This is a genomic window from Dietzia timorensis (assembly GCF_020742175.1).
Classification (GTDB): domain Bacteria; phylum Actinomycetota; class Actinomycetes; order Mycobacteriales; family Mycobacteriaceae; genus Dietzia; species Dietzia timorensis_A.
Genome location: NZ_DYXM01000106.1, coordinates 1 through 46,912 on the forward strand (window position 1 = coordinate 1; position 46,912 = coordinate 46,912).

The following is a 46,912-nucleotide window of genomic DNA, read 5'->3' on the forward strand; positions in this document are numbered from 1 at the left end:
CAGGAAGCGGCGCAGGAGCGAGCCCAGCGGGGGGACGAGAGTGAGGAGCTTGAGGGCACCGAACGTCACATGGTGGATGCGTTCCGGCGGGAAACGGAACAGCACGAACAAAAGAACCTTGTACATTGACCAATCCTCGGGTGGGCTCGAAAGACCTGCGCCGCTGACGCAGGGCACCACATGACTCTAGGGCAGCTTCTGCTCTTCCGGCGAGATGATTTGCGCTCCCGAACCGTCCGCGGACCCAACGACGAGGGAGCCGTCCTCCGCGACGCTCATCGAGTGCGGGGCGGACACGGTGTCGAGAGAGGCGACCTCGCGGCCCTGTCCGGACGAGATATCGATGGCGACTACACGGTTCTCTCCGCTGAGTGCCACCCACACGATCGACGTGCCCGGCGCAGTCGCCACCGCCCAGGGCGCCTTGCCGACGGGGAACATCTGGTGAAGACGCAGGGGATCGGCATCGAAGATCATCAGCGCGTTGCCGGTTGTATCGCTTACCGCGGCCCAGCCGTCATCTGTCGTGGCGGCGACACCTGCGGCTTTACCCGGCCGTAGGACGGGACCGATCTCGTTCGAATCGGGATAAACGCTGGCCACAGTGGTGTCCGCGCGTGAAACGGCGAAGCCGACGTTTCCGGAGGCGGCGAGCTGATCGATCCCCTCGAGCGATTCGAGTCGGGCGTTCTCCCCGCCGTCGGAGGTGCGCACGGCGACGGTGCCGTCGGCGTGCCCCGTGAGGATGCGGCCGTCCTCCAGCTCCGCGACTGCCGTGACCGGACCGGTATCTCCGATCGGCTCGTATCCTCCGTCTGCGGTGGCCCGGCCGATGCCCTCGGCACTGCCCACGAGGACGCCGTCGGAGGAAGCGACGATGGGGAGCGCGTCGTCGGGGAGTTCCACCTGCTCGTCGGAGACGAACTTGCCGCCTGAGATGTGCCCGAATTCGACGCGATCCGGATCGTCGAGCTGAAGAGCGACTCCGCCGTCATCCAGTGACACCGCGCCGGCCACCGGGGAATCCAGGTCGGTGACCTGCCCCGCAGGATCGGTTTCGGTCGGGAGGATTTCCGGCGTGGCGTCACCCATCTCTACCGAGTTGAACTCTTCGAGATGCGAGGTTGCACACCCGGAGACTCCGAGCACAACGGCTCCTGCAAGGGCGGCGAGGCCCGACGCCCTGTGGCGTCCACGTACAGCTCGATTGATCCGCATGATTGCTTCTCGATGTCCTTTCTTCGCCCGTGAAGGGCGGTGCGGAAGAGGCACGGGGCCTGCCCTTTGCACGTGCGTCGACCCGGTCGCCACATTCCATTGTGGGTTCCATTGTGTCGAAAGGGCCAGATCGCCTTGCGCGGGGCTACCCTGGTGCGGGTTCGACGCGTCAAATCTTCTCTCCGATCCGCGCGTCGCATGATCGTTATCCGCGCCGGGCGTGGAGGAAGGACCGAAAGTCGCATGGTCGTTGAAGAATCGATGTCGTGGCTGCAGGTAGTGGTGCTGTCACTACTCCAGGGGCTCACCGAGTTCCTCCCCGTCTCCTCGTCGGGGCACCTATCCATTTTCTCGAAGATCTTCTTCGGATACGACGCCGGCGCGTCCTTTACCGCCGTCGTGCAGCTCGGCACCGAGGCAGCGGTGGTCGTGTTCTTCGCAAAAGACATCTACCGGATCGCCGTGGCCTGGTTCCGCGGCCTCGCCAACGCGAACGCGCGTGGGGACGAATATCGGCTCGGCTGGATGGTGATCATCGGCACCATCCCGATCGGCATCATCGGATTCGTGTTCAAGGACCTGATCCGCGACAACGCCCGCAACCTCTGGATTACGGCGATCGTGCTGATCTTGTTCTCCTTCGTCTTCCTCGCCGCCGAGCGCTGGGGCAAGCAGAACCGTGAGGTCGACCCGAAGACGCTCAAGGGGATGGATATGAAAACCACCCTCGCGATGGCGTTCGCACAGTGCCTGGCGTTGATTCCCGGAGTGAGCCGTTCGGGCGCGACGATGTCCGCCGGTATGTTCATGAATCTCTCCCGTGAAGCGGCAGCGCGGTACTCGTTCCTCTTGGCGATCCCCGCCGTACTCGCCTCGGGCATCTTCAGCCTGCCGGATGCCTTCAACCCGGAGGCCGGACAGTCCGCCTCCGGCATCCAGATCGTCATCGGCGTGGCCATCGCCTTCGCCGTCGGTTACGCCTCGATCGCCTGGTTGCTCCGATTCGTGCAGAACCACTCGCTCGCGTGGTTCGCCGGCTATCGAATCATCCTCGGTCTAGTCGTCATCGGACTTCTCAGCGCCGGAGTCATCACACCTACGCTGACCTCGGCTTAAGCGCGGGGCCGGTGGTGGGGCGGGCCTGCGACCGAGACGCGCAGCGTATGCTGGGCGTATGACGGTCCTGTTGATTCGGCACGGTGTATCCACCGCAAACCAGGCGCGTATCTTGGGCGGTAGGCAGCCGGGCGTGTCCCTTAACGAGGCGGGGGAGAAGCAGGCCAGGGCGCTGGCAGATCGGCTCGAGGGGCTCGAAATCGCGAAGATCGTCCATTCTCCCCTTGAGCGATGCGGGCAGACGGTCGGCCCGCTCGCCGAGGCGCTCGGGGTGACCACCGTCGAGGACGAGCGTCTCGCAGAGGTCGACTACGGCACGTGGACCGGGAGCAAGCTCGGGGACCTCACCGACGAACCTTTGTGGCAGACCGTGCAGAACCACCCGTCGGCGGCCGTGTTTCCCGACGGGGAATCACTGGTCCACATGGCTTTACGCGTGGTCTCTGCGCTTCGCGAATGGGATGCCAAGCTCGCCGAGGAACACGGCAAGGACGTGTTGTGGATCGCGTGCTCGCACGGGGATCCGATCAAGGCGGCGATCGCCGATGCCTGCGGCATGCATTTGGATGCGTTCCAGCGCATCGTCGTCGAGCCGGCGTCCGTGTCGGCGCTCAGGTACACCGCACATCGGCCGTTCGTGATGCGCCTCAACGACACCGGTTCGGATTTCGCGCTATTGTCGGCGTCCCTGGCCGCGCCGATGGCGAAGGGAACAGAATCGTCCGACGAGTCGAACGTTCCCCCCGGCGGCTCCGTCCGCTGACGATTCGTTCTTCAGCACCGATATCGTCGGGGGATACATGGTGGACGAGAAGAGCCTGGCAGTTGCCGGACGAGAGGATGAGCACATATGAGCAGGATTGTGCATGACTTTGTGGATCCGGACCGTTTTGTCCTGGGCACCGTCGGTCAACCGGGCGAACGCGCGTTCTTCGTGCAGGCCAGCGACGGACAACGGACGGTGTCGCTCTCGCTGGAGAAACAGCATGCCAAGGTGCTCGGCGAGTCCATCGACAAAATGCTCAACGAGCTGGCCCAGAACAACCCCCAGCTCGAACTTCCGCCTTCGGCGGAACAGCTTGAGGATGCCGAGCCGCTGACGATGCCGGTTGATCCCGAGTTTCCGCTCGGGGCGATCGCGCTGAACTGGTCTCAGGAGGCCTCGTTCGTGGTAATCGATCTGGTGTCTGCGGAAAACGGGATGATCGCGGACGAGGAAATCCTCGACGACGAGAACCACGAACACGACGTGGTGCGCATTCAGCTCACCCCATACTCGGCACGCCAGTTCTCGCTGCGTTGCCAGAAAGTCGTCGACGCCGGGCGCGCCGAGTGCCCTCTGTGCGGCGAGCTGATGAGCGCACAGGCACACCTGTGTGTCCGGCTGAATGGCTACCACAAGCGCAGCCCCGCAGAGCTCGCGGCGCTTCTCGAGAACTAGGCCGGGCGTGGAAGTCCGGATCATCGGTCGTATCCGTTCGGGTAGCAACGCCGTCTTTCTCACCGAGGAGGTCCCGCCTCCGGGCGCAACGGATACCGACGGCGAAAGCGCGCCATTGTGGGTGCACAAACCTGTGCGCGGAGAAACACCTCTGCACGATTTTCCCGCCGGAATCCTCCCACCGGCGGCGGCCGTACCCGGCGCAAGCGTCGCATCGAAGCTCGCCGGCACACTCGCAGCGCGCGAAATCGCGGCCTACCGCGTCTCCCACGCCGCGGGGTGGGATGTGGTCCCGGAGACACTGCCGATCATCTCGGCCGCCGGCCCTGGGATGATCCAGCGGTTCCTCGACATCCCCACCGACGCGGACCCCGAGCACGCACCGGTGGACCTCTACACCCCGGAATCGATGCCCTCCGACGTCACTGGTGTGATCGCACTGGACACCGAGGACGGCGACACGATGGTGCTCGGGCACCGCACTACTGCGCGCATCCGCACGATCGCTCTACTGGACGCAGTAATCAACAACTCCGATCGCAAGGGCGGACACGTCCTACGAAGCTCGGACGGGACGATCTGGGCGATCGACCACGGCCTCGCATTCCACACCGACCCCAAGATTCGCAGCGTGCTGTGGGGCTTCGCCGAAGAACCGCTGGATGACGTCGAACGTTCCTCATTGCGTGCGCTCCGCGCGACCTGCGCCACCGGCTCCCTTCGCGACGAACTTGCCGAGCTCCTCGCCCCCGAGGAAGTCGACGCACTCCTCGAGCGCATCGACTCCCTGCTGGACGCGGGCACGTTCCCGCCTCCGAACGGCGGCTTCCCGCTGCCGTGGCCACTCTTTTGATCCACGGCCGGGACGGCCGGCTCCTGCACCGCGCGACCCCCTCGAAGTCGGAGGGTTTGCCGGGTGCGCGCGCGGGCGCTCTACACTGGCTCCTATGCGTTCATGGACCGGTCCTGCCCTTGACCCCGTCGCCGGATCCGCCCAGTCTCTGCGGCTGTATGACACTTCGACGCAAGTGTTGCGTCAGGTCCCCACAGGCGGCACGGTCGGCATCTACGTATGCGGCATCACCCCGTACGACACCACCCACCTCGGTCATGCGGCAACGTATGTCACGTTCGATCTGATCATCCGCCTACTCCACGATGCGGGTCAGCGCGTGCATTACGTGCAGAACATCACCGATGTCGACGATCCGCTGTTCGAGCGCGCCGAGCGTGACGGCGTGGATTGGCGCGAACTCGGGACCAGCGAGGTCGAGGCGTTCCGACGCGACATGGAGGCACTATCCGTCCTCCCGCCGCAGGACTATATCGGCGCCATCGAGTCGGTGGACGAGGTGATCGAGATGGTAGGCGAGCTTCTCGACAACGGTAGTGCCTACCAGCTCGGCGAGGAGGACAGCGGCGACGGCTACCGCGACGTGTATTTCTCCTTCAACGCCTCGGGCCATTTCGGGTACGAATCGAACTACTCACGTCCGGTGATGGACGACTTCTTCGCAGAGCGGGGCGGAGACCCGCATCGGCAGGGCAAACACAGCCCCCTCGACGCCTTGCTGTGGCGCGCCGCCCGCCCGGGCGAGCCGAGCTGGCACGCCCCCTGGGGGGACGGGAGGCCCGGCTGGCACATCGAATGCTCGGCCATCGCCCGCAATCGCCTCGGCATGGGCTTCGCCATCCAGGGCGGCGGCGACGACCTCATCTTCCCGCACCACGAGTTCTCCGCGGCTCACGCCGAGGCCGCCTCCGGGGGAGGTCGATTCGCTCAGCTGTACGTGCACGCGGGAATGATCGGACTCGACGGCGTCAAGATGAGCAAATCGCTCGGCAACCTCGTGCGTGTCAGGGAACTGGTTCGCGAGGGCGTGGATCCCGCCGCTATCAGGCTCGGACTGTTTGCCGGGCACTACCGGGAGGCGCGCTCCTGGTCGGCGACCGTGCTCAACGACGCCGAGGACCGTCTCCGTCTCTGGCGAGCGGCGATGTCGGCAGACGAACCGGCGCCAGCAGCCCCGGCGATCGCCAAGGTCCGCGAAGCTCTCTCCTTCGACCTCGATACCCCGGAAGTTCTGCGAATCATTGACGCCTGGGCCACGAGCTGCCGCGGGCCGAAGACCGGCGAACTGCGTGCGGAGACACAAACCGCCGACGGCGCCGAGATGGCCGGCGCCGTCCGCAATCTACTCGGCGTCGACGTTTAGCGGTCTTCGGGTCGGCCCGGCGTGCCTCCATCGGAGTCCGGGCCGAGCTCGGTGGGCGGGCCACCTCCGCGGCGTCCTTCGTCCTTCCCACCCGATTGAAGGTAGTGCTCGAATTCGGCCGCCAACTGGTCGCCGTCGACGAGCCTGATTCGTTCCTGCGGGGTCCGTCGTACCTCAATGCTCACCGAGGTGTCCTCGACGGAGTCGAACTGCTCTTCAAGCTCGTGGACGTATCCCTGGAGATCGTCGTCGGCTTCGGTCGCGCTGTCGACCTGTTGGCGCCATTCCTCGACCCGTCCCTCGAGCGCGAGAGTCGGCATGTCGAGCTCGGTTACCGACGACAACCATGTCAGCAACCGGAGCGTCGCCGCCGGCGCGGAGTTTCCGGCGACGTAGTGGGGCACGGCGGCGAAGGCTGTCGTCGCCGGCACACCCTCTCGGGTAAACGCCTCCTGGAGCACCAGCGGCAGCCCGGCCGGCCCATGAAAGTTGCCCGGTTCGAGCCCGACTTCTTGGAGCCGACGCTTCGAATACGAGGCGCCGCTGAGCGGGGTCTGCCGGGTGTGAGGAACGTCGGCGCTGATCGAGCCGAGAATATAGACCTCACGAACGCCGAATGTGTCCGCGAGCGTGAGCAGATCCATTGTGAACGCCTGCCAATGCGAGGCAGGCTCGGGGCCGAGAACGAGGAGCACCTCGTTCTCCGAATCCGGGGGAGACGCCGCGAAAATGTCGATGCTCGGAACCGAGAGCGAACGAACGACCCCATCGACGAGTTCGACCGTCGGGCGGACCTGGCCGTAGGGGAAATAGACCTCGTCGGCGATCTTCGCGATCTCCGTGGTGTCCCATTCCAGCGCCAACTGCTCAAGACCTTGCGTCGCCGCGTCGCCGGCGTCGCTCCAACCCTCGAGCGCGATCACCATGATGGGAGCCGTGATCGACGGGGTTTCCTCGTCATTCCATGCCAAGCTCATTGTCCCAGGGTAAGTCCAAACGCAAGAAAGCACGAAGTGCAGACGCAAACGCCCCGGTTTCACACCTCCCCGCTACCGCGCGCGGCCCGCGTAGTTGTTCCGGGTGCCCGGATATCGAGGGAGGCCGGTTCCATTTACAACACCAACACGCGGTAAATGTGGGCCGGGACGGACCTGTTGATGCACGATTTGCCATCGTCTCTAAACTGGGCTTATGTCTAACTCTCGTGCCGCATCGGGTACCCCCTTCGATTCCCCACTTTTCGACGCAATGTCGTCGCGAGTACTCATCGGAGACGGTGCGATGGGCACGATGTTGCAGAACGTCGATCTCAGCGTCGAGGACGACTTTCAGGGCCTTGAGGGATGCAACGAGATCCTTAATGTGACCCGGCCCGATGTCGTGGAGAACATTCACCGCGCGTTCTTCTCCGCCGGCGCGGACATGGTCGAAACCAATACGTTCGGCTGCAACTTGTCGAACCTCGGCGACTACGACATCGCCGACCGTATCGCCGAGCTCGCCGAGGCCGGTGCGTCGATCGCCCGAAGGGTCGCCGATGAGATGGGGCCGAGCGAAGACGGAGTGCCGCGCATGGTGCTCGGTTCGCTTGGGCCGGGCACGAAGCTGCCCTCCCTGGGACAGTCGACATACGAGGAGATGCGAGATGCGTACGCCGAGGCCGGACGCGGCTTAGCTCTCGGCGGGATCGACGCGTTCCTGGTCGAGACGTCGCAGGATCTCCTGCAGGTCAAGGCTGCGGTCGTGGGCATCCAGCAGGGCATGGAACAGGCCGGTCGCCGCATCCCGATCATCTCGCACGTGACCATCGAGACCACGGGCACCATGCTGCTCGGCTCCGAGATCGGCGCAGCGCTCAACGCGCTCGAGCCCCTCGGTATCGACATGATCGGCCTCAACTGCGCCACGGGCCCGGCCGAAATGGTCGAGCACCTGCGCTACCTCTCCCAGCACGCCCGAATCCCCGTGTCGGTCATGCCGAATGCCGGGCTTCCCGAGCTGGGCAAGAACGGCGCCGTCTACCCCCTCGGGCCCGAGAAGTTCGCCCCGGCGGTGGCCGATTTCGTCTCCGACTTCGGCCTGTCCATGGTCGGTGGCTGCTGCGGCACCACCCCTGAGCACATCACCCAGCTGCGCGACGAGGTGTCGAAGCGGGAACAGGCAACACGCGAACCGGTCCTGGTCAACGGACTGTCGTCGCTGTATTCGGTCGAACCATTCCGACAGGATGCCGGGATCCTGATGATCGGCGAGCGGACCAACGCGAACGGTTCGAAGCGCTTCCGCAATGCGATGCTCGATGTCGACTGGGGCACCTGCATGGAGATCGCCAAGGAGCAGATGCGCGATGGCGCGCAGATGGTCGATCTCTGCGTCGACTACGTCGGCCGCGACGGCGCACAGGACATGGCCGAGCTCGCGGGCCGGCTGGCTACCGCATCGACGTTGCCGATCATGATCGACTCCACCGAGCCGGCGGTCATCGAGGCGGGCCTCGAACGTCTGGGCGGACGCTGCGCGGTCAACTCGGTCAACTACGAAGACGGCGATGGCCCCGATTCTCGCTTCGTCAAGATCATGCAGCTGGTGCGGAAGCACGGCGCCGCCGTCGTCGGTCTCACGATCGACGAGGAGGGCCAGGCGCGCACCGCGGAGCACAAGGTCCACATCGCCGAGCGGATCATCACCGACCTCACCGAGAACTGGGGGATGGCCGAAGAAGACATCATCATCGACTGCCTCACGTTCCCAATCTCCACCGGCCAGGAGGAAACGCGTCGCGATGGCATCGAGACGATCGAGGCGATCCGTCAGCTCACCGAGGCGCACCCGAAGGTGCACACCACTCTGGGCCTGTCGAATATCTCCTTCGGTCTCAACCCTGCCGCACGGCAGGTGCTCAACTCGGTGTTCCTCGCCGAGTGCGTGAAGGCGGGCCTCGACTCGGCGATCGCCCACTCGTCGAAGATCCTGCCGATGAGCAAGATCGACGAGCGCCCCCGCGAGGTCGCCCTCGACATGGTCTACAACCGCCGCTCGGAGGACTACGATCCGCTCTCGACGTTCATGGAGCTGTTCGAGGGCGTGTCCGCCGCCGGCGCAAAAGATGCGCGTGCCGCCGAGCTTGCCGCGATGCCGCTGTTCGAACGCCTTTCCGCGCGCATCGTCGATGGTGAGCGCAAGGGGCTGGAAGAAGACCTCGACGAGGCGATGAAGGAAATCCCGCCGCTGGAGATCATCAACACGCACCTGCTCGGCGGGATGAAGACGGTCGGCGAGCTCTTCGGCTCGGGCCAGATGCAGTTGCCGTTCGTCCTGCAGTCCGCGGAGACCATGAAGGCCGCCGTCGCCCATCTGGAGCCGCACATGGAAGCCTCCGACGATGACGGCAAGGGCAAGATCGTTCTCGCGACCGTCAAGGGCGATGTGCACGATATCGGCAAGAACCTCGTGGACATCATCTTGTCGAACAACGGCTACGACGTAGTCAACATCGGCATCAAGAAGCCGATCGCCGAGATCCTCACCGCCGCGGAGGACAATCGCGCCGACGTCATCGGAATGTCGGGGCTTCTCGTGAAGTCGACCGTGGTGATGAAGGACAACCTTTCGGAGATGAACTCGAAGGGTGTGGCAGGTCAGTTCCCCGTGCTCCTCGGTGGTGCTGCCCTCACGCGAACCTACGTCGAGGGCGACCTCCAGGAGCTGTATGACGGCGAGGTGTTCTACGCCCGCGACGCGTTCGAAGGCCTCCGGCTCATGGACGACGTGATGCAGGCCAAGAGGTCGGGTAACCCCGTCGCCCAATCGGCGGAGGCCGCAGCCAAGGCGGCCGAGCGAAAGGCACGCCGCGAACGAAGCGAGCGCATCGCCGCAAAGCGCAAGGCCAACGAGACTCCCGTGGAGGTTCCCGAACGCTCGGACGTGGCCGTCGACGTTCCGCTGGCGACCCCGCCGTTCTGGGGCACGCGAATCGCCAAGGGGATCAGCGTCAACGACTACCTCGACCACCTCGACCAGCGCGCGCTGTTCATGGGCCAATGGGGCCTGCGCGGTGTGCGCGGTGGGGAAGGGCCGTCGTACGACGATCTCGTGGCTTCCGAGGGGCGTCCGCGTCTGCGCGAGTGGATCGACCGCTTGACCACCGAGGGCATTCTCGCGCATGCCGCGGTCGTCTACGGCTACTTCCCGGCGGTCTCCGAGGGCGACGATGTTCTGATCCTCAGCGATCCCCACCCTGACGCCGAGGTGTTGCGCCGGATGAGCTTCCCGCGACAGCAGCGGTCACGGTTCCTGTGCGTCTCGGACTTCATCTGTTCCCGCGAACGGGCCAAGGAGCTCGGCCAGGTGGACGTTTTGCCGCTGCAGCTGGTCACGATGGGACGGCCGATCGCCGATTTCGCAAACCAGCTGTTCGCCGCGAACGAGTACCGCGACTACCTGGAGGTTCACGGCATCGGCGTGCAGCTGACCGAGGCGCTCGCCGAATACTGGCACCATCGCGTTCGCGACGAACTCCGTCTACCGGACGGTGCCGTGTCGGACGAGGACTCCGAGGACATCAACGAGTTCTTCAACCTCAAGTACCGCGGAGCCCGCTACTCCTTCGGCTACGGCGCTTGCCCGGATCTCGAGTACCGCAACGACATGGTCGAGCTGCTCGACGCAGGGCGAATCGGTGTCGAGATCTCCGAGGAACTCCAGCTCCACCCAGAGCAGTCGACCGACGCTTTCGTGCTGTACCACCCTGAGGCGAAGTACTTCAATGTGTAGCTCGAATACGTCCATTGACTGATAAACCCACCACCGCACACTAAAATCGACACCATGCCAGAACGTTCCCGTGTGACACGGCAGAAACTGCTCGTTTCGGGCCGCCGCCATTTCGCCGAAGAAGGCTGGATGACGGCGCGCATTCGCGACATCGTCGCGGACGCGAAGCAGTCCAACGATTCCGCGATCAATTACCACTTCGGTTCGCGGGCCGGGCTGCTTCGCGCGATCCTGCGCATCGGCATCGAAGCGATGGAGGAACAGCGTCAAAACGAGATCGACGCGCTCGCGGAAAAGGGCATCAAGGTCGACAAGACCCTTGATGTGTCAACCTTGTCCACGCTGGTCATCAGGCCGGTCGCGGACGTCCTGCGTTATCACGAGGGCGTGGAGTTCATTCGCATCGTCGGGCAGATAGGCCCGTACACGCGGGTGCAGAGTGCCCTACAAAATGAGGTCATGCAGGACACCCTGCTGCTCATGGAGGTCGAGCTCCTCGTGGACTCGATCGCTCAGTCGATCGGCGAAACTCCCGGGCGCTACCGGATTCACAACTTCCTAATCGCGCTCATCGCGATTCTCTCCGCGCGGGCCCTGGCTATTGCGGCGATTCGGCGCAAGAACACCTCGGACGAGGATTATTCGGCCGAGGAAATCGATGACTTGCTCGAGGAGTCGGGCCAGCTCCGCCACGATCAATTCGTCGAGGAAGTCGTGTCCACGCTGTCGGCCGGGCTGGCCTCGGGAATCCCGAGCAATAGTTAGCGCCCGAGCCCCAGAGCATAAAGGTACTTCGACAACGCCGCGCGGGAATCGTCCTCGGCCGCGGAGATCCCGACGAATTGCAACTGCTGCATTCGTCCGAAAACGTCCTTGGCTGCGGCATCGATTTCGGCCGGATCCGCGTCCGCAGGCAATCCCACGGCCTCGGCCGGGTTCGAGGCGGACAGGGCACGTCTCGCCATGGCCGTCAGCGGGGACTGCGGTGAGGAGGCCACGAGACCGCGATACGAACGGAAAAGGGCGACCTTCACCATCGCCGGCCGAGAGAAAAGCACGCCGAGGATATGGCGCACACGATCGCGGGCGGGATGGTGGATGGCCAGCTGCTCAAGCTCCCCGGTGATGCGGAGCGCGCGCTGCATGGCGGCGAAGGGGAGGAGCTCGCCGCGCAGGTAAGCGTCCAGCTCGCTCACGCCGGAAGACGCATCGAGCCACCCGGACAGTTCGGAGGCACCCCGCGCGGCGCGTTCGATACCGTGGATCGTGCCGTACTCGCCGATAAGGTCGAGAATCATCTTGCGGTCCAGCGCGCTGAACACACCGTCATCGGTGCGTTCTAGCTCCTCGAGCACGTCCTCGTGCTCGAGTGCGCTGAGCTTGCCGAGTTGCCGCGAAATGTGTTCGGTGACCTGTCCCGTACGCGAGGCCTCAGCGAGGAGACCCGCAATGGGGATGACCGTGGAGACCAGCTCCTCCATGCGCCCCGACAACACACTCGAGTATTCGCGGGCGTGGGCCATCGGGTCTTTCGCACCCATCGCGCCCTCGCCGAAAGAATCGGCGCGGGCGAGCACACCGACCACGTTGAGCGGCGTAAAGCCTAGGCGGGAGACGAAGTCTCGCTCGTGCGCCCGCGGCAGGCTCTCGAACACGAACACGGCGGCGTCAGCCTCGGTCGACGCCTGGCGCGTCTGGTCGTAGCCGGGCAGAAGTGCGCGCTTGGCGACCTCTTCATTTTCGGCGGTGAGCGTGGCAAGCCCCGGGGTGTCGATGAGAGTCACGTCGGCGATGGCCCGGGAAGGCAGAAAACGATCCACGTAGGAGATGTCCTCCACCGGCACCGGTAGCTGGGTGACGACGCCGGAGGCGTTCTGCGCGAGCAGCCGTTCCCCGCCGCGGGTGACAACCTCGGCGCGCGACGGCGCGCCGTTGTGGAACACGGTGACCGCGTTGGTGACCTCGAGCGCGCCTGTCGCGGCGATACGTTCACCGACAAGAGCGTTGACCAGGGTCGACTTACCGGCCTTGAGCCGCCCCACGATCACCACACGCGGCGGGGAGAACAGGATCTGACCCAGACGGTTGGCATGGTCGATGAGGTCGCCGCCGTAACCGGCGAGCGCGCGGAGCGCCTGATCCAGTTCGGCGGTGACGGGGTCCATGTTGGGCGCGGTCACAGTGCGTTCCTCTGTTCTTCGGGCAGCCCGGCGATCACGGCCTCCAGATAGTCGATGTGCGAGGAAATGATCTTCGCGTTCTTGCGGAGCCGCTCGGACTGTCCTTTCCGGGAGCTTTCATCGGCGCGGACGGCGGACTGCGCAGCTTGCAGCCGGCTCTGGATATTGTCCTGTTCCCAACGCAGGTGGGCGCGGTAGCGAACGACCATCTCCGTGCGCGAGAGATTGATGAGTGTGTCGATTTCGCGGCCTGCGGCGATGCGCGCGCTGTTGCAGGACTCTCGCACCCATGTGTGCAGGTGTTGCTTGCCGTTGCGCATCGCTCGGTAGGCGAGGTTGATGGCGATCCAGCCGCCGCCGACGGCCACGGCCGGAAACGCCACCATGCTCAGGCCCACCGTGGCCAGTGCCGAGGAGCCGAGCGTGGCGAGGCCGGTGCCGCCGAGTATGCCGACGCTGATGACACTGGGGTCGATGAGGTTGTCGGTCTTCTTCCCGACCTCGCGGGAGGAATACTGCTGGGGGCCTGCGAGCCCGCGGATCGCGGCGTCAGCAATCGCGAGCCACACATTCTGGTCCTCGAAGAGGCTGTCGCATTCGGACTTCAATGCAGCAGACATCGAATTGATTGCCTGCTCGATGGCCTTGTTGACGTCGGCCTCGATCTGCGCGGTGAACACCTGTGGCTTGCTGCGAAGAACGACGAGACCCGAGCGGTTGATCTCCTGCGTCCACTTTTCCTTGATCGATTCGAGTGCCAAGTCGAACTCACCGAGAACGCGCTGGCGCGCCACCGAGATGTTGCGGGAGAGGAACTGTTCCCATTCCTGCCCGTGATCGCGCAGCCCCTTGAGCTCTTCCTTACGGGTCTCCAATTCCTCGACGACCTGGGACGGTTGTTCCGTGGCACGGATCTGCTCGTCGACGGTCTCGGAAACCTTCTTGAGCGCGGCGACGCCGACGTTGAGCGCGACCGCCCGCGACAGGGCGTCCGCGCTGCGTGCACGCTTGGCGATGAGTGTCCGCAGGGCCGCGATGCCGGAGGTCGACTCGATCTTCTCGCGACGTGCGACGTCATCCAGCAGGAGCGCGGACTGTGCGCGGAGGCTGGAGACCCCGAGAACGGGAACGTCCATTCCGGCGTATTCGCGGATGAGTCGACGGTTCTCCTCGACGATGGAATGCCAGCGGGTCAGGGCCTTGTCGATTTTCGACACGACGACGATGACCGAACCGACCGTTTGCGCGGCGCGCGTGAGGATGTCGATTTCCGGGGCGGTGATGGGCGTGGTCGCGTCGCACACCATGACCAGAATCCCGGCGCCTCGGGCCGAGGACAGGGCAAGGTCCACCGCGGCGTCGTCGAGGCCGCCGGCTCCGGGGGTGTCGACGAGGACGGCTCGCAGCTCCACCCCGCGGCCGATGTGGACGGTGGCGTGGGACGGCAGCTCGACGATGTCGGCGGCATTGACGCGCGCGCCGGCAGTGGTCGACCAGTGACCGAGCTCGGCGAGGGCGTGAGACTCGGAATGATCGCCGAAGTGCAGGTCGATGCGCTCGGGCGACTCGGCGTCGACGGGAAGGACCTGGATCGGCATCGACGTGGACTCGTCGACGTCGGAGGGGAGGAGACCGGGACGGCCGACCAGCGCGTTGACCAGCGAGCTCTTGCCGCGCTTGACCTCGCCGACCACGACGACGCTCGCTGTGGATTCGGTGGCGAAGAACTTGGATTCGATGAGGGAGGCCGCGTCGGTTTCCCCGTACTTGCGCAGAATGCCCGCACTGTTGCGCACATAATCGGTGAGCGATTTCCTCGCCGCTGCCGGTGCCGCCACGAAAGGCACTCCCTTCCGCTCCCGCGGGAGCGATTTACTCGTCCTGCGGCGAGAGTCGACCACGCCGAGACGCTGTATGTACGCACGTTCCACCAAGCACCTTAATTGGCACCGACAATCGAGTATCGCGCAGAGGTGCCCCAAGATCTAGTGCCGACAGGCCCTCGAACGCGTAGCGTGGGCGATTGTGACGACGCCGCACGCAGTATTTCTCGACATGGATGGCACGCTCATCGACTCCGAAAAACTCTGGGATATCGCCGTCGGTGAGCTCAGCGAGGAGATGGGCCGCCGGGTGGACGACGAGACTCGTCGCCGGACGCTCGGCGCCTCGACGGAGACGTTCTTCGCCGTGCTGTCCGAATACACCGGTCACGCAGTCGATACCCCGGAGGAATTCGCGCGGCTCAAGGCCATCTTGCACACACGGGTCGCCGAGCTGTTCGCCACCGATCTCGAGTGGCGCCCGGGCGCGCAGGATCTTCTCGACGGGCTCGCGATACGGGGCGTGCCGCTGGCCCTCGTGACGAACACCGAGTCCGCGCTGATGGCCGCGCCCCTGGACGTCATCGGGAGATCCCGCTTCTCCGCCGTCATAACCGGGGACGCGGTGGCCAATGCCAAACCGGCGCCGGATCCATATCTCGCCGCCGCGGAGGCGCTGTCGGTCGCGCCGGGGGATGCCGTCGCCATCGAGGATTCGGTGACCGGGGCGAGCGCCGCGGTATCCGCGGGGTGTCGCGTGCTCTACGTGCCGACCGAGCCGGAACAGCCGGACGTCGACGGCACGACTCGCAGGGACAGCCTCGTCGGTGTCGACCTCGACGTGCTACTTGATTTCTCCCGTGTGGGAGAATTAAAGGCGTGAAATCCTTCGATTCTCTTTTCGCCGAACTCGCACAGCGCATCGCCGACCGCCCCGAGGATTCGGGCACCGTCGCCGCCTTCGACAAGGGCATTCATCACCTGGGCAAGAAGATCAACGAAGAGGCCGGGGAAGTGTGGATCGCCGCCGAGTATCAGAGCGACGACGAACTATCCGAAGAGATTTCCCAGCTGCTTTATTGGACTCAGGTGATGATGCACAAGCGCGGCCTGAGCCTCGACGACGTCTACCGCTACCTGTAAGGAGAACGCATGCTGCGCGTGGCCATGCCGAATAAGGGCTCACTTTCCGAGTCCGCCGCCCACATGCTCGCCGAGGCCGGGTACAAGCGTCGAGGGGAGGGCAAGGACCTCACCGTTCTCGACCAGCACAACGGTGTCGAGTTCTTTTTTCTACGCCCCAAGGACATCGCGATCTATGTCGGTAACGGGCAACTCGATCTGGGCCTCACAGGAAGGGATCTCGCCGCCGACTCGAAGGGCGACGTCTCCGAGCTTCTCGCTCTCGGATTCGGGCACTCCACGTTCCGCTATGCCGGCCCGTCCGGAGAGGGCTGGGATGTCGACAAGCTCGCCGGGGCGCGCATAGCGACCTCGTACCCGAACATCGTGCGCGACGACCTCGCCGAGCGGGGCGTGGAGGCGACGGTCATCCGACTCGACGGTGCGGTGGAGATCTCGATCCAGCTCGGCGTCGCCGACTGCATCGCGGACGTCGTCGGTTCGGGGCGCACCCTCCGCGCGCATGGGCTCGAGGCTTTCGGCCCGGTGCTGTGCGACTCGGAAGGCGTGCTCATCGGTCGGCGGGGCGCGGAGACGACGACCCAGATGCGTCAGCTCATCGCACGACTCCAGGGTGTGGTCTTCGCCCAGCAGTTCATGATGCTCGATCTCGACTGCCCTAAGGAGCTGCTCGATACCGTCACCGAGATCGTGCCGGGCATCGAGTCGCCGACCGTCTCTCCGATGGCGGATCCGAACTGGGTCGCCGTCCGCTCGATGGTTCCGCGCGCCGATATGAACACGATCATGGACCAGCTCTCGGCCGCGGGCGCGAAGGCGATCCTGGCTTCCGATATCAGGTCCTGCCGGATGTAATGACGTCGGAGGCCACAAATATCGGCGCCTCCGACGTCATCGACGTGCCTTGAGCTGCGGCAGCTGGGGGACTCAGCCCACCCGGCGCGTGCCCGGCCAGCCCGGATACTCCGGCGGCGTCCCACCGAACGCCGGGCAGTGGGCCTTGTGGTTGCACCAACCGCACAGCTTCGATGTCTTCGGCTCGAAGGTTCCTTCCTTGCCGTCGCGCTCGATATCGGCCCACAGCGAGTCGAGCTCGCGTGCAGTCTCGGTGAGCATGTGGTCGGTGGGCGACAGCGTGAGGAACGACCCGTTCTTCAGGTAGATGAGCTTGAGCTGCGTGGGAATGTCGCCGCGGATGAGGAAGTACATCAGCGCGTAGAACCGCATCTGCGCGAGCGCGGTGCGCTCGTACCCAGGCCGCGGCGGCTTACCGGTCTTGTAGTCGACGACGCGCACCTCGCCCGTGGGCGCGACGTCGATGCGATCGACGAAGCCGTGCAACGGGGTGCCGTGCTCGGTGGAGGTGACGAGATAGTCCTCACAGGAGGTCGGGTCGAACCGGGTCGGGTCCTCGACGACGTAGAGGCCCCGGACGAGCTGCGCCGCCTCGCCCGTGAATGCCGCATGCTTATCCGGCTCGATGACGTCGGCGGCGATACCGCCCTCGGCGAGCGATTTCTCGGCCTCTGCCTCGGCAAGAGCCGTCGCCTTCGCGGTCGTGCGCTCGGACTGGGGCAGCGCGTAGAGGTTCTCGAGCGCCGAGTGCACGGTGGTGCCGAGCACCTGTGCCTTCGTCTTCGGCTCCGGCAATTTGTCGATCGTGCGGAGCCGGTAGAGCAGGGGACACTGACGGTAATCCGAGGCGCGGGAAGCCGACAGCGCGAGCGGGCGCGGGCGCTTGACCTTCTTGGGTTCGGGCATACCCGGGAGCTGTGCCGTTTCGGGCGTGGTTTCGGATTCGGAAGTACTGCTCATACCTGGCAGGGTAATGGTCACGATTCGAAAGAACCCCCATCCGGCGCGGGATGCCGTCGCATTGCCGCACAGACAGAAAGGTCCAACCACGGTGCAACGCTCAGGCCCCTTCGTTCAGGGAGACCGCGTTCAGCTCACAGACGCGAAAGGGCGAAAGTACACGGTTGTGTTGCAGCCTGGTTCGGAGTTCTTCACCCACGCCGGCGCCGTCCGGCATGACGACCTGATCGGTACCGCCGAGGGCAGCATCGTCACCTCGACCGGCGACGCCTCGTACCTGGCGTTACGCCCCCTGCTCACGGACTACGTGCTCTCGATGCCACGCGGCGCCCAAGTGATCTACCCGAAGGACGCGGCACAGATCGTCCACGAGGGAGACATTTTTCCCGGTGCCCGCGTACTTGAAGCCGGCGCCGGGTCCGGGGCGCTCACGTGTTCGCTCCTGCGCGCCGTGGGCCCGGAAGGTGAGGTGATCTCCTACGAGATCCGCGAGGACCACGCGGTGCACGCCGAGCGCAATGTGAAGACGTTCTATGGCGAGCATCCCGAGAACTGGCAGTTGCGCATCGCCGATCTCGCGGACACGTCGGTCGAGGAGCTCGGGGGGCCCGTCGACCGCATAATCCTCGATATGCTCGCGCCCTGGGACACGCTTCCCGCGGTGCACAAGGTGCTTCGGCCCGGCGGCGTGCTCATCTGTTACGTCGCGACGACGACCCAGATGTCCCAGGTCGTCGAGGCACTGCGCGATCAGCAGAACTGGACCGAGCCGCGGGCGTGGGAGTCGATCAACCGGGATTGGCACGTCGTCGGCCTCGCCGTCCGCCCGGAGCACAGAATCCAAGGTCACACCGCTTTCCTTATTACCGCGAGGCGGCTGGCGGACGGTGTGACGACCATCAAACGGCAGCGTCGAAGCGGTAAGCATTAGAATAGGAAGGTACGCCTTACAACTGATAGGGCCCAACATCCCAGTCGTCGATGAAAGAAGGTGAGTTGCGTGACGGACCGCACTCAGAGCGGCGATTCCTCCTCGGTGGCCCAGATCTCGCGGGAAGAGCTCAGCGGTCTTCGCAGCAAGCTGCAGCATTCCGAGCGGAGCGCTCGCGAGAAGACCATCAAGGTGGACGCGCTGTCGTCTCGCAACGCCAGGCTCGCCGATCTTCTCAAGGATGCGCGCGACCAGCTTGAGGCGCTCAAGGGTGAGGTCGAGCGTCTCGGAACCCCTCCCTCGACCTACGGGGTCGTGGTGGCTCTCGGCGAACCGGTCCCCGGCGACGACGACACCGTGTCCACGTCGAGCACCGCACGGAGCCGGATGGCACAAGCCGACCAGCTCTCCGGAGCCGGCGGAACGCTGCCGGGGTCGTCAAGCTCGGACATCGAGACCGCCGAGGTCATGACTTCCGGCCGGCGCATGCTGCTCACGATCTCGCCGAAGGTCAAGCCCGAAGCGCTACGCCCCGGGACCGTCGTTCGCCTCAACGAGGCGCTCACCATCGTCGAGGCGCTTCCCGAACAAACTGGGTTCGGTGTGACCGCGACGCTCCGCGATGTGTTGTCCGACGGAGAGCGCGCCCGCGTCGTCATGGGTAACGACGAAGAGCACATCGTCTACCTGTCGGACGAACTGCGCGGACAGCGGCTGCGCGGCGGGGTCTCGCTGCTCGTGGACACCAAGTCTTCGTTCGCGTTCGAGGTCGTTCCGAAGGCCGAGGTCGACGAGCTGCTGCTCGAAGAGGTGCCGGATGTGTCCTACACCGAGATCGGCGGGCTCGGACGCCAGATCGAGGAGATCAGGGACGCCATCGAGTTGCCGTTCCTCCACCAGGACCTCTATCACGAATTCCAACTGTCCCCGCCGAAGGGTTTGTTGCTCTACGGCCCGCCCGGCTGCGGTAAGACGCTTATCGCGAAGGCCGTGGCCCGCTCGCTTGCCGAGGCCTCGGCGCGTCACGATGCAGGCACAACGGAAGCCGCGAGCGAGAAGCCGGTCGCGGACTCCGACGTCATTCCCGAGTCGAGCTTTCTGTCGATCAAGGGTCCGGAGCTGCTCAACAAGTACGTGGGTGAGACCGAGCGGCACATCCGGAACGTCTTCGAGCGCGCCCGGGACAAGGCCACCGACGGCCATCCCGTGATCGTGTTCTTCGATGAGATGGACTCGATTTTCCGCACGCGCGGCGCCGGCGTGTCCTCGGACATGGAGACGACTGTCGTGCCGCAGCTGCTCGCCGAGATCGACGGCGTCGAGGACCTGCGCAACGTCATCATCATCGGCGCCTCGAACCGCGAGGACATGATCGACCCGGCGATCCTGCGGCCCGGCCGCCTGGATCTCAAAATCCGTATCGACCGTCCCGGGCGCGGCGAATCCCGCGACATCCTCTCGAAGTACGTGGTCGGGGATTTGCGGTTCGAGCCGGCCGAGGTGGGCGATTCCGATCCTTCCGTCCACGCGGCGATGATCACCGACAAGATCGTCGAGCACATGTTCCGCAGGGAGCCCTCAACGCACTACGCGACGCTGCGATTCGCCTCGGGCAAGTCCCAGGACCTCTACCTCGCGGACCTGGTGTCGGGTGCGATGCTGCGCAACGTCGTCGACCGTGCGAAGAAGCTCGCGATCAAGGATATTGTCGCGGGCGACGGGCAGGGCCTCACGCTTGAGCACTTCCTCGACTCCGTGGACGCGGAGTTCGGGGAGAGCACCGACCTGCCCAACACCTCGAACCCGCAGGAATGGGCTCGGCTCACCGGCGTGCGCGGCGAGCGGGTCGTCGAGGTTCGCGCCGTTGCCGCCAAGGATCTCGCGGCCGACGCCAGTGCCGGCGCTGCTGGAAGGGATGCGTAGATGACGTCGGAGGCAGAGACCACCGGGCGGATCCTCGGCACTGAGATCGAGTTTGGAATATCGGTACCGGGATCGCCCCTGATTTCGTCCATCGTCACATCGACTCAGGTGATCCGCGCATATAACGAGCCGGAGGTCTCGCGGGTCGCGAGCGCGCGCTGGGACTACGAATCCGAGTCGCCGATGCGCGACGCGCGTGGCTTTGACCTTTCCGATTCGCGTCCGACGTCCTTGATGGATCCGAGCGAATTCGGGATTACCAATCGTGTTCTCCGCAACGGTGCACGCTTCTACGTCGATCACGCGCACCCCGAGTACTCCTCGCCCGAGGTGACCTCCCCGAGGGACGCGGTCCTGTGGGACAAGGCGGGGGAGCGGATCATGCACCAGGCCGGGGTCGACTCCGCAGCGGTCGAGGGCAACGAAACCGTCCGCCTCTACAAAAATAATGTCGACGGCAAGGGTGCCTCATATGGCACGCACGAGAATTATCTCGTCCGGCGGGATGTCGACTTCGACGTCATCGCGGAAAATGTCGCTCCGCACTTCGTCACCCGCCAGGTGTTCACAGGCTCCGGACGCGTCGGGATCGGTCAGTTCGGCGAGCGTGCGGGATTCCAGCTTTCGCAGCGCGCCGACTACATCGAGGTCTTCTCCGGGTTGGAGACGACGCTTCGCCGCGGCATCATCAACACCCGCGACGAGCCTCACGCCGACGACGATAAATGGCGCAGGCTCCACGTCATCATCGGCGATGCGAACCTCGCCGAACTTGCCACGTATCTCAAGCTCGGCACCACCTCGCTCGTGCTCAACGCCATCGAGGGCGGGGTGCGTTTCGACGATCTGCAGGCACTCGACCCGCCGCAGGCCGTGCAGACCATCAGCCACGACATCTCGCTCAGCCGGGAGATTCACCTCGCCGACGGGCGCTCCATGACTGCCCTGGAGCAGCAGCGCGAGATCCTTCGACGGGTTTCCGAGTTCTGCCGGGACAATCCTGTGCCCGAGTGGTCGGGCGATGTGCTCGCGGAATGGACAGAGATCCTCGAGCGTTTGGCCGAGGACCCGATGGGGTGCGCGGATTGCCTCGACTGGCCGGCCAAGCTCGCGCTGCTCGACGGCCTGCGCACTCGCGACGGACTCGAATGGGATTCCCCGAAGCTCGCCGCACTCGATATCCAGTACAGCGACATCGACCCCGACCGTGGACTCTACAATCGTCTAGCCGCACGCGGCCGGATCCGTAGGCTGCTCTCCGACAAAGAGGTCGAGGCTGCGGCGCTGACACCTCCGACCAACACACGCGCGTGGCTGCGTGGGCAGGCGATCTCCACTCTGGGTGAGCACGTTTTTGCCGCCGGATGGGATCAGCTCACCATTGTCGACTCCGACGGAGAGCCCCGGTACGTGGAGATGCCCGATCCGTACGCCGGGAATAAGGCTGAGGTCGAAGGCCGCGAGCAGCTGCTCTCCATTGACGGGCCCTCGCGCCTTGTCGCGGGCATATCCTAGATTCAACACGCCAAGCCAGCACGAAGGGAGCGTCCACATGGCTCAGATCAACACCACTCGTTCGTCCGGGGGAGAAGGCGACGATGAGGCCGGCCAGGTAGCGAAGGCGGCCAACACGTCCGAGGCGGACTCGTTGCTCGACGAGATCGACGACATCCTCGAGACCAACGCGGAGGAGTTCGTCAAGTCGTACGTGCAAAAGGGCGGACAGTGATCCGTCGAATCGTCGGAATCGAGACCGAGTTCGGGATCACCTCCGTCTCCGCTCGCGGGTCGAGGGCACTCGGTGCTGACGAGGTCGCCCGATTCCTCTTCCGTCCGATCGTCGAGAGGTCGCGTTCATCCAACGTGTTTCTCGCAAACGGTTCGCGGCTGTATCTCGACGTCGGCTCGCATCCCGAGTACGCGACTGCGGAATGCGACGGTCTGCGCCAGCTCATCGCCTACGACAAAGCAGGAGAGCGGATCGTCGATGACCTCGCGCTCGAGGCTGAGCGAATGCTCGCCGAACAAAGCATTCTCGCCAAGGTGTTCATCTTCAAAAACAACACCGACTCGTCCGGGCACTCCTACGGCTGCCACGAAAACTACCTAGTCGACCGCACGACAACGCTTCGCGATATCGCTGTCGAGTTGTTGCCCTTCCTCGTCTCCCGCCAACTCATCTGTGGCGCGGGCAAGATCCTCACCGAGCCGAACGGGGACGTGCGCTACTGCTTCTCGCAGCGTGCAGAGCACATGTGGGACGGGGTGTCCTCGGCGACGACACGCTCGCGTCCGATGATCAACACGCGCGACGAGCCTCACGCGGACTCGAAGAAGTTCCGGCGCATGCATGTCATCGTCGGCGATTCAAACATGATCGAGGCCTCGACGATGCTCAAGGTCGCCTCGACACGCCTCGTTCTCGAGCTGCTCGAGTCCGGGGTGTCGATGAGTCATCTCGCCATTGCGAACCCGGTGCGCGCCATTCGAGAAATCTCCCGTGACCTCAACGGGACTGCGGAGATCGCGCTTGCCGACGGCACCACCACGAATGCGCTCGCACTCCAGCGAGAGTTCCTCTCCGCCGTCAAAACATATTTCGACGGCGGAGGCTGTGAGCGCCCCGACCGCGAGGATTATGCAGAGATGATCGAGCTGTGGGAACGCGCGCTCGATGCTGTCGAAAGCGGCGACTATTCGTCCATTGCCACCGAGATCGACTGGGCTGCCAAGCTGCAGCTGATCAAGGCCTACCAAGCCAAGGGCGGGCTGGAACTCGGCGACCCCAAGCTCGCACAGGTCGACCTGACCTACCACGATGTGAGACCGGGGCGCGGCATCGTATCGCTGCTGGAAGCTCGAGGAAAGGCCGCAAAGATCGTCACGGACGAGGAGGTCGAGGCTGCTCGCATCGAGGCTCCCGCCACGACTCGTGCGAAGCTGCGCGGCAAGTTCATTGCCGCGGCCGAAGCGGCCGGCGCGGAATTCACCGTTGACTGGGTACATCTCAAGGCAGGCGCGGGGACATCGACCGCGAGTAATACGGTCGCGCTGCTCGACCCATTCGTCCAATCCGATGAGCGTGTCGACAACCTCATAGCAACTTTTTCTTCCGTACCCTAGATTTCGTGTCCACCTCGAAGTCTCAGCGCCTGGTCAACTTGGTGATTTGTCTACTCTCCAGAGAGCAGTTCATCTCTGCCGAGCAGATCCGCTATACCGTGCAAGGCTACGAGGATTCCTCAACGCAAAGCTCTTTCGAGCGCACCTTCGAACGAGATAAGGCCGAACTCGAAGCTGCCGGTGTCCACCTCGAAACCGGCCCGACCATGGACAACGAGGCCACTCCGGGGTATCGAATCCGGCGCGCCGATGTCGAACTCCCGCCGTTGGAACTCACCCCGCGGGCGGCCGGTGTTCTCGCCATCGTCAGCGAGGTATGGAGCGGCGCCGCACGCAATGCCGAGTTGACCGGAGCGCTCACCAAGCTGCGCGCGGGTGGAATTCGGCCACAACTTGCCGCTCCCGTCGCCGCCGAGCCCGGCGATTCCCGAGAACTTGAGCTTGCCGCGGATCTCGCGGAATACAGCACGAAAAATTTGGTCGTTACTTTCTGCCATACAGGGGCGGGCGAGCACGATCCGCTGCCGCGGAGGCTCGAGCCTTGGCTTGTCGGCACCCACGATGCGCACTGGTACGTCGTGGGATACGACCTCGATAGAGACGACGTGCGCTGCTTCCGGCTGTCGAGGATCGCCGAGCTCAAACCGGTGAAGAATCAGACCGCCACGCATTCCAGGCCGCCCGTAGAGGAAATCCAACGCATTCTCGAAGAGTCTGTCCGCACTTTCGACCCGAGTATCGACGCTCGCGTGTGGGTGGCGGAGGGTTCGGGTGCGGAGCTTCGCGCTCATTCCCATCGATCGACAGAGTCCGTGCTTGATGGCATCGAGGGAGATGAGCTCGAACTCACCTCGGTATCGCTGGTGACGATCGCCGAGCTCGTCGCCGGTGCAGGTGTCAACGCCCGCGCGATCGAACCGCCAGTACTCGTCGATGCCGTAATAGGAACGCTACGAGCAGCGTTGGAGGCGGTTCGATGACCCCACGTTCGCCAGTTTCCGCAGACAAGATGCTCACAGTCCTCGCGTATTTCCGCGAGCAGGGTGGACCGGTCGCCGTGGCCGACGCGGCGCGTGAGCTCTCGCTCACCGAAAAGCAGCTCCGCGATACGCTGAGCCAGTTGTGGTGCTGTGGTCTTCCCGGCCATGGGCCCGGCCAACTCGTCGACCTCGCGTTCTGGAGCGAGGTCGGTGATAGCGACCGCGGTGGATGGGTCGACGGCACGTCCGATCCCGCACGCGAGGTCGATGCATTCGATGACTACACCGACCTCGCCGAGGCAGACTTTGTCGAGGTCACCTTTTTCGCCGGAATCGATAGGCCGCTACGGCTCACCTTCGAAGAGGCGATCACGCTCAAAACGGCGCTCGCCACACTCGTGGGCCGGCCGGAAGTCGTGGACCAGGAAGGACTCGACGAGGCGCTGCGAATGTTGGGCGCTATTTCGCCGACCAATGCCCGCCTGGACGCTGCCTCGACCACGGCTCCGGCGCCGTCAACAAGTGAAAAGACGGCAGAACACCTGCGCTCTGCCCTCGAGTCCGGCTTGGCAGTCCGTTTCGTCTATCACTCGGCCGGTTCGGATTCGACGAGGATTCGCATCGTCGACGGCGGTCGTCTACATGTGCACGCCGAACATGCGTACCTGCGCGGTGTCGACCGGGAGATCGGGGAGTGGCGCACCTTCCGCACAGATCGGATCGCGCACGTCGAGCCACTTGGTCCCTCCCACCCGGTGGGCCCCGAGCCGGAACAGGCGTCGACCACACCGACACAGTCCATTCGTGCTGTCGTTCCCGCAGGTGCGGCCTGGTTTGTCGAGCAATACCCGTTCCGCGATATCCACTGGCGCGAGGACGGTTCCGCAGAGGTTACGGTCGACTATTACAACCCGGACTGGCTCCGACGCTTCCTGCTCGGCAATGCGACGACGCTGCAACCTCTGGATGAGGGACTGCGCGCGGACATCGCCGAGCAGGCGAGCAGCGCACTTTCCGCGTACGGAATATAAAGCCTCCAACCGGCGCGTTAACCAAGCGTTAGCCGGGAAGTTGCTGTGAGGTCACTGTCTCCAATTGACCTGCGTGACACCGTCTCCATACTCTTGAATCATCTTGAGCGGCACCCACTCCAGCAGGGGTGGAGTCCACCGCACGGCGGTCCGGCGATAGGGCGGCGGCGGGGTACGATTGTGCTGCGAGAAGCAAAAGAAACGGAAGGTACCTCCAATGGGCGGATTGAGCCCCTGGCATTTGCTTATTTTCTTGGCGGTAGTCGTGCTGCTCTTCGGCGCGAAGAAGCTCCCGGACGCCGCGCGCGGGCTCGGACGCTCGATGCGTATTTTCAAGTCCGAGGTCAAGGAAATGCAGCACGAGGGCAAGGACGGCGAGCAGCCTCAGCAGGCTCTTCCGTCGAACGCCCAGTACCCGCAGGGCGACCAGCAATACCAGCAGTACGCACAGCCGCAGCAGAATTTCCAGCAGCCGCAGCAGGCATATCAGCAGCCGCAGCAGGGTGGCGTTCAGCAGGGCTTCCAGCAGCAGCCGCCGCAGCAAGGCGGGGTTCAGCAGGACTACCAGCATCCGCAGCAAGGCGGGGTTCAGCAGGGCTACCAGCATCCGCAGCAGGGTGGGGTCCAGCAGGGCTACCAGCAGCCGAATGTAAATCCGGGTCAGCCCTACAACCCGGGCGGCAACGCCCCGTACAACCCGGGTACGCAGAACCAATAGGCACAATTATGTCGCCCGGCCCTCGAACGAGAGGACCGGGCGCGGTGGGGAAGGACGAACACGGCCATAATGAGCGACAGCGGAGTCTCCGCGCCACAGGCGCAGCACCCGGCTCCCGGCAACGGTCCGGCCCCCACGTCCACGAAGACTCGCCGCCGCAAGCGCACCAAGAGAGCTCCGGACGGCTCGATGCCGATCATGGAGCACATCTATGAGCTCCGAAAGCGAGTGCTGATCTCGGCGGCCGCGGTTCTAGTCATGACCATCTTCGGTTTCATGTGGTACCAGTACTCGCTCGGACCGATCCGCTCACTCGGCAGTATCTTGACGGGGCCGTACTGTTCGCTCCCCGAATCTGCGCGAGCCAGTTTCAACGCCACCGACGAGTGTCGTCTTCTCGCCACCGGCCCATTTGAGCAGTTCATGCTGCGCCTCAAGGTCGCGCTCACCGCCGGCGCGGTGCTGTCGTGCCCGGTGTGGCTGTATCAGCTTTGGGCGTTCATCGTTCCTGGGCTGCACCAGAAGGAACGCCGCTTCGGGCGGATCTTCACCACCCTTGCCGCGTTGCTCTTCGTAGCCGGCGCCGTCATCGCCTACATCGTCGTTTCTCAGGCCCTCGACTTCCTGCTCACCGTCGGCGACGACGTCCAGGTCACCGCACTTTCGGGTAGCGAATACTTCAACTTCGTCATCTACCTGATCCTCATTTTCGGCGTGAGCTTCGAGATTCCGCTGCTCGTGGCCATGCTCAACGTCGTCGGCGTGCTGTCGTACGAGCAGCTTTCGAAGGCCCGCCGCGGGATCATCGTCGCGGTTTTCGGTTTCGCCGCCGTCATGTCGCCCGGTTCGGATCCGTTTTCGATGCTGGCGCTTGCCGTTGCGGTGTGCGTGCTGGTCGAGGTGGCCACCCAGTTCGCGCGCATTAATGACAAACGGCGGGGCAAGCGCCGGCGGGATTGGGACGATCTCGACGACGACCAGGCCTCGCCGATCTCAGCCGAGGAGGCCGACACGTCCGGCGGCGACTACCAATCGACGTCCGTCGCCCGGCCCGCACCGATCGGCACGGGCGCGGACCATTACGGCACCGCTTCTCTTGGTGTCGGAGGCAGCGCTCCTTTGCCGCCGCCCAGTACCACGCCCGGACCGTATTCGACCCCGGGGCAGTCCGGTCCCGTGGACCCGGGCGACTACGACGACGTGCTCTAAGCTCGTCGGTGTACCTGCCCCCGACGCACAAGTGATTTCTTGACTAACTCCTCTTCAGCCGACCGCACCTCCGAGGGCTCGGACTCGCTCGAGTCGCGCCCTCTGTTGGCCTCGTTCCTCACCGCCTCGAACGTCCGGCCTGACGCGTTCCAACAGCAGGCGTTCGACGCGCTCGACGACGAGCGGGACGTGCTCGTGTCCGCTCCGACGGGGTCGGGAAAAACCCTCATCGGCGAGTACGCCGCGCACCGTGCGCTCGCCCGCGGAGGCACGTGCGTCTACACAACGCCGATCAAAGCGTTGAGCAACCAGAAGTTCCGGCAATTTCGCTCTCGATTCGGCGCGGATGCCGTCGGTCTCCTCACCGGGGACCATTCGATCAATCCCGACGCCGACGTCGTTGTCATGACGACCGAGGTGCTCCGCAACATGATCTACGCGGAGTCGAAGCTTCTCGATTCCCTCTCGTGTGTCGTGATGGACGAGATCCATTATCTGGGCGATCGGTCTCGTGGTGTCGTGTGGGAGGAGATCATCCTCACCCTCGGCACCCACGTTCAGCTCGTCGGCCTGTCGGCGACGGTCTCCAATGCGGACGAACTCGGAGACTGGCTTTCCAGCGTGCGCGGCGACACCGCCGTGATCAGCAGCACCCACCGCCCCGTTCCGCTGCGGCATCTCCTTCTTCGGGAAGGTGAAATGGTCCCGATCACCGACGGACTTCTCCGTGAAAGCCGCGGCCGCAGAGAGGGCTACCACGATCGACGCATGTCGACGAAGGGTCGTCCACTGTGGGCCAAGCGCCTCGACGCCATCGAGGCGCTGGACGACGAGGAACTCCTCCCCGCCATCTACTTTATTTTCTCCCGCGCGGGTTGCGATGGTGCCGTCGAGCAGATGCGCCGTAGCCGGCTCCGTCTCACGACAAAAGTAGAAGCGCGCGATATCGCCGCTTTCGCCGACGAAGCGGTTCGCGAGGTTCCCGCAGCCGACCTGGATGCGTTGGACTACGGCGCCTTCCGATCAGGGCTTACCTCGGGGATCGCGGCCCATCACGCGGGAATGCTTCCGCTTTTCCGCACCATCGTCGAAGAGTTGTTCTCCGACGGGCTGATCAAGGTCGTTTTCGCCACAGAGACCCTCGCCCTCGGTATCCACATGCCCGCCCGCGCCGTTGTCTTGGAAAAACTCACCAAGTTTGACGGCGAAGGGCACGTGCCACTCACGGCTGCTCAGTATTCGCAGATCACCGGACGCGCGGGCCGCCGTGGAATCGATGTCCTGGGCACCGCCGTCACACTCGACGATCCCGAGCTCGATCTCCACGTCCTGATCAATCTCGCCAATTCGCCAAAGTTCCCTCTACGCAGCGCGTTCGCACCCGATTACTCGATGGCCGTGAACCTCGTGTCGACCATCGGAGACAAAGAGGCCGAAGCCCTCGTCGGTCGAAGCTTTGCCCAGTTCCAGATCGACAAGGACGTCGTGCGCGAAGCCTCCGCGTTGGAGCACACTCGCCGCCAGGCCGCCGAACGCCGCGACGCCTTGGACCGACTTGACCCGCCGGCCGAGCTCGACGAGTACATGGCGATCAGAGCGAAGCTCACTGCACTCGAACGCGAGCACAAGCAGAAGCAACGCGAGCATGCCGATGCCGAGATCGCGAAGGCGCTCACCCGCGCCGACGAAGGCGATGTGCTTCTCATCGATCGGAAACGCCTCGCGTTTCTCGGAACGGTGCTCACGGTGAAGAGCGATTCGCCTACCGCCGCGCGAGCGCTCTGCCTCCTCGACAACGGGCACACCAAGTGGCTCGATGTGCGCGATTTCCACCGCCCGCCGGTGACCGTCGGACGCCTCGTGCTGCCTTCGGGTCGTCGCGCTACGACGGGCGGGAACCGTAAGCGGCTGGTAGGGCAGATGGACCGGCTCGCGCCCAAAGCTCGGGCGCGTGCAAAGAAGCTCCGCAAGAAGGAGAGCCGGCCCTCGGACCCGCGGATCGGCGCGGCGCGGCGCGAGCTTTCCTCCCATCCTCTGCACGGTAACGAGAAGCTCGAACTGTGGGCGAAGGCGTGGCATGCGTGGAATGAGGTGGCCGCGCGGGAGCAAACGCTGACCAAGCGCATAGAGGACGACCAGGCTTCACTTGCCCGGCGCTTCAGACGGATTGTCAATCTCCTTCGTGAATTCGGATACCTGGAGCAGGGCCCCGGCGGGCACATCGTCGCGACCGAAGAAGGCGCACTACTCTCACGCGTGCATTCGGAACAGGAGCTGCTCATCACAGAAGCGGTTCGAGGCGGTGCGTGGTCGGCTCTCGATTCGGCGGAGCTGTCTGCCTGCGTGGCAGCCGTGGTAGCGCATGGCCGACGTCAACAGACGGTCCGGCCACCCAACTCGCAGAAGCTGCAGGCAGCCCTGGCCGCGACCGAGGCATCCGCGAACAAGATTTCCGCTGCTGAGCGCAAGCGCCAGCTGCCGCAGACGAGCGACATCGATCTTGCCTTGGCACCCGTGATCCACCATTGGGTATCGGGCGGTTCGCTCTCGGAGGTTCTCGCAGCTAGCTGGCAGGAAGGTGTGGACCTGACGGCGGGCGACTTCGTCCGCTCGGCACGGCTCGTACTCGACGGTCTGATCCAGGTCGCCAAGATCGCCGACGACCAGACCGCAAAGAGGGCCCGCCACGCCGCAGACATGATCCGCCGCGGTGTCGTCGACGAAAAGGTCACCTAAGCACCTGAAAACCCGCCTTGCGCAGGAGCGGCTGCACGAGGCCGGTGGCCGTGGCACAGTGGGGCCATGACGCAAAACAGCGAAAGCATCACCGTATCGCGCACGATCGACGCCCCGGCGGACAAGATCTTCGACGTATTGTCGCTGCCGGCACGTCACAACGAGATCGACGCATCGGGGACCGTGCGGTCCGCGGAAGACACCGAACGAATTTCTGCGGTCGGCGACGTCTTCGTGATGAACATGTACGCCGAGAAGATGGGCGGCGAGTACAAGATGTTCAACCACGTCACGGGCGTCATCGAGAATAAGCTCGTCAGCTGGCAGCCCGCCCAGGAAAAGAACAAGGATGAGCCCGCCGGCTGGGAATGGGTCTGGGAGATCGAGTCCGAGGGATCGGCCGAGTCCAAGGTGTCTTTGACCTACGACTGGCGCAAGGTCACCGACGAGAAGCTCAAGCAGATCTTCCCCGCATTCTCGGAGGAAGAGCTCGAAGAGTCACTCAACGCACTCGCGAAGGCAGTGGCCTAACGACTTGGCGCGTGCAAGGCCCGTACCGATTGGGACAGGATCCCCGACGGTACGGGCTTTTTGTGCGCGCTAGGGGCGCACCACCTGATATTCCAAGCGGGCGAACTGCCCCTCCGGGCGCGCACCAACCAGCCGTAGACGATCGGATTCGATCGTCCTGGGGAGTAGCGGTGCGCCTCTGTCGAGCACGACCGGTGCCACCGAAAGACGGATCGAATCGAGGGCACCGGCATCAAGGAACTGGCCGACGAGGTCGCCGCCGCCTACGAGCCAGATATCTCCGCCGCCTGCCGCGGCGCGAATCTCTGTGAGCGCATCCGACACTTTTCCCGAGACGACGTGCACCGGCGCTTCCGGGGGCACCCAGAGTTCCCTCGTGGAGAACACAAACACCGGCTTTTTGCCGAATAGCTCCGTCCAGCGTGCCGGATTGTCTCGGATGTTCTCGTTTTCGAGGACCCATTCGTAGGTGGTGGATCCCTTCACGATGACGGCAGCTTCGCCAATGGGGCTGTCGGCCCAGTCATCTTCCGCAGACGACCCCGAAGACTCCTGCGGGACGTCGAACAACCACTGGAGCGAATGGTCGGCGTCGGCGATGAAGCCATTCATCGTAGTGGCAGTGTCGAAAAATATTGTGCCCATGCCGGTCACGCTACAGACGGGCTCTGACATACCATCGCGGTCATGAAGCTGCTACTGACTTCTCTCGGCGTCGGCGCCATACCGAGCTTCGTCGAAGGCGCCACGGGCCGGGCACCGGAGGGCCTACGGCTCGGTTTCGTCTGGGATGCCGCAGCCGCCGAAGCACAGGATCCGGAAGGGCAGTGGCAGCTCGATCGCCTGGAGGCGCTCGGGTTTACGGTAACTCGAATTCTGGCCTCCGATGCCACATCGGCAGAGAGCTTCTCCCAGACGCTGTCCCGGATAGACGTCGTCTACCTCGCTGGCGGCAACTCGTTCGCCCTTCTCGCCGCGCTTCGCGGAAACGGGTCGGGGCAGGCACTTGTCGCGGCCGTCCGTGCAGGCCTCCCATATATCGGAATGAGTGCCGGCTCTGTCGTCGCGGGAACGGATCTAGACCCCATTACGCTTCTCGACGATACGAGGGCGGCGCCCGGGCTGGACGGGTACGCGGGACTCGGTCTCGTGCCGCACGTCGTTGTTCCGCACGCCGACGGCAAGTTACCCGACTACCCGCCGGCGATTTTCGAACGCATCGACCGCGAATACGAGTCCAGGTTCCCTCTGCTTTTTCTGGATGACGACGAGGCGCTGATGGTGTCCGGTGGCAGCGCTCGCATCGTCGAATCACCGTAGCTCGGCGAGCCTGTTCTCGAGGTTTCTGATCGCGCGTTCCTGTCCGGTGCGCGCGATGAGTTCCTCGAGCGCCGCAGAGTCGGCCGCTCCGAGCGCGCCGCTTCGTGCGCCGTCACACTCGGGTGTTTGTGGCGGTTCGTCGAGTGCGACGATCCGCTTGGCGGCACGCACATAGTCTGCGGATCCGAGCAGGTTCTCGCGCTGGCGTGGGGGCATCTTTATCGAGTCGTCTCCGGCTGCGGCGATGATGTCTTCGACGTCGCCGTATGTCGCCACGAGTGTCGCTGCGGATTTGGCACCGATCCCGGAGATCCCGGGGAGGCCGTCGGAGGGATCGCCGACAAGCACGGCGTAGTCGGCGTATCGGCGAGGGTCGGTGCCTTCGGGGAAGCCAACGCGCTCGGCCACTTCGGCCGGACCGTAGAGGACGCGCTTGCGCATTCCCGCACCGATGTAGAGAACTTTTCGGTCTTCTCGGGCGATCTGCAGCAGGTCCCTGTCGCCGGTGACGACGACCGTGTCTCCAGTGGACGCGCCCGGGAAGGGGAGCGCGGCGAGAACGTCGTCCGCCTCGCCGTCGGGAATGTGCGCGGTGCACACGCCAAGCGCTTTGAGTAGCTCCCAGATGATGGGCACCTGGTGGTGAAGCGCCTCGGGCGCGTCCTCGCCTCCGCCTTCTGCGACGCGTGCGGCCTTGTATTCGGGGACGAGTGACACCCGCCAGTTCGGGCGCCAGTTCTCGTCTCGGGCCGCGATGAGCCCCTCGGGCGAATATTCGCGGAGAAACTCCGCGGCCATGTCGCAGAAGCCTCGCACGGCGTTCATGGGTCGGCCGTCGGAATCGGTGATCTTGTCCGGAATGGCGTGGAAGGCGCGGAAATAGATCCCTGCGGTGTCGAGTGCCAGGAGCGAGGTGCGGTTCGGGGTGCTCATCTGAAAAGGCCTTTCGCCGTCAGGGTTAGTCTTGGGATATGACTTCTTCAGTTTCGCACGGTAACCAGCGCCCCAGTTCCGAAAGGACGGCGCGCCTCGCCTCCGAGCTCGCCGATTCCGGCGTGGATGTGGCCTTTGCGTTCCCGGGGTCGGACCTGAAGTATCTTCTCGGCGAAGAACTCCATAGTCACGAACGGCTGACGACATTGGTGGTGCCGGCACGGGGCACACCCACGCTGGTTCTCCCGGACCTCGAGGCCACGGCCACAGTCCGTGAGCTTGCCGGAGCGGCCGGCGCCGCGGTACGCACGTGGCAGGACGGCGAAGACGCCATCTGGTTGGCCCTCGGCGCCGGCGGCGCCCTCGACGGAGGTGCGTCGGTTGTTGCGGTGAGTGACGATGCGCCGGCACGCCACGTGGTTCCGCTGCAGGACGCGTTGGGTGCGCGTGTCCGTCTGCTCACGCCGGTGCTCGATATGCTTCGAGCAATCAAATCCGACGGTGAGATCGCCGAGCTTGCCGCCGCAGGTGAGGCCATCGATCGGGTGCATCGCCGAATGTCAGAGTTCCTGCAGGTGGGCCGCACCGAGCGGGAGGTTGCCGAGCTCATCGACGCTGCCATCGCCGAGGAAGGGCACACGCACGCCGAATTCATCATCGTCGGGTCGGGGCCCAACGGTGCCGATCCGCATCACGACGTATCCGATCGCCGAATCGAGTCCGGGGACATTGTCGTTGTCGATATCGGAGGCCCACTTCCCAGCGGATATAACTCGGATTCGACGCGCACGTACTCGATGGGCGAGCCCTCGGAGCAGGTCGCCCGTGAATACGCCGCGCTCGAAGAGGCGCAGGCGCGGTCGAGGGCCGCCGTCCGCCCCGGCGTGAGCGCCAACGAGATCGATGCCGCGGGTCGTCGCCATCTCGAAGCCGCAGGCCTGGGTGAGCGCTTCATCCACCGGACCGGGCACGGTATCGGGCTCTCCGTCCACGAGAGCCCTTACATTTCCTCGGACTCGGAGACGGTACTCGCCGAGGGCATGGCGTTCTCCATCGAACCGGGCATCTATTTGCGAGGCTCCTGGGGTGCGCGGCTCGAGGACATCGTTGTCGTGACGGCGGACGGAGTCCGCGAACTCAATAACGCCCCGCGCGGTCTCACCGTTCTCTGATGCCTTCGCCCGGTCTCGACGAACGCATACGGCTCGCCGAACGACTTATCGCCAGCACTTGGCCGCATTTGCGCTTCGCGGATACCAGTGTTCCGACACCGGGAATGGACCATGCCGTGATCGTGCTCCGCGACGTCATCGATACTGGCGACGGGACGGGCGATGCGGAAAGACGCCTGGGGGACCTTGACGTGCGTGCGCCGCTGACGTCGGATTATCGCGCCCAGTCCGGCGCCGAAGCCGATGTGCTGGACGAGCTCCGGGCTGTGCTGCAGCGGCAGGGAAGTGGTGTACGGATTCCTCTTCCGGTCCTTCGCACCGTCGATGGCACGATCGGCGCCCAGACTTTTGTAGAGGGAGCGGCGGTCACCGCCGCCGAGTGGGCGGCGATGCCCTCGGGGAAACAAGAGAAATTCGTCGACGAGCTCGCCGAACTCCTCGCCGCGATGCATACGAGGGACGTCGATTCGCCCCCGTTCAACAAGGTGGAGTCGTGGTGGCTTCCCACAGAGCATCGTGAGCTCACCGAAGCCGTTCGAGGCGAAGGGCTGGGGCACACGAGGCTCAATATCTCCTCGCCCAGAGCTCTGCCGGCAAAGGCTGTCAAGGTCGCCGAGGCGGCACCCAAGGTGATTCCGGACGACCTCTCGGATTCGGACAGGGACGTCATCGAGGAGATTATCCGCGACGTGAGCGCGGTGCTGAGGACGCCTTTTTCACCGAGGTTGGTACATAGCGACCTTTACGACGCCCACACGCTGTGGGACGGGGAACATCTCGGTGTTATCGATTTCTCCGATATGAACCGCGGAGATCCGGCCATCGATTTCGCGCATCTCACCGACCTTGATGCCTCGCTCGCCGACGTGGTTCTCGAGCGCACGAAAGCCACCATCGTCGACGGCGAGCGCCCGAAGTACGACGACGACGTCCTCGATCGAGCGTGGATCTACAAAAGGTGGGACGCGGTGTTCCTGCTCATCGATCACCTCCGCACGGGGTTCACCCCGGCCGCCGACGCCTGGGAGGCTTTCGCGTCGGTAAGGAACTCGAGACGCCCGGGATCAATTTAGCCGGGTAGCCGCGGGGAGCGGCCGAGCAGGAAGGCTGTGCCGAGCACCCGGTCGACGCGGATTTCGATGACAACGCGTTCGGGGTTCGGACGGGGCTTCCGGTAGCGCTCGGCATAGAGCTGCTCGGCCCGGCGCACCTCGCTCGCCGCCGTCAATACGCGAACCGGCCCCTCCAACGACAGCCATCTCCGCCCATCTACCTGCGCGACGGCCGCGCGCCCACCGCGGCGCGCATTGGCCGCCTTCTGATTTCCGCCCGAGGTGATGACGCGAACGCACCGATCGTGAGGATCGTAGGTGAAGCCGATGGCGGCCACGTGCGGAGATCCGTCGCGGCGCAGCGAGGTCAGCGTCCCGAGGTGCCGCTCGGCCAGGAACTCGATCGCCTCGGCGGTGAGGTCGGAAGGTGTGCTCATACTTTTAAGCCTCCCACGCCCGTAACCCGGACGCACATGCGAAGATGGACATATGACTTTCCCACCCGAAACTCCCGACACATCAGCCACAGCCGCTTCACAACGCGGCGAGGACGTACGCGTTGTGGCCGTTTTCGGTGGTCGAAGCGAGATCGGCGTCGCCATCGCCGAGCGGCTCGCACCGGGGGCTACCGTCGTGCTCGCCGCGCGACCTGGTCCGATGGACGAGGCGAAGGCAAAGGTCGAGGCCGCCGGTGCCGCGAAAGTAGTGTGCATGGAGTTCGACGCGGATTCGTTGGAGTCGCAGCGGCAGATCCTCGAGCGCATCGAGACCGAGGTCGGCACCATCGACACGGCCATCCTCGCCTTCGGGATTCTCGGAGATCAGGGCCAAGCCGAGACCGACGCGGCGCATACCGCGCAGATTCTGCACACGGACTTCTCGGCGCAGGCCACGCTGCTCATCGAACTGTCGAATCGGATGAAGTCCCGTGCACCGAAACCGGGCCTCGAGCTGAGTAGGGCGCGCGGCACGATAGTCGCGTTCTCCTCGGTCGCGGGCGTGCGGGTGCGCCGCGCCAATTTCGCCTACGGCTCTGCAAAAGCCGGGCTCGACGGTTTCGCCCGCGGTCTCGCGCACGCGCTGCACGGCAGCGGGGTGCATCTCATTATCGCGAGGCCGGGTTTCGTCATCGGCAGGATGACCGAAGGTATGGATCCCGCACCGTTCTCCTCGACACCGGACCAGGTCGCCGATGCCGTCGTCGAACGCATTTACACGGGCAAGGGCACTCAGCTGTGGATCCCGTGGCAGCTGCGCGCGATGTTCTCGGTCGCGCCGTTCATTCCGGATGCATTGTGGCGCAGGATGCCGCGATGAGCGAAGCGGACGCTCGGGGAGAAGACCGTGTCCTCACCATCGTGGGTATCGGCGTCGATGGCCTCGCCGGGCTGAGCCCGCGCGCGTGGGCCGCGCTCGACGGCGCGACGACGATACACGGTAGCCCCCGCCAGCTCGCGCTCCTCGATGGCGCGGACTCACTCTCCGCGACTCCGCGCAAGCCCTTGTCGCGTCCTCTCATGCCCGGCCTCGTGGGCGACGTCCGCGAAGCACTCGACCACGGCGGGGTGTTCCTTGCCAGCGGCGATCCCATGTTTTTCGGGCTCGGCGCGACCATCGCGCGAATCGTTCCGGACTTCGGCGGCCGCATCGCATCCATTCCCTCGCCGTCGTCGGTATCTCTCGCCGCCGCGCGCCTCGGCTGGCCGCTTGCCGAGATCCCCACGGTAAATCTGCTCACCCGGTCGCCCGCGATGCTGCTGCCGCACATGTTCCCCGGGGCACGCTTCTTCGTACTCTGCGCGGATGCCGAAGGCCCGGCCTCGGTTGCCGAGTACCTCACCTCACAGGGCGCCGGGCATGCACAGGTGCACGTGTTTTCGGAATTGACGCCGGACGGCGGTCAGCACCACGTCACCACCGCCTCCGACCTCGCGAGACAGAGAGGCGGTGAGTGGTCCGACCTCGTCATGCTCGCCGTCGAGATGCCCTCGGGTACCTGGTCCGGACCGGCGCACGGTCTCGCCTCACATGCGCCGGGGCTCGCCGACGACGTCTTCGAGCACGACGGTCAGATCACCAAGCAGATCCCGCGCTCCGTCGTCATGAGCCTGCTTCGTCCCTATCCCGGCGCGCTGCTGCGGGACGTCGGCGGGGGTTCGGGCAGCATCTCGATCGAGTGGATCCGAGCGGCAGCGGGGGCACGCTCGGAATGTTTCGAGGCCGATCCCGTCCGCAGGGCCCGCATCGAGAGAAATGCCCGGCGCCTCGGAATCGACGTGGACCACCACGTCCTCCAGCTCAGGGGCGCCGCACCGCAGATCGCGCCCACCACGCCTTACTTCCCACTCGCCGACGCGCCGGACGCGGTGTTCATCGGCGGCGGACTCACCGCCGAGGGCATGCTCGACTGGGCTTGGGGGGCTCTCCGCGCAGGTGGCCGCCTCGTCGCGACCGCCGTAACGGCCGAAGCCGAGGCTCTCCTTCACGCCCATCGCGACGTCTACGGAGGGCAGATTTTGCGCCTGGGTGTCGAACATCTCCGCCCCCTCGGTCGGTATTCGGGCTGGGAACCCACACGTAACCTGGTAATTTACTTCTGCGATAAGCCCGAACAGCCGAACGCGGGCGAGAGTGCGTTACAGGAGGGAGGCCCGGAGGCGACATGACCGTCTACTTCATCGGTGCCGGCCCCGGCGCCGCGGATCTGCTCACCGTACGCGCGCAGCGACTCGTACGCTCGTGCGGGACATGCCTCTACGCCGGCAGCATCGTCCCGCCCGAGGTGCTCGCGTTGTGTCCGCCGATTTCGCGGATCATCAACACCGCCCGGATGCCGCTCGCCGAGATCATCACCGAGCTGCGCGACGCCCATGCGCGCGGCGACGATGTCGCCCGTCTGCACTCCGGCGACCCCAGCCTGTATTCGGCGATCTCCGAACAGCTCGACGCGCTGGACTCCTATGGGATCCCGTGGGAAATCGTTCCCGGAGTTCCGGCCTACACGGCCGCCGCAGCGGCGCTGCGCACCGAGCTCACCGTTCCGCACATCTCGCAAACCGTCGTGCTCACCCGGGTCGACGGCCGCTCGACGTCCATGCCCGAAGGGGAGGACCTGGCCACGGCGTGTGCCTCGGGCGGCACGGCGGTCATCCATCTCGCAGCGCATCAGGCCGAGCGCGTGCGCGACGAGCTGCTGCCCGTGTACGGCGGCGACGCGCCCGTCGCGGTCGCCGCATATGTATCGCGGCCGGAGGAAGTGCTCCTGCGCACGACGCTTTCCGAGCTTCCGGAGAAGCTCGCCGACGCCGGGATCACGCGCACCGCCGTCATCATGGTGGGGAAGGTTTTCGCCGACGGCGTGCGCACAGGCAAGAACCCGCTTGTTGACGCCGAAGGTACCGAGCACTCGAACCGGTCCTTCCTCTACTCCGATTCTCGCCCGAGAGACGCGGCGGGCCGCACCCTCTGCGACAACGGCGAACCCATCGACGCAACGGAAGTAGAGGGAGAGTCTGCGCGTCTGCGTCCCGTGCCCGACGCCTACGCGGAGGCCGAGAGCGCGGGACGGGAAGATTCCGACGACGACCGCGGGAGCGGGGAGCACGCCGCAGTCGACGCGTCGCAATCGGGTGACGAACAACGAGTTTCGGACGACCCGGTCGACGCGGAAGAGTTCGTCCCCGAACCGCTCACGGCAACGCCGCTCGAGAGGACCCGCGACGAGGTTGACGAATCCGAGCTTGCCGTTCCCGAACCGGTTCTCTCGCCCGAGCACAAGGCGGCCGTCATCGACTCTCATCGCCATGAGGGACCGCCGAACAAGATCCTCATCCTCGGCGGCACGTCGGAGGGCCGTAAGCTCGCGGATCTCATCACCGAGGCCGGCCTCGACGTGGTCACATCGCTCGCAGGAAGGGTCAAGCGTCCTCGTCTGCCCCAGGGCGAGGTCCGTATCGGCGGCTTCGGCGGTCCGCAGCGCATGGGCCGCTACCTGATGGAAAGTTCTGTCGATCTCGTCATCGACGCCACGCACCCCTTCGCGGAGAGGATTTCCGCGTCCGCCCTCGAGGCGTCGACCTCGACGGGGACGCCTCTGCTGCGACTCAATCGGCCGCAGTGGACGCCCGGGGAGGGAGACAACTGGCTGTCGGTCTCATCCGCGGAGGAGGCTGCACGCCTCGTGCAGGAACGGTTCAAGCGCCCCCTGCTCACGATCGGTAGGCAGCAGCTCAGCGCCTTTGCCGGGGACGCGCGCAGCTCGTATCTCATTCGCTGCGTCGAACCACCGGACGGAAAGCTACCGCGGCGCTACCTACTCATGTTCGACCGCGGCCCTTTCGACTTCGATTCGGAACATTCGCTGCTGCGGCGCCATCGCATCGATGTAGTCGTTACCAAGAACAGCGGCGGAGATGCCACGGCGGCCAAATTGGAGGCCGCACGGTCACTGCACATACCGGTGATCATGATCGAACGTCCTCCATCGCCGCCCGTGCCGACGGTTCATACCGTCGCCGAGGCGGCCCAGTGGATCGTCGAGGTGTTCGGCTCCTCCCGCGTCTAGGGTTTCGGCTCCCGAATTCTGCAATACGAATCACAGGAGCGAAAATGAGCCGCATCTTTTCCATCACCCCGGCGCCCGGGCATCGGCTTCTGACCATGGAGCGGGTGATGAAACTGGGACCGGCAGGGTTGCGCCCATACGATATCGACGGCGACGACGTCGACGCGTTCCTTGCCACGACCCCGGACGAGGTCATCTCGCTGTGGGGAATAGACCCGTACAGTTCGCGCGGCTTCGAGCTCGATTTCTCCGCCGGGGGTTACAACGTCCGTGTGTGTACCCCGGCCTCGCCCAACGACTGGCGCATCGCACTGGACGTCCTCGCCGCATTATCACGGTATCTCGGCGAGCCGATAAGGGACGAGGACGGCAGCTCATACTCGCCGGAGACGATCACATCGTTCCCTTTCGCCCGCGATATCGGCGCTTGTCTGACCTCACTGCGCACCGCAGTGGAACGGGGGAGCACCATCCAACTCGGCGGGGTGCGAAGGTCCGTCTCCTTCACAACCGACATGCTTCGACGTGTACTCGACGCCCAGTCGCCCGAGGACGAATTCGGCGAGACGATGCGAGTGATCCAGCAGCTCGATGCCTACGACGCGAACCAGATGGTCGCACGTGCACCGAAGGGCGAGGTCCTCGGCATGTACACACTCACCGAGTCCGTAGCCACCATCCTCCCGCTCGAACCGAGGCTCAGCGCGAGCATGCGCCGCCAAATCGGCACGGAAGTCCCTGTCGAATGGACACTCACTCTCATCGGAATCGAAGGGCCCGCCGACCGCGCCGAATCCTATGTCCGCGCGGGAGAGGTTCGGTACCGAGAGGCGTTGGCTCGGCTGCCCCAGCACAAGATTCGCGTGCTCGACGGCGCCTCGATGCTCGTCGACGGACTCGACCGTGCCGAACTCGCGGCGCTTCGCCGTTAGTAGCTGCGAGGGGTGTAGGCGCGGGGCCCCGCCGCGGTGGACATCATCCGGGTGCGGCTGGATCCGATGATGAGTAGCGTGCGCATGTCGACGGTGTCCGGGTCGAATTCGCACGCGCGAAACACCTCGACACGCTCGCCGGGGCCGCCGATGTCACGCCCCTGCACCATCACCCGGTCTTCACCACCGATCTCACGGACGAGCGCGGAGAGTCGGCGCACCTGTTCGCGCCTGCTCTTCGAGGCCGGGTTGTAGATGGCGATGGCCAGGTCGGCCTCCAGTAGAGAGCGCAGGCGCCGTTCGATCACGTCCCAGCCTTTGAGCCGGTCCGAAAGCGATACGAGAGCGAGATCGTGCCCGAGGGGCGCTCCGGCCTTCGCCGCTACAGCCGTAGCGGCTGTCACCCCGGGCAGGACCTCGATCTCTACATCTGCATAGTGCCCGGTTTCTGCGGCCTCGAACACAGCCGTGGCCATGGCGAAGATGCCCGGATCGCCACCGGAGACCACCACCACGTTCCGGCCGGTGCGTGCGAGGTCGAGGGCGAACGTAGCTCGTTCCACCTCGACCCGATTGTCCGAGGAATGGATGCGCAGGCCCGGGCGCGCGGGCACCCGTGCGGTGTATGTGGCATACCCGACGACGTCGGTGGCGGCGGCCAGGCTGGCCTCGGTCTCCGGCGTCATCCAGTAATCGGGTCCGGGACCGGTGCCGACGACGGTGACGCGCGGAACGACCGCGGCGTCCGCGGTCGCGTCGCCCGGATCGACCGAAGAATGGCCGCGGTTTCGGGTATCGGTAGGGCTGGGGATGACGGCGGCGGAGAAATACGGAACCTCGTCCGGGGACACCTCCGCGAGCGCCGCCACGCGCTGCTCCGGTGTCGTGGCGCGTTCGACGTACCGCGCCTCGTCCAACCTCCCGGACGCGGCGAGCGCGTTGCGAACCTTTCCGAAAGTGCGGCCGAGTTTCATGATGACGGCGGAGTCCGTATCCGCCAGGCGCCGAGTCAACTCGTGCTCGGGAAGGGTTCCCGGCAGCACCGTGAGGACCTCTTCGTGTTCGGTCAGCGGGCGCCCTGCTGCGGTCGACACCGCGGAAACCGACGTGATCCCCGGGATAATCTCGCACGGGTACCGCTGTTCGAGGCGCGTGTACATGTGCATGAACGAGCTATAGAAGAGCGGGTCACCGGCGGCGAGCAGGGCGATGGACCGCCCGGCGTCGAGGTGCGCGGCCAGTCGCGCGGATGCCTCTTCGTAGAACTCCTCGATCGCGGCAGCGTAACCGCCCTCGTGGTCGGTCTCTTCGACGGTGAGGGGATATTTGAGGAGCTCCTCGATGTGCCCTGGTCGCAAGTGTGCCTCGGCGGTGCGGCGGGCGATCGATCTGCCGTGTCGGGCGGCGTGGAAGGCGACGACGTCGGCGGATTCGATGATGCGTGCGGCCTTGATGGTGATGAGGTCCGGATCACCGGGGCCGATACCTACGCCGTAGAGAGTTCCGGGCGCGGCGCTCATTCGACCACGCTCGCAAGGGCGTTGACGGCGGCGGCCGTGATGGCGGAACCGCCCCTCCGGCCGCGGACTGTGATGAATGGGACTCCGAGCTCGGCGGCGTCGTGGGCGAGGGCCTCCTTGGACTCGGCGGCACCGATGAACCCGACCGGGCAACCGACGATCGCGGCCGGGACCGGGGCGCCCTGTCGCAGCATTTCGAGGAGATGGAACAGCGCGGTCGGCGCATTCCCGATTGCGACGACCGAGCCGCCAAGCCGAGGCACCCACGCCTCGAGTGCGGCGGCAGATCTCGTAGTGCCGATATCTGCGGCCAGCGCGGGGACGTTTTCGTCTCGCAGGTGGCACAGCACGTCGTTGTCGGCGGGAAGCCTCTTCCTCGTGACCCCGGAGGCGACCATGTGGGCGTCGGCGAAGATGGGGGCGCCTGAGACGAGGGCTGCTCGCGCGCTGCTCACCACGTCGTCGGAGTACTCTACGTCGCCGGCGAGGTCGGTTTGACCGGCAGCGTGGATCATGCGCACCACGACGCGGGATACGTCGTCCGGGAAGCGCTCGAGACCGGCCTCGGCCCGAATGGTTGCGAACGACGCGTCGTAGATCGCCTGGCCGTCCCGTTCGTAGTTGTAATGGAAAGCGTGGCGCTCTCCGTGTCCCGCGTCGGTCACTTCTCGTCCTTCGGTGAAGCGTGTGTGACGTAGCCGTCCGGTCCGGCTTCGTACAAGGTGGATTCGTGGTCCCAACCGCAGGCGCGATCGCAGCCGACCCAGTGTTGGGCTAAGGGGTCCAACCGGAGGTCATTTGCTGCGGCACGGATGTCGCCGTGCACGTCGGCGTGGGATTTGCTGCAGCCCGACGATCCGATGCAGGCGGTTGCATGGACCCACGGGGAATTGGCATCGAAGATCAGGCCCATCGGGGCGAGCACGCGCACGACCTGTTCCGCCTGTCCCTCGCTGAGCCCGTGGATGCCGAGTACGCGGTCGGGGGAGATCGTGGTGTCGGTGTCGATTGCGCCAAGGAATTCGGCTAGGCGGTGGTCGATGATCGCCAGCTCGGTGACGGCGAGAAGGGAGACCGATCCGTCGGGGGAATCGATCCAGCCCACCGGCGGATGGGGCTCGGGGAGCGGATGTTCGTCGCCAGCATTTTCGCCTGCGCCTGCGACGTCGGCGGGGACCTCCACAGTGCGCTCGTGCAACCGCGCCGCCGCCAGAACGCTGCGGTGCTGGTCGGTTCCCGGCGCGAGCCGCCAGCCGTGTTCGGGGATTGAGACGAAGTGTTCGGCGAGATCGGCGAGAATCTCGGCGATCGAGTCGACACCGCAGTACACGCCGGCCGTATCGCCGGCGACGAGCAGTTCCAGCGAGCCGGTGCGGTGCCAGCGCGCGCCGAGATCGGGACGGCGTCGCGCGATATCTCCTGCGCCGTCATCCAGCCCGAAAAGGAATCTCCCCGAGAGACCGGAAAGCGAGGACCGGGAGAGGAGCTCGACCTCCAGCCGGGGGACGAGGCTTCCGATGGGGCCGTGCCCCGCGAGGCGACCGGCGAGGGGTGAGGCGAGGATGTTGCGTGCGCGGTCGTGGGTGGCGCTGGGGGCGAGTCCTGCCTGGGACAGGAGATCGAGCAGTTCTTGCTGATCTGCCTCAACGAGCCCGCGGATCTGCACGTTGCCGCGGGAGGTGACGTGCAGGTTGCCGTCGCCGAGTCGGGCCGCCGCGGCCAGCGCCTGCCAGGCCATTGGGGACATGCGCCCGCCGGGTACCCGGATGCGGGCGAGGAGTCCGTCTGCGGCCTCGTGAAGACGCATGACGCCGGGGCAGCGGTCGTCGCGGGTCGCAGAGGTGTCCGATGGGCAAGTCACCCATCCAGGTTAAGCGGCGTGCAGGCTAGGCTGTCCACTAGCCCGCCGATCGGGAAGCCGGTGAGAATCCGGCGCGGTCGCGCCACCGTGAGTTCGGCCCGGAAACGGGTCGATCGAGTCGGACCTCGATGTGCGGGAGGAGTTCGCACGCGCGGCGGGCTCCGGATGTTTGCTTCGCGGGACGCGTACCCACCCACGGAAGGTCACGATGACGATTTTGTTGCTGTCCACCTCGGACACCGATCTGCTCTCCGCACACGCCTCGGGCGCCGATTACCGGGTGGCGAACCCGGCCCGGAACAGCGCCGAGCGCAACGCCGAGCTCGCCGCCGACTGTTCCGTGGTGGTGCTGCGTTATCTCGGCAGCAGACAGTCGATCGAGGAGCACACCGAGGCCATCAAGGCCACGGGCGTACAGCTCGTCGTGGTCTCCGGTGAGCAGGCGCACGATGCGGACCTGATGAGCGTGTCGACCGTGCCGGCGGGTGTCGCGAGGGAAACCCATGACTACCTCGCCCACGGCGGGCCGGGGAATCTCGAGAATCTATATGCATTCCTGTCCGACACGATCGCATTGTCAGGCGACACGTTCGAGCCGCCGAAGGAGATGCCGGCGTGGGGCTACCTCGAGGGGGAGTGGGTTCCCGCTGCCTCGGGCCTGGCCTCGGTGATCGCGCCGAACGCCGCTGCGCCGCGCATCGCTGTCGTGTACTACCGCGCGCAGCATCTGGCAGGTAACACCGCGTACGTCTCCTCGCTGTGCGACGCCATCGCAGCTGCCGGTGGCCGGCCCGTGCCGATCTATGCCGCTTCGCTGCGGCAGCCCGCCGAGGGGCTCCTGGATGTTCTCGGAGGTGTAGACGCTGCGATTGTGACGGTGTTGGCCGCGGGCGGCGCCACGCCGGCGCTCGCCGGTGCCGGGGAGTCGGATGATTCGTGGAACGTGGAGCATCTCGCCGCGCTCGATATCCCGATCCTGCAGGGGTTGTGCCTGACCAATAGTCGCGCCCAGTGGGCGGACTCCGACGACGGGCTGTCCCCGCTCGATGTGGCCACCCAGGTGGCCGTGCCGGAGTTCGACGGTCGCGTTATCACCGTTCCCTTCTCGTTCAAGGAATACGACGACGAGGGCTTGGCACGCTACGTGCCGGACTCCGAACGCGCAGCGAGGCTTGCGGGGCTTGCCACCCGGCACGGTTTGCTCGGCAAGATCGACGCGCCGGACAAGCGGGTCGTGGTCATGTTGTCGGCCTATCCCACCAAGCACGCCCGCATCGGCAACGCGGTCGGCCTGGACACCGGGGCGTCGGTCGTCGAGCTGCTACGCGCTATGAGAGAGACCGGATACGATCTCGGCTCGGAACCGGTTCCCGGTCTGGACACCGAGCACTCGGACGATCTCATCCACGCAATCATCGCCGCCGGCGGGCAGGATCCCGACTGGCTTACTGAGGCGCAGATGGAGGCGAGCCCGCACCGCATCCCCGCCGATACCTACCGGCGCTGGTTCTCCACCCTCCCGGACATGCTGCGCACCGAGGTCGTCGACGCGTGGGGCGAGGCGCCGGGTGAGCTCTACGTCCACGACGACACCATCTATCTCGCGGCACTGGAGTTCGGAAACGTCCTCGTAATGGTCCAGCCCCCGCGCGGATTCGGCGAGAATCCGGTCGCGATCTACCACGATCCGGACCTCGCGCCCAGCCACCACTACCTTGCTGCGTACCGGTGGCTTCGCGAGCCCGCATCGAATGGCGGCTTCGGGGCGCACGTCGTGTGTCACGTCGGCAAGCACGGCAACATGGAATGGTTGCCGGGCAAGAACGTCGGGCTTTCCGCGGACTGCGGCCCGGACGCCGCGATCGGGGATCTGCCGCTCATCTATCCGTTCCTCGTCAACGATCCCGGAGAGGGCTCGCAGGCCAAGCGCCGAGCCCACGCTGTGCTCGTCGATCACCTCATTCCTCCGATGGCGCGCGCCGAATCCTATGGCGACATCAACCGTCTGGAGCAGCTACTCGACGAGCACGCCACCGTTGCCGCGATGGACCCGGCGAAACTGCCGGCGTTGCGCCAGCAGATCTGGACGCTGATCACCGCCGCGCGGATGGACCGCGAGCTCGGCTGGGAGCAGCGCCCGGACGAAGAGGTCTTCGACGACATGCTCATGCACGTCGACGGTTGGCTGTGCGAGATCAAGGACGTGCAGATCCGCGACGGTCTCCACACCCTCGGCCGCGCGCCGGAGGGGCGGGAGCTCGTCGAGCTCGTCACCGCAATGCTGCGGGCCCGGCGGATGTGGGGAGGGGACCGATCCTCCGATGGCCTCCGCGAGGCGCTCGGCCTGACCGAGGACGGCTCGGAAACCCGCGTGCGCACCGACGAGATCGAGGCGCTCGCCTCGTCCCTCGTGGCTGGGCTGGCCGAAAAGGGTTGGGAGCCCGCCGGGGTCGAGGAGGTCCTTGATGCCGCGACGCTCCCGGATACCGCCGACCGTGAGGCTCTGGCCGATCTACTCGACTTCACCTGCCGCGAGATCGTTCCGCGCCTGGCCGCGACCGCGGAGGAAATCCCTCGCATCCTGCACGCCCTGAACGGCGGATTCATCCCGGCCGGCCCCTCGGGTTCGCCTCTGCGCGGCCTTATCAACG

38 protein-coding genes, 3 pseudogenes and 1 riboswitch are annotated in these 46,912 nt (G+C 65.2%); of the genes and pseudogenes, 30 read left to right on the plus strand and 11 right to left on the minus strand.

The features are described 5' to 3' along the window. Positions 1-186: 186 nt before the first annotated feature. A complete protein-coding gene (locus K8V11_RS05665; RefSeq protein WP_303911553.1) occupies positions 187-1,218 on the minus strand; it encodes a YncE family protein in 1,032 nt (343 codons plus the stop codon). A 243-nt stretch (positions 1,219-1,461) separates the two neighbouring features. Between K8V11_RS05665 and K8V11_RS05670 the strand changes: the two genes are divergently transcribed. The 5 genes from K8V11_RS05670 to mshC all read left to right on the plus strand — a co-directional run bounded on the left by K8V11_RS05670 (position 1,462) and on the right by mshC (position 5,991). Then, positions 1,462-2,334, plus strand: coding sequence for an undecaprenyl-diphosphate phosphatase (locus K8V11_RS05670; RefSeq protein WP_303911555.1), 873 nt, complete (start codon positions 1,462-1,464; stop codon positions 2,332-2,334). A gap of 58 nt (positions 2,335-2,392) precedes the next feature. Beyond that, positions 2,393-3,097 carry a histidine phosphatase family protein gene (locus K8V11_RS05675; RefSeq protein WP_303911557.1) on the plus strand — a complete coding sequence of 235 codons (705 nt, stop codon included), beginning with the start codon at positions 2,393-2,395 and terminating at the stop codon, positions 3,095-3,097. Positions 3,098-3,184: 87 nt separating this feature from the next. Beyond that, a complete protein-coding gene (locus K8V11_RS05680; RefSeq protein WP_303911559.1) occupies positions 3,185-3,775 on the plus strand; it encodes a DUF3090 family protein in 591 nt (196 codons plus the stop codon). Positions 3,776-3,782: 7 nt separating this feature from the next. Continuing rightward, positions 3,783-4,628 carry an SCO1664 family protein gene (locus tag K8V11_RS05685; RefSeq protein ID WP_303911561.1) on the plus strand — a complete coding sequence of 282 codons (846 nt, stop codon included), beginning with the start codon at positions 3,783-3,785 and terminating at the stop codon, positions 4,626-4,628. Between the two features lie 94 nt (positions 4,629-4,722). Further along, the gene (gene mshC / locus K8V11_RS05690; RefSeq protein WP_303911562.1) at positions 4,723-5,991 is read left to right on the plus strand and encodes a cysteine--1-D-myo-inosityl 2-amino-2-deoxy-alpha-D-glucopyranoside ligase; all 1,269 of its coding nucleotides are present in this window, start codon (positions 4,723-4,725) and stop codon (positions 5,989-5,991) included. Here mshC and K8V11_RS05695 read toward each other — a convergent pair. Then, the gene (locus tag K8V11_RS05695) at positions 5,988-6,968 is read right to left on the minus strand and encodes a PAC2 family protein (RefSeq protein ID WP_303911564.1); all 981 of its coding nucleotides are present in this window, start codon (positions 6,966-6,968) and stop codon (positions 5,988-5,990) included. The genes mshC and K8V11_RS05695 overlap by 4 nt on opposite strands. 214 nt (positions 6,969-7,182) lie before the next feature. Here K8V11_RS05695 and metH point away from each other — a divergent pair, with 214 nt between their 5' ends. Together metH and K8V11_RS05705 are read left to right on the plus strand one after the other, a co-directional pair. Beyond that, positions 7,183-10,764 (plus strand): methionine synthase, encoded by a 3,582-nt coding sequence (gene metH / locus K8V11_RS05700; RefSeq protein ID WP_303911566.1) that lies wholly within the window; start codon positions 7,183-7,185, stop codon positions 10,762-10,764. A 54-nt stretch (positions 10,765-10,818) separates the two neighbouring features. Then, positions 10,819-11,529 carry a TetR/AcrR family transcriptional regulator gene (locus K8V11_RS05705; protein WP_303911568.1) on the plus strand — a complete coding sequence of 237 codons (711 nt, stop codon included), beginning with the start codon at positions 10,819-10,821 and terminating at the stop codon, positions 11,527-11,529. On the opposite strand, the gene K8V11_RS05710 is transcribed toward K8V11_RS05705, so the two are convergent. Next, complete coding sequence (locus K8V11_RS05710) at positions 11,526-12,944, minus strand: dynamin family protein (RefSeq protein ID WP_303911570.1); 1,419 nt, start codon at positions 12,942-12,944, stop codon at positions 11,526-11,528. The two genes, K8V11_RS05705 and K8V11_RS05710, sit on opposite strands and share 4 nt — an antisense overlap. Beyond that, positions 12,941-14,782 carry a dynamin family protein gene (locus K8V11_RS05715; protein WP_303911572.1) on the minus strand — a complete coding sequence of 614 codons (1,842 nt, stop codon included), beginning with the start codon at positions 14,780-14,782 and terminating at the stop codon, positions 12,941-12,943. The genes K8V11_RS05710 and K8V11_RS05715 overlap by 4 nt, the downstream gene beginning before the upstream one ends. Positions 14,783-14,969: 187 nt before the next feature. Between K8V11_RS05715 and K8V11_RS05720 the strand changes: the two genes are divergently transcribed. Genes K8V11_RS05720 through hisG form a run of 3 tightly spaced genes read left to right on the plus strand, consistent with a single transcriptional unit; the run spans position 14,970 to position 16,765 of the window. Beyond that, positions 14,970-15,650, plus strand: coding sequence for an HAD family phosphatase (locus K8V11_RS05720; protein WP_303911574.1), 681 nt, complete (start codon positions 14,970-14,972; stop codon positions 15,648-15,650). Then, complete coding sequence (locus K8V11_RS05725; RefSeq protein WP_303911576.1) at positions 15,647-15,910, plus strand: phosphoribosyl-ATP diphosphatase; 264 nt, start codon at positions 15,647-15,649, stop codon at positions 15,908-15,910. The genes K8V11_RS05720 and K8V11_RS05725 overlap by 4 nt, the downstream gene beginning before the upstream one ends. A 9-nt stretch (positions 15,911-15,919) precedes the next feature. Beyond that, positions 15,920-16,765: an ATP phosphoribosyltransferase gene (gene hisG / locus K8V11_RS05730; RefSeq protein ID WP_303911578.1), complete on the plus strand. Its 846-nt coding sequence runs from the start codon at positions 15,920-15,922 to the stop codon at positions 16,763-16,765. Positions 16,766-16,837: 72 nt separating this feature from the next. On the opposite strand, the gene K8V11_RS05735 is transcribed toward hisG, so the two are convergent. Next, positions 16,838-17,725, minus strand: a complete 888-nt coding sequence (locus tag K8V11_RS05735) for a RecB family exonuclease (RefSeq protein WP_303911581.1) — start codon at positions 17,723-17,725, stop codon at positions 16,838-16,840. Positions 17,726-17,816: 91 nt separating this feature from the next. Here K8V11_RS05735 and K8V11_RS05740 point away from each other — a divergent pair, with 91 nt between their 5' ends. The 11 genes and pseudogenes from K8V11_RS05740 to K8V11_RS05790 all read left to right on the plus strand — a co-directional run bounded on the left by K8V11_RS05740 (position 17,817) and on the right by K8V11_RS05790 (position 30,907). Further along, positions 17,817-18,656 (plus strand): tRNA (adenine-N1)-methyltransferase, encoded by an 840-nt coding sequence (locus K8V11_RS05740; protein WP_303911583.1) that lies wholly within the window; start codon positions 17,817-17,819, stop codon positions 18,654-18,656. 69 nt (positions 18,657-18,725) lie between these two features. Further along, a complete protein-coding gene (gene arc, locus K8V11_RS05745) occupies positions 18,726-20,579 on the plus strand; it encodes a proteasome ATPase (RefSeq protein WP_303911585.1) in 1,854 nt (617 codons plus the stop codon). Further along, the gene (gene dop, locus K8V11_RS05750; RefSeq protein ID WP_303911587.1) at positions 20,580-22,094 is read left to right on the plus strand and encodes a depupylase/deamidase Dop; all 1,515 of its coding nucleotides are present in this window, start codon (positions 20,580-20,582) and stop codon (positions 22,092-22,094) included. Between the two features lie 37 nt (positions 22,095-22,131). Further along, positions 22,132-22,308, plus strand: a complete 177-nt coding sequence (locus K8V11_RS05755; protein ID WP_067471188.1) for a ubiquitin-like protein Pup — start codon at positions 22,132-22,134, stop codon at positions 22,306-22,308. Continuing rightward, entirely contained in the window at positions 22,305-23,702 is a 1,398-nt protein-coding gene (gene pafA, locus K8V11_RS05760; RefSeq protein ID WP_303911589.1) for a Pup--protein ligase, read from the plus strand. The genes K8V11_RS05755 and pafA overlap by 4 nt, the downstream gene beginning before the upstream one ends. A 5-nt stretch (positions 23,703-23,707) precedes the next feature. After that, the gene (locus K8V11_RS05765) at positions 23,708-24,682 is read left to right on the plus strand and encodes a YafY family protein (protein WP_303911592.1); all 975 of its coding nucleotides are present in this window, start codon (positions 23,708-23,710) and stop codon (positions 24,680-24,682) included. Next, entirely contained in the window at positions 24,679-25,713 is a 1,035-nt protein-coding gene (locus K8V11_RS05770) for a YafY family protein (protein WP_303911594.1), read from the plus strand. The genes K8V11_RS05765 and K8V11_RS05770 overlap by 4 nt, the downstream gene beginning before the upstream one ends. Before the next feature lie 217 nt (positions 25,714-25,930). Further along, positions 25,931-26,293 (plus strand): annotated as a pseudogene (gene tatA / locus K8V11_RS05775) (Sec-independent protein translocase subunit TatA); the annotation flags it as partial. A 327-nt stretch (positions 26,294-26,620) separates the two neighbouring features. Further along, positions 26,621-27,640, plus strand: a complete 1,020-nt coding sequence (gene tatC / locus K8V11_RS05780; RefSeq protein ID WP_303911622.1) for a twin-arginine translocase subunit TatC — start codon at positions 26,621-26,623, stop codon at positions 27,638-27,640. A gap of 39 nt (positions 27,641-27,679) precedes the next feature. Then, positions 27,680-30,376 (plus strand): RNA helicase, encoded by a 2,697-nt coding sequence (locus K8V11_RS05785; protein ID WP_303911595.1) that lies wholly within the window; start codon positions 27,680-27,682, stop codon positions 30,374-30,376. Between the two features lie 66 nt (positions 30,377-30,442). Next, positions 30,443-30,907 (plus strand): polyketide cyclase, encoded by a 465-nt coding sequence (locus K8V11_RS05790; RefSeq protein ID WP_303911597.1) that lies wholly within the window; start codon positions 30,443-30,445, stop codon positions 30,905-30,907. A 69-nt stretch (positions 30,908-30,976) separates the two neighbouring features. On the opposite strand, the gene K8V11_RS05795 is transcribed toward K8V11_RS05790, so the two are convergent. Then, a complete protein-coding gene (locus K8V11_RS05795) occupies positions 30,977-31,552 on the minus strand; it encodes a dihydrofolate reductase family protein (protein WP_303911598.1) in 576 nt (191 codons plus the stop codon). Between the two features lie 42 nt (positions 31,553-31,594). Here K8V11_RS05795 and K8V11_RS05800 point away from each other — a divergent pair, with 42 nt between their 5' ends. Continuing rightward, complete coding sequence (locus K8V11_RS05800; RefSeq protein WP_303911601.1) at positions 31,595-32,227, plus strand: Type 1 glutamine amidotransferase-like domain-containing protein; 633 nt, start codon at positions 31,595-31,597, stop codon at positions 32,225-32,227. On the opposite strand, the gene K8V11_RS05805 is transcribed toward K8V11_RS05800, so the two are convergent. Next, positions 32,219-33,160 carry a 5'-3' exonuclease H3TH domain-containing protein gene (locus tag K8V11_RS05805; protein WP_303911603.1) on the minus strand — a complete coding sequence of 314 codons (942 nt, stop codon included), beginning with the start codon at positions 33,158-33,160 and terminating at the stop codon, positions 32,219-32,221. The genes K8V11_RS05800 and K8V11_RS05805 overlap by 9 nt on opposite strands. A 38-nt stretch (positions 33,161-33,198) precedes the next feature. Here K8V11_RS05805 and K8V11_RS05810 point away from each other — a divergent pair, with 38 nt between their 5' ends. Further along, positions 33,199-34,332, plus strand: a complete 1,134-nt coding sequence (locus K8V11_RS05810) for a Xaa-Pro peptidase family protein (protein WP_303911605.1) — start codon at positions 33,199-33,201, stop codon at positions 34,330-34,332. Between the two features lie 104 nt (positions 34,333-34,436). Then, entirely contained in the window at positions 34,437-35,405 is a 969-nt protein-coding gene (locus tag K8V11_RS05815; RefSeq protein WP_303911607.1) for a phosphotransferase family protein, read from the plus strand. Here K8V11_RS05815 and K8V11_RS05820 read toward each other — a convergent pair. Continuing rightward, positions 35,402-35,821 carry a PPOX class F420-dependent oxidoreductase gene (locus K8V11_RS05820; RefSeq protein WP_303911608.1) on the minus strand — a complete coding sequence of 140 codons (420 nt, stop codon included), beginning with the start codon at positions 35,819-35,821 and terminating at the stop codon, positions 35,402-35,404. The genes K8V11_RS05815 and K8V11_RS05820 overlap by 4 nt on opposite strands. Positions 35,822-35,945: 124 nt before the next feature. Between K8V11_RS05820 and K8V11_RS05825 the strand changes: the two genes are divergently transcribed. The 5 genes and pseudogenes from K8V11_RS05825 (at position 35,946) to K8V11_RS05845 (ending at position 40,880) form a co-directional block, all read left to right on the plus strand. Continuing rightward, a complete protein-coding gene (locus tag K8V11_RS05825; protein ID WP_303911609.1) occupies positions 35,946-36,701 on the plus strand; it encodes an SDR family NAD(P)-dependent oxidoreductase in 756 nt (251 codons plus the stop codon). Next, positions 36,698-38,050: a precorrin-6y C5,15-methyltransferase (decarboxylating) subunit CbiE gene (cbiE, locus tag K8V11_RS05830; protein ID WP_303911611.1), complete on the plus strand. Its 1,353-nt coding sequence runs from the start codon at positions 36,698-36,700 to the stop codon at positions 38,048-38,050. The genes K8V11_RS05825 and cbiE overlap by 4 nt, the downstream gene beginning before the upstream one ends. Further along, positions 38,047-38,859, plus strand: a pseudogene (cobM, locus tag K8V11_RS05835) (precorrin-4 C(11)-methyltransferase); the annotation flags it as partial. The gene cbiE and the pseudogene cobM, both read left to right, overlap by 4 nt. A 357-nt stretch (positions 38,860-39,216) precedes the next feature. Further along, positions 39,217-39,948, plus strand: a pseudogene (locus K8V11_RS05840) (cobalt-precorrin-6A reductase); the annotation flags it as partial. 44 nt (positions 39,949-39,992) lie between these two features. After that, positions 39,993-40,880: a DUF4299 family protein gene (locus K8V11_RS05845; RefSeq protein ID WP_303911612.1), complete on the plus strand. Its 888-nt coding sequence runs from the start codon at positions 39,993-39,995 to the stop codon at positions 40,878-40,880. Here K8V11_RS05845 and K8V11_RS05850 read toward each other — a convergent pair. From K8V11_RS05850 to K8V11_RS05860, 3 genes are read right to left on the minus strand one after another with little or no spacing between them, the layout of a single operon-like run. After that, a complete protein-coding gene (locus tag K8V11_RS05850) occupies positions 40,877-42,400 on the minus strand; it encodes a precorrin-2 C(20)-methyltransferase (protein WP_303911614.1) in 1,524 nt (507 codons plus the stop codon). The genes K8V11_RS05845 and K8V11_RS05850 overlap by 4 nt on opposite strands. Next, positions 42,397-43,065, minus strand: a complete 669-nt coding sequence (locus K8V11_RS05855; protein WP_303911616.1) for a precorrin-8X methylmutase — start codon at positions 43,063-43,065, stop codon at positions 42,397-42,399. Before K8V11_RS05855 ends, K8V11_RS05850 begins: the two co-directional genes overlap by 4 nt. Further along, positions 43,062-44,261, minus strand: a complete 1,200-nt coding sequence (locus tag K8V11_RS05860) for a precorrin-3B synthase (RefSeq protein WP_303911618.1) — start codon at positions 44,259-44,261, stop codon at positions 43,062-43,064. Before K8V11_RS05860 ends, K8V11_RS05855 begins: the two co-directional genes overlap by 4 nt. A 51-nt stretch (positions 44,262-44,312) precedes the next feature. Beyond that, positions 44,313-44,386, plus strand: a riboswitch (cobalamin riboswitch). Between the two features lie 83 nt (positions 44,387-44,469). Here K8V11_RS05860 and K8V11_RS05865 point away from each other — a divergent pair. Beyond that, positions 44,470-46,912: cobaltochelatase subunit CobN (locus K8V11_RS05865; protein ID WP_303911620.1), on the plus strand; the 2,443-nt coding region annotated here is incomplete at its 3' end.

Bases quoted from the DNA above. Each gene is read 5' to 3' on its own strand.
- mshC (WP_303911562.1), top strand. From the start codon at position 4,723: ATGCGTTCATGGACCGGTCCTGCCCTTGACCCCGTCGCCGGATCCGCC.
- K8V11_RS05770 (WP_303911594.1), top strand. From the start codon at position 24,679: ATGACCCCACGTTCGCCAGTTTCCGCAGACAAGATGCTCACAGTCCTC.
- hisG (WP_303911578.1), top strand. From the start codon at position 15,920: ATGCTGCGCGTGGCCATGCCGAATAAGGGCTCACTTTCCGAGTCCGCC.
- K8V11_RS05670 (WP_303911555.1), top strand. From the start codon at position 1,462: ATGGTCGTTGAAGAATCGATGTCGTGGCTGCAGGTAGTGGTGCTGTCA.
- K8V11_RS05705 (WP_303911568.1), top strand. From the start codon at position 10,819: ATGCCAGAACGTTCCCGTGTGACACGGCAGAAACTGCTCGTTTCGGGC.
- K8V11_RS05790 (WP_303911597.1), top strand. From the start codon at position 30,443: ATGACGCAAAACAGCGAAAGCATCACCGTATCGCGCACGATCGACGCC.
- K8V11_RS05735 (WP_303911581.1), bottom strand. From the start codon at position 17,725: ATGAGCAGTACTTCCGAATCCGAAACCACGCCCGAAACGGCACAGCTC.
- K8V11_RS05665 (WP_303911553.1), bottom strand. From the start codon at position 1,218: ATGCGGATCAATCGAGCTGTACGTGGACGCCACAGGGCGTCGGGCCTC.
- K8V11_RS05755 (WP_067471188.1), top strand. From the start codon at position 22,132: ATGGCTCAGATCAACACCACTCGTTCGTCCGGGGGAGAAGGCGACGAT.
- K8V11_RS05820 (WP_303911608.1), bottom strand. From the start codon at position 35,821: ATGAGCACACCTTCCGACCTCACCGCCGAGGCGATCGAGTTCCTGGCC.
- metH (WP_303911566.1), top strand. From the start codon at position 7,183: ATGTCTAACTCTCGTGCCGCATCGGGTACCCCCTTCGATTCCCCACTT.
- K8V11_RS05810 (WP_303911605.1), top strand. From the start codon at position 33,199: ATGACTTCTTCAGTTTCGCACGGTAACCAGCGCCCCAGTTCCGAAAGG.
- K8V11_RS05675 (WP_303911557.1), top strand. From the start codon at position 2,393: ATGACGGTCCTGTTGATTCGGCACGGTGTATCCACCGCAAACCAGGCG.
- K8V11_RS05680 (WP_303911559.1), top strand. From the start codon at position 3,185: ATGAGCAGGATTGTGCATGACTTTGTGGATCCGGACCGTTTTGTCCTG.
- K8V11_RS05795 (WP_303911598.1), bottom strand. From the start codon at position 31,552: ATGGGCACAATATTTTTCGACACTGCCACTACGATGAATGGCTTCATC.
- tatC (WP_303911622.1), top strand. From the start codon at position 26,621: ATGCCGATCATGGAGCACATCTATGAGCTCCGAAAGCGAGTGCTGATC.
- K8V11_RS05800 (WP_303911601.1), top strand. From the start codon at position 31,595: ATGAAGCTGCTACTGACTTCTCTCGGCGTCGGCGCCATACCGAGCTTC.
- dop (WP_303911587.1), top strand. From the start codon at position 20,580: ATGACGTCGGAGGCAGAGACCACCGGGCGGATCCTCGGCACTGAGATC.
- K8V11_RS05695 (WP_303911564.1), bottom strand. From the start codon at position 6,968: ATGAGCTTGGCATGGAATGACGAGGAAACCCCGTCGATCACGGCTCCC.
- cbiE (WP_303911611.1), top strand. From the start codon at position 36,698: ATGAGCGAAGCGGACGCTCGGGGAGAAGACCGTGTCCTCACCATCGTG.
- K8V11_RS05805 (WP_303911603.1), bottom strand. From the start codon at position 33,160: ATGAGCACCCCGAACCGCACCTCGCTCCTGGCACTCGACACCGCAGGG.
- K8V11_RS05845 (WP_303911612.1), top strand. From the start codon at position 39,993: ATGAGCCGCATCTTTTCCATCACCCCGGCGCCCGGGCATCGGCTTCTG.
- K8V11_RS05850 (WP_303911614.1), bottom strand. From the start codon at position 42,400: ATGAGCGCCGCGCCCGGAACTCTCTACGGCGTAGGTATCGGCCCCGGT.
- K8V11_RS05815 (WP_303911607.1), top strand. From the start codon at position 34,437: ATGGACCATGCCGTGATCGTGCTCCGCGACGTCATCGATACTGGCGAC.